This window comes from Mesorhizobium sp. WSM4832, assembly GCF_055811115.1.
In genome coordinates this window covers 65,793-115,321 of record NZ_JBVVQH010000018.1, presented here as the reverse complement: position 1 = coordinate 115,321, position 49,529 = coordinate 65,793, and the positions used below count along the sequence as shown (strand labels likewise).

At 64.3% G+C, this 49,529-nt stretch carries 41 protein-coding genes; 23 read left to right on the top strand and 18 right to left on the bottom strand.

Features of this window, described 5'->3' with window-relative positions; all coding sequences use genetic code 11:
- Positions 1–219: 219 nt before the first annotated feature.
- A complete protein-coding gene (locus AC0L2L_RS23890) occupies positions 220–1,098 on the top strand; it encodes an N-acyl homoserine lactonase family protein (protein WP_473581675.1) in 879 nt (292 codons plus the stop codon).
- A gap of 44 nt (positions 1,099–1,142) precedes the next feature.
- On the opposite strand, the gene AC0L2L_RS23885 is transcribed toward AC0L2L_RS23890, so the two are convergent.
- Entirely contained in the window at positions 1,143–1,925 is a 783-nt protein-coding gene (locus tag AC0L2L_RS23885) for an SDR family NAD(P)-dependent oxidoreductase (RefSeq protein WP_473581673.1), read from the bottom strand.
- A gap of 413 nt (positions 1,926–2,338) precedes the next feature.
- Between AC0L2L_RS23885 and AC0L2L_RS23880 the strand changes: the two genes are divergently transcribed.
- Genes AC0L2L_RS23880 through AC0L2L_RS23870 form a run of 3 tightly spaced genes read left to right on the top strand, consistent with a single transcriptional unit; the run spans position 2,339 to position 5,878 of the window.
- A complete protein-coding gene (locus AC0L2L_RS23880; RefSeq protein WP_473581671.1) occupies positions 2,339–3,277 on the top strand; it encodes a sugar ABC transporter substrate-binding protein in 939 nt (312 codons plus the stop codon).
- Positions 3,278–3,317: 40 nt separating this feature from the next.
- A complete protein-coding gene (locus tag AC0L2L_RS23875; protein ID WP_473581670.1) occupies positions 3,318–4,868 on the top strand; it encodes a sugar ABC transporter ATP-binding protein in 1,551 nt (516 codons plus the stop codon).
- Positions 4,865–5,878 (top strand): ABC transporter permease, encoded by a 1,014-nt coding sequence (locus tag AC0L2L_RS23870; protein ID WP_473581668.1) that lies wholly within the window; start codon positions 4,865–4,867, stop codon positions 5,876–5,878. The genes AC0L2L_RS23875 and AC0L2L_RS23870 overlap by 4 nt, the downstream gene beginning before the upstream one ends.
- A 169-nt stretch (positions 5,879–6,047) precedes the next feature.
- On the opposite strand, the gene AC0L2L_RS23865 is transcribed toward AC0L2L_RS23870, so the two are convergent.
- From AC0L2L_RS23865 to AC0L2L_RS23855, 3 genes are read right to left on the bottom strand one after another with little or no spacing between them, the layout of a single operon-like run.
- Positions 6,048–6,770, bottom strand: a complete 723-nt coding sequence (locus tag AC0L2L_RS23865; RefSeq protein WP_473581666.1) for an ABC transporter ATP-binding protein — start codon at positions 6,768–6,770, stop codon at positions 6,048–6,050.
- Positions 6,767–8,614, bottom strand: coding sequence for a branched-chain amino acid ABC transporter ATP-binding protein/permease (locus tag AC0L2L_RS23860; protein WP_473581664.1), 1,848 nt, complete (start codon positions 8,612–8,614; stop codon positions 6,767–6,769). Before AC0L2L_RS23860 ends, AC0L2L_RS23865 begins: the two co-directional genes overlap by 4 nt.
- Positions 8,615–8,622: 8 nt before the next feature.
- Entirely contained in the window at positions 8,623–9,522 is a 900-nt protein-coding gene (locus AC0L2L_RS23855; RefSeq protein ID WP_473581663.1) for a branched-chain amino acid ABC transporter permease, read from the bottom strand.
- Between the two features lie 602 nt (positions 9,523–10,124).
- Here AC0L2L_RS23855 and AC0L2L_RS23850 point away from each other — a divergent pair.
- Complete coding sequence (locus tag AC0L2L_RS23850; RefSeq protein WP_473581662.1) at positions 10,125–11,264, top strand: ABC transporter substrate-binding protein; 1,140 nt, start codon at positions 10,125–10,127, stop codon at positions 11,262–11,264.
- A gap of 65 nt (positions 11,265–11,329) precedes the next feature.
- Here the strand turns inward: AC0L2L_RS23850 and AC0L2L_RS23845 are convergent, their stop codons facing one another.
- Positions 11,330–12,202, bottom strand: a complete 873-nt coding sequence (locus tag AC0L2L_RS23845; RefSeq protein ID WP_473581661.1) for an MBL fold metallo-hydrolase — start codon at positions 12,200–12,202, stop codon at positions 11,330–11,332.
- Between the two features lie 350 nt (positions 12,203–12,552).
- Here AC0L2L_RS23845 and AC0L2L_RS23840 point away from each other — a divergent pair, with 350 nt between their 5' ends.
- From AC0L2L_RS23840 to AC0L2L_RS23820, 5 genes are read left to right on the top strand one after another with little or no spacing between them, the layout of a single operon-like run.
- Positions 12,553–13,530, top strand: a complete 978-nt coding sequence (locus AC0L2L_RS23840; RefSeq protein ID WP_473581659.1) for an ABC transporter permease — start codon at positions 12,553–12,555, stop codon at positions 13,528–13,530.
- Between the two features lie 31 nt (positions 13,531–13,561).
- Positions 13,562–14,566 carry a sugar ABC transporter substrate-binding protein gene (locus AC0L2L_RS23835; protein ID WP_473581657.1) on the top strand — a complete coding sequence of 335 codons (1,005 nt, stop codon included), beginning with the start codon at positions 13,562–13,564 and terminating at the stop codon, positions 14,564–14,566.
- Between the two features lie 23 nt (positions 14,567–14,589).
- Positions 14,590–16,707, top strand: coding sequence for an ABC transporter permease (locus tag AC0L2L_RS23830; RefSeq protein ID WP_473581655.1), 2,118 nt, complete (start codon positions 14,590–14,592; stop codon positions 16,705–16,707).
- On the top strand, positions 16,704–17,798 hold the full coding sequence (locus AC0L2L_RS23825) for a hypothetical protein (RefSeq protein ID WP_473581654.1): 1,095 nt from the start codon (positions 16,704–16,706) through the stop codon (positions 17,796–17,798). The genes AC0L2L_RS23830 and AC0L2L_RS23825 overlap by 4 nt, the downstream gene beginning before the upstream one ends.
- The gene (locus AC0L2L_RS23820) at positions 17,795–19,288 is read left to right on the top strand and encodes a sugar ABC transporter ATP-binding protein (protein WP_473581653.1); all 1,494 of its coding nucleotides are present in this window, start codon (positions 17,795–17,797) and stop codon (positions 19,286–19,288) included. Before AC0L2L_RS23825 ends, AC0L2L_RS23820 begins: the two co-directional genes overlap by 4 nt.
- Positions 19,289–19,327: 39 nt before the next feature.
- On the opposite strand, the gene AC0L2L_RS23815 is transcribed toward AC0L2L_RS23820, so the two are convergent.
- Genes AC0L2L_RS23815 through AC0L2L_RS23805 form a run of 3 tightly spaced genes read right to left on the bottom strand, consistent with a single transcriptional unit; the run spans position 19,328 to position 22,380 of the window.
- Positions 19,328–20,065 carry an SDR family oxidoreductase gene (locus AC0L2L_RS23815; protein ID WP_473581651.1) on the bottom strand — a complete coding sequence of 246 codons (738 nt, stop codon included), beginning with the start codon at positions 20,063–20,065 and terminating at the stop codon, positions 19,328–19,330.
- A gap of 28 nt (positions 20,066–20,093) precedes the next feature.
- The gene (locus tag AC0L2L_RS23810) at positions 20,094–21,461 is read right to left on the bottom strand and encodes an MmgE/PrpD family protein (RefSeq protein WP_473581649.1); all 1,368 of its coding nucleotides are present in this window, start codon (positions 21,459–21,461) and stop codon (positions 20,094–20,096) included.
- A 25-nt stretch (positions 21,462–21,486) separates the two neighbouring features.
- A complete protein-coding gene (locus tag AC0L2L_RS23805; protein WP_473581647.1) occupies positions 21,487–22,380 on the bottom strand; it encodes an NAD(P)-dependent oxidoreductase in 894 nt (297 codons plus the stop codon).
- A 216-nt stretch (positions 22,381–22,596) separates the two neighbouring features.
- Between AC0L2L_RS23805 and AC0L2L_RS23800 the strand changes: the two genes are divergently transcribed.
- Positions 22,597–23,559, top strand: coding sequence for a LysR family transcriptional regulator (locus AC0L2L_RS23800; RefSeq protein WP_473581645.1), 963 nt, complete (start codon positions 22,597–22,599; stop codon positions 23,557–23,559).
- A gap of 43 nt (positions 23,560–23,602) precedes the next feature.
- Here the strand turns inward: AC0L2L_RS23800 and AC0L2L_RS23795 are convergent, their stop codons facing one another.
- Together AC0L2L_RS23795 and AC0L2L_RS23790 are read right to left on the bottom strand one after the other, a co-directional pair.
- Entirely contained in the window at positions 23,603–24,040 is a 438-nt protein-coding gene (locus AC0L2L_RS23795; protein ID WP_473581643.1) for an acyl-CoA thioesterase, read from the bottom strand.
- 79 nt (positions 24,041–24,119) lie between these two features.
- Positions 24,120–24,980, bottom strand: coding sequence for a LysR family transcriptional regulator (locus AC0L2L_RS23790; protein WP_473581641.1), 861 nt, complete (start codon positions 24,978–24,980; stop codon positions 24,120–24,122).
- Between the two features lie 96 nt (positions 24,981–25,076).
- On the opposite strand from AC0L2L_RS23790, the gene AC0L2L_RS23785 reads away from it, so the two are divergent.
- From AC0L2L_RS23785 to AC0L2L_RS23750, 8 genes are all read left to right on the top strand, one after another.
- Complete coding sequence (locus tag AC0L2L_RS23785) at positions 25,077–26,414, top strand: aspartate aminotransferase family protein (protein ID WP_473581639.1); 1,338 nt, start codon at positions 25,077–25,079, stop codon at positions 26,412–26,414.
- Positions 26,415–26,427: 13 nt separating this feature from the next.
- Positions 26,428–26,889: a cobalamin B12-binding domain-containing protein gene (locus AC0L2L_RS23780; RefSeq protein ID WP_473581637.1), complete on the top strand. Its 462-nt coding sequence runs from the start codon at positions 26,428–26,430 to the stop codon at positions 26,887–26,889.
- A gap of 59 nt (positions 26,890–26,948) precedes the next feature.
- On the top strand, positions 26,949–27,887 hold the full coding sequence (gene meaB, locus AC0L2L_RS23775; protein WP_473581636.1) for a methylmalonyl Co-A mutase-associated GTPase MeaB: 939 nt from the start codon (positions 26,949–26,951) through the stop codon (positions 27,885–27,887).
- The gene (locus AC0L2L_RS23770) at positions 27,884–29,575 is read left to right on the top strand and encodes a methylmalonyl-CoA mutase family protein (protein ID WP_473581635.1); all 1,692 of its coding nucleotides are present in this window, start codon (positions 27,884–27,886) and stop codon (positions 29,573–29,575) included. The genes meaB and AC0L2L_RS23770 overlap by 4 nt, the downstream gene beginning before the upstream one ends.
- 10 nt (positions 29,576–29,585) lie before the next feature.
- On the top strand, positions 29,586–30,380 hold the full coding sequence (locus AC0L2L_RS23765) for an enoyl-CoA hydratase/isomerase family protein (protein WP_473581632.1): 795 nt from the start codon (positions 29,586–29,588) through the stop codon (positions 30,378–30,380).
- A 3-nt stretch (positions 30,381–30,383) separates the two neighbouring features.
- Entirely contained in the window at positions 30,384–32,012 is a 1,629-nt protein-coding gene (locus AC0L2L_RS23760) for an AMP-binding protein (protein ID WP_473581630.1), read from the top strand.
- Positions 32,013–32,042: 30 nt separating this feature from the next.
- Complete coding sequence (locus AC0L2L_RS23755) at positions 32,043–33,065, top strand: AraC family transcriptional regulator (RefSeq protein ID WP_473581628.1); 1,023 nt, start codon at positions 32,043–32,045, stop codon at positions 33,063–33,065.
- Between the two features lie 313 nt (positions 33,066–33,378).
- Complete coding sequence (locus tag AC0L2L_RS23750; protein WP_473581626.1) at positions 33,379–34,497, top strand: branched-chain amino acid ABC transporter substrate-binding protein; 1,119 nt, start codon at positions 33,379–33,381, stop codon at positions 34,495–34,497.
- 113 nt (positions 34,498–34,610) lie between these two features.
- On the opposite strand, the gene AC0L2L_RS23745 is transcribed toward AC0L2L_RS23750, so the two are convergent.
- From AC0L2L_RS23745 to AC0L2L_RS23715, 7 genes are all read right to left on the bottom strand, one after another.
- Complete coding sequence (locus tag AC0L2L_RS23745; RefSeq protein WP_473581625.1) at positions 34,611–35,585, bottom strand: branched-chain amino acid ABC transporter permease; 975 nt, start codon at positions 35,583–35,585, stop codon at positions 34,611–34,613.
- A complete protein-coding gene (locus AC0L2L_RS23740) occupies positions 35,582–36,460 on the bottom strand; it encodes a branched-chain amino acid ABC transporter permease (RefSeq protein WP_473581623.1) in 879 nt (292 codons plus the stop codon). The genes AC0L2L_RS23745 and AC0L2L_RS23740 overlap by 4 nt, the downstream gene beginning before the upstream one ends.
- Before the next feature lie 3 nt (positions 36,461–36,463).
- Positions 36,464–37,174: an ABC transporter ATP-binding protein gene (locus AC0L2L_RS23735; RefSeq protein ID WP_473581621.1), complete on the bottom strand. Its 711-nt coding sequence runs from the start codon at positions 37,172–37,174 to the stop codon at positions 36,464–36,466.
- The gene (locus AC0L2L_RS23730) at positions 37,167–37,967 is read right to left on the bottom strand and encodes an ABC transporter ATP-binding protein (RefSeq protein ID WP_473581619.1); all 801 of its coding nucleotides are present in this window, start codon (positions 37,965–37,967) and stop codon (positions 37,167–37,169) included. Before AC0L2L_RS23730 ends, AC0L2L_RS23735 begins: the two co-directional genes overlap by 8 nt.
- Before the next feature lie 4 nt (positions 37,968–37,971).
- Positions 37,972–39,321, bottom strand: coding sequence for an ABC transporter substrate-binding protein (locus tag AC0L2L_RS23725; protein WP_473581618.1), 1,350 nt, complete (start codon positions 39,319–39,321; stop codon positions 37,972–37,974).
- A gap of 24 nt (positions 39,322–39,345) precedes the next feature.
- Positions 39,346–40,446 (bottom strand): class II histone deacetylase, encoded by a 1,101-nt coding sequence (locus AC0L2L_RS23720; protein ID WP_473581616.1) that lies wholly within the window; start codon positions 40,444–40,446, stop codon positions 39,346–39,348.
- A gap of 153 nt (positions 40,447–40,599) precedes the next feature.
- Positions 40,600–43,041, bottom strand: a complete 2,442-nt coding sequence (locus AC0L2L_RS23715) for a winged helix-turn-helix domain-containing protein (protein ID WP_473581614.1) — start codon at positions 43,039–43,041, stop codon at positions 40,600–40,602.
- A gap of 414 nt (positions 43,042–43,455) precedes the next feature.
- Between AC0L2L_RS23715 and AC0L2L_RS23710 the strand changes: the two genes are divergently transcribed.
- From AC0L2L_RS23710 to AC0L2L_RS23695, 4 genes are all read left to right on the top strand, one after another.
- On the top strand, positions 43,456–46,005 hold the full coding sequence (locus AC0L2L_RS23710; RefSeq protein ID WP_473581612.1) for a caspase family protein: 2,550 nt from the start codon (positions 43,456–43,458) through the stop codon (positions 46,003–46,005).
- A gap of 17 nt (positions 46,006–46,022) precedes the next feature.
- Positions 46,023–46,289: a hypothetical protein gene (locus tag AC0L2L_RS23705; RefSeq protein ID WP_473581610.1), complete on the top strand. Its 267-nt coding sequence runs from the start codon at positions 46,023–46,025 to the stop codon at positions 46,287–46,289.
- Between the two features lie 117 nt (positions 46,290–46,406).
- The gene (locus AC0L2L_RS23700) at positions 46,407–47,507 is read left to right on the top strand and encodes an OmpA family protein (protein ID WP_473581608.1); all 1,101 of its coding nucleotides are present in this window, start codon (positions 46,407–46,409) and stop codon (positions 47,505–47,507) included.
- A gap of 7 nt (positions 47,508–47,514) precedes the next feature.
- Positions 47,515–48,753 (top strand): caspase family protein, encoded by a 1,239-nt coding sequence (locus AC0L2L_RS23695; protein WP_473581606.1) that lies wholly within the window; start codon positions 47,515–47,517, stop codon positions 48,751–48,753.
- 18 nt (positions 48,754–48,771) lie between these two features.
- On the opposite strand, the gene AC0L2L_RS23690 is transcribed toward AC0L2L_RS23695, so the two are convergent.
- On the bottom strand, positions 48,772–49,263 hold the full coding sequence (locus AC0L2L_RS23690) for a DUF6931 family protein (RefSeq protein WP_473581604.1): 492 nt from the start codon (positions 49,261–49,263) through the stop codon (positions 48,772–48,774).
- Positions 49,264–49,529 lie beyond the last annotated feature (266 nt).

Sequence of the window (49,529 nt, the reverse complement as noted above, 5' to 3'; positions counted from 1 at the left end):
CGGGGTGGGCGGTGGGCGGGCCGCGCGTGGCCCCCTCGGTCTCGTCGGCGCTGGGCCTGGGGGGGGGGGGGGGGGGGGGGTTGTGTGGGGGGGGGGGGGGGGGGGGGGTTTTTTGTTTTTTTTTTTTTTTTTTTCCCCCCCCCCCCCCCCCCCCGCCGCGGGGGGGGGTTTTTCCCCCCCCCCCCCCCCCCCCCCTCTAGTCTATCAAGGGAGGATTGAATGGCACACTACTCGATCTGGGTGCTCGAATACGCGGCAGTGGAGAAATTCCCCTTCAGCGTCATGATGTACGGGCCGCAGCACCAGGGCACGCGCAAGCTTCCCTATGCCTATGCGCTTCTGAAAGGTGGCGGCGAAACCATCCTGATCGACACCGGCTATGACCATGTCGCCTATGGCGAGCAGCTTGCCAATGCCTACGGCGTCTCAAACTACCACGGCCCGCGGGCGGTCCTTGCCGAATGCGGCGTGAAGCCGGAAGAGGTGACCAGCGTCTTCATCACCCATGCCCATTTCGACCATATGGGCGCCATGCATTTGTTCCCCAACGCCAAGTTCTACGTCCAGAAGAGTGAGCTGGACAAATGGGTCTGGGCCCTCACGCTCGGGCCGGAATACCGGTTCCTGGTCGGCGGCGGCGATCCGGCCGATATCGTGCGCGCGGTCGAAGCGGCCAAGGAAGGCCGCATGATCTGCATCGACGGCGACCAGGAAGACGTGCTGCCGGGGATCGACGTTTATCTTGCCGCCGACACCCACACCTATGGCAGCATGTATGTGACCGTCCGCAACGACGGCACCAGCGGCGGCGAGGATCGCTGGATCTTCGCCGGCGACCTTATCTACACCTACGACAATCTGACCGGGCTCGACCCCTCAGCACCGCAGATCGTACCCATCGGCCTCGCCGTAGGCAGCCAGCACAATCTGATTTTCTCCAGCGCCGAGATGCTGAAATCGGTCGGCGGCGAGGCGCGCCGAGTGATTCCGGTGCATGAAGACCGGCTGCGCACCACATTCCCGTCGAGGCTGACGGACAGGGGGCTTCAAGTGGTGGAAATCGCCCTCGCCAAGGGCGAAAAGAGCTGCGTCGCCTGAATGGGGAGGAGCAAGGCTGGGGGCTTTGCCCCAGCCTTGAAGCGTCAGAGCTTGTCGGCGCCTGCGACGAAGCCGCCGCCGTCGATCACCACGGCCTGCCCGGTGATGAAGGACGCGGCGTCCGACGACAGGAAAAGCACGAGCTGCGCGATTTCGGACGGGTCGCTGATCCGGCCCATCGGGATCATCGGCAGCACCGTGTCCTTGGCGCTTTGCTCGCTGCCGAACATGCCGCGCAGCAGCGGCGTCATCACCGAGCCGGGCGCGATGGCGTTGACGCGGATGTTCTTGCGCGCGACTTCAAGCGCCACCGAGTTGGTGAGGCCGATCACGCCCCATTTGCTGGCGCAATAGACAGCGGTGGTAGCAAAGCCCATGACGCCGAACAGCGACGAGGTGTTGACGATCGCGCCGCCGCCCTTGGCGGTCATATGCGGGATCTGGTGCCTCAGGCCGTTGAAGATGCCGCGCAGATTGACGTCCATCAGCAGGTCGTAATCTTCGTCCTCGAGCTCATGCACGGGCGCGGTCTTGCCCGGCACCCCGGCATTGTTGAAGGCGATGTCGATGCGCCCGAAGCGGTCGAAAGCGTGCTTGTGCAGGGCCGCCATCGCCTTGCTGTCGCGAACGTCGGTCTCTTCGAACTCGATCTCGACGCCAAGCGATTTGACCTCTCCCCTCAGGCTTTCTCCGGATTCCGCGCCGATGCCGGAAACATAGAGATTGGCTCCGGCCTTGGCGAAGGCCAGCGCCGTTGCCCGCCCGATGCCGGTTGTCCCTCCTATCAGGATGACGTTCTTTCCGGAAAAGTCATAGGCCACTTTCATGTCTGCTCCCATCTCGCTCGAGCTGTTACGCGCTCGCAGCGCTCTCCGTTTCGGCAGCCTCAGCCATAGCTCTAGCTTGATACCGATAACAAGAAAAATCAGCTTAGCAATGCGATCTTGTCCGTTTCAAATCACATGTGGCGGCGCAAAGGCGAATTTCACGCAGCGACGATGCTGGCTATTGCCGGCTTGCTAAAACTGCCATATGGTACCGGTACCAAGATTAAGCAGCGGACGTCTCCGTCTCATGTTGGCTCACGGGAGCCGCTAGCGGGGTCTGGCATGCAAGCGGCCGATAGGGGTGCCCAACGGATACGGCAAGCCGGTGTCCTGGCGCCCCTGGTCGGAGTCCGAGGAGAGGGAACGGTCGGCTCACCATGGGCCGACACCAACGGGAGAGGAGGATTTCCCAGATGAAAAGGCTTTTGCTTGCCTTACTGACCGCCGGAACGATGATCGTTTCAACTGCCGTGCAGGCGCAGGACCACAAGACGCTTGGCATTGTCGCACTGCTGGCCAACGATGCGCTCAACATCGCGGTCATCGGCGGGGCGACGGACGCTGCCAAGGCCGCCGGCTGGGATGTCAAGGTGACCGACACCCAGGCCAGCGCCGATCAGGCCAATGCGGCGATGAATTCCTTCGCGGCCCAGCATGTCGGTGCCATCTTCGTGCTGGCCTTCGCCAGCAGCTCGATCGGTTCCGGCCTGGCGGCCGCGCGCGACGCGCATATCCCTGTCGGCACCTGGGGTGGCGAGATCGTCCCCGGCATCGTGGCGACGACCAGCGGCCGGCAGGTCGGCGACGATTCGGTGAAATTCCTCCTGGAGAAGGCCGGCGACAAGGCCGGCGTGCTGGCAATGACTTTCCATCCGGGCAAGCTTTGCATCGACCGCGGCGTGGCCTTCGATGAAGGCGTCAAGGGCAAGTCGGGTATCAAGGTGGACTACAGCGAAGTGGTTGCTCCCGGGCAGGTCCAGTTCGGCAATGCCACGGCCGCGGCCTGGCTCACCGCGCATCCGGCCGGTGGTGACACGCCGCTCGCGATCTGGTCGTGCTGGGACGAACCGATGCAGGGCGCCGTGGCGGCTCTGCGCCAGGCCGGCCGCACCGACGTGACCACCGTGTCGATCAACGGCAGCGCCCAGGCTCTGCAACTGGTCAAGGAAGGCGACATGACGGCCACCGTCTGGCAGCCTGCCTATCAGGAAGGCAAGGAAGTGTTCCAGGCCATTCTCGACTCCATGAAGGCCGGCGATTCGTGGCAGCCGAAGACCATCGAGATCCCCGGCGTGGTGGTGACCAAGGACAATGTCGACAAGTTCATGGCCGAACATCCCAATGGCATGTGAGACAAACCGGTCGGGCCGCTCCGCCAAACGGAGCGGCTAGGTGTCGGCGACCGTTTCGACCGCCGATGCATGGATGCATATCCGCGGCCTGACCAAATCATTCGCAGGTGAACTTGCGCTCGACCGCGCCGACCTCGACATCGAGCGCGGCCGGGTGCACGGACTTGTCGGCGCCAACGGCGCCGGCAAGTCGACCCTGATCCGTTGTCTCGCCGGCGTCACCAGTCCGGACCAGGGTAGCGTGACGATCGCGGGCAACGAGCTTCAGATGGGCTCGCCGCAGGCTTCCGAGCGCGCCGGGCTTGCCTTCATCCATCAGGAATTGAATTTGATTCCGCATTTCAGCGCCCTGCAGAACATGCTGCTCGGCGCGCCGAAGGCGACGCGGTTCGGCATGATCGACTGGAAGCGTTCAGGCGTTGCAGCCCGCGCCGCGGCCGAGCGCGTCGGTATCCGGTTTCCGCTCGATACGAAAGTCTCCGAGCTGTCGGTCGCCCAGCGCTGGCTGGTCATGATCAGCAAGGCGCTCACCCGCGATGCCAGCATGATCGCGATGGACGAACCGACAGCCTCGCTCTCCGAGCCGGAAAGCGAGCAGCTCTTCGCCATCGTCCGCGATCTCGCGGCCCAGGGGGTTGCGATCCTCTATGTGTCGCATCGGCTGGAGGAGGTGCTGCAGCTTTGCGACAGGATCACCGTCCTGCGCGACGGTCGCATCGTCAGCCAGGCCGAGCGTGGCGCGCTGGACAAGAAGGGACTTGTCCGCGCCATCATCGGCCATGCCATCCGCACGCCGGACGAGCGCGACCGGCTCGCTGCCGACCGCAGCCGGCAGCCGGTCTTTTCCGCCCGCGCCATTGCCTGGAAGCAGGCGGTGAAGGAGGTGAGCCTCGATCTATACAAGGGCGAGGTTCTGGCGCTGGGCGGGCTGGTTGGCGCCGGCCGCACCGAATTCGCTCATCTTGTCGCCGGTCTCGCTCGTCCCGAGGCCGGCCATTTCGAATTGGAGGGCGATCGGCTCGTTGTCGCCAACGTGTCCGAGGCGGTGAAGGCGGGCGTCGCGCTGGTGCCGGAGGAGCGCCGCTCGCAAGGCGTCATGCTGCAGCAATCCGTTGCCTTCAACATCAACATCTCGACATTGAAGCAATTGCGCAGCGTCCCCGGTCTTCCATTCCTTTCCGACGCAAAGAGCCGGCGGCAGGCGCAAAGCCTCGTTGCCCATCTCGGCATCAAGACGCCGGGCGTCACTGCCAAGATCGCCGGCCTTTCCGGCGGCAACCAGCAGAAGGCGTTGATCGCGCGCTGGCTGAACGCGGGCACGAAGCTGCTGATCCTCGACGAGCCGTCGCGGGGCGTCGACGTCGGCGCGCGCGAGGAGATCCACGACGCCATCCGCGCTCTTGCCCGCTCCGGCGTAGGCATCCTGGTGATCTCCTCGGACGTCGAGGAAATCGCTCTGCTGGCGGACCGCGTCCTGGTGATGCGCGAGGGCCGCATCACCGGCGAGCTTACCGGCGCCGACATCACCGAGGCTCGCATCATCGAGCTCAGCTACCAAGACGCACGTGACGATCAAGGAGAAGCCGCATGACGGCCGAGACTGTGCCAGCGGCAAAGGAAGCGCCGCAGCCCCGCAAATCCTCATGGAAGCGGACCGCGCTGATCGGCCTGTCTCGCTACGGGACGATCATCGGGCTGCTGCTGATGGTGCTGTTCTTCTCGATCAATGCACCAGGCATTTTCCTGTCGCGCGCGAACTTCCTCAATATCCTGAGCCAGGCATCGCTGACCGCGATCATCGCCAGCGGCTTGACCTACACGCTTGTGGTCGGCGAGTTCGATCTCAGCATCGGCTATGTCGCGAGCTTCGTCGGCCTCATCGTGACCGGGCTGATGGCCTATGAAGGCTTTCCGATCTGGCTGAGCATCGGGTGCGCCCTGGCTCTCGGCGCAGGTATCGGCATCATCAATGGCCTGCTCGTGACCAAGGTCAGGATCAACGCCGTGATCTCGACGCTTGGCATCGGGACGATGCTGACGGGCCTCGGCTTCACCTACAGCGCCTTTCCGATCGCCACTGGCATCCCGCGTGCCTTCACCGATATCTCGCTCGGCCGGATCGTCTTCGGCCTGCCCAACCCGGTGATCATCATGGTCGTGGTGCTGCTGGCGCTCTGGATCGTGCTCAACAAGACCGACATCGGACAGAAGATGCAGGCGGTGGGCAGCAACATGGAGGCGGCCCGGCTGTCGGGCATCCGCGTCGACCGCATCAAGATTTTTGCCTTCGCCACGGCCGGCTTCTGCGCCGCGCTCACCGGCACGCTGCTGTCGTCGCTGCTCGGCAGCGGCACGCTGGCCGCCGCCGACGGCTATTTGCTCGACGCCTTCGCCGCGGTGTTTCTGGGTTCCGCCACCTTGCGCGAGGGCGAATTCCACATCACCGGAACGCTGGTCGGCGTGCTGATCCTGGCGGTCGGCTTCAACGGGCTCAGCATCTTCGGTGCGCCCACTCATTTCCAGCCCATCTTCAAGGGCGGGATACTGGTCCTCGCCGTCGGCATGTCGGCGCTCGCCCGGCGCTACGCCGCTTCCGCCTGACGAGCGATGAGCCTCTCGAGGAATCGAACGGGCTAGATCGGCCAGCGGTTCAAACGTCGAGCCGCTAAAGCGCGTCGCGTCGAAACGGATTCAGGCGACGCGCTTTTAAGCCCTTGTTTTGATGCATGTCGTTCTCCCAAAACCGCTGCGCACTTTTGGGCGACATGCATTAGCCGAGATATTTGTTGAGGATCGACATGCCGCCGGAGCGTATCGTCTCCGGCTTCAACTCGTCGACGATCTCGCCATGCGTCATGACGTAGAGCCGGTCGCAGACCCGGGTTGCGACGTCGGTGCGCTGTTCGACCAGAAGCAGCGACGCGCCGCGTTTGCGCAGTTCCAGCATCGCCTTCACCACGAGATCGACAGCAACCGGAGAAAGCGCCACCGAGGGTTCGTCGAGCAACATGATCTCGGGGTCGCTCATCAGCATGCGGCCGATCGCAACCATCTGCTGCTCGCCGCCGCTCAGGAAAGACGACAGCCGTTGGCGGTAAGCCTTGAGGACCGGGAAGAGATCATAGACCGAAGCGAGCAAGGTCTGGGTGCGAGCCCGGTCATGGCGCAGATGCAAGGCCCCCAGAAGCAGATTGTCCTCCACCGACTGATCGAGGAACAGGCGACGTCCCTCGGGCGCGATCGCGGCCAGCCCGCGCGCGATGCGATGGGTGGGAAGCGCCGAGACGTCGGTGGCGCCGATCCGGATCAGACCGCGCCGCTGTTTGACAAGGCCCATGATCGCGCGCAGCACCGTGGTCTTGCCGGCGCCGTTCGGGCCGAGCAAGGCGACGGCTTCGCCCTTGCCGACGCGGAGCGCCACGTCGCGCACCACATCGAAGCGGCCGTAGCCGGCGCTCAACGAGTTGATTTCGAGAGTGGGCTGTTCGCTCATTCGCCGAGATACACCTGTCTTACCACCGGGTCGGCGCGCACTTCGTCGGCGGAACCGGTGAGGATCACTTCGCCGGCGTTGAGCACGGTCACGCGATCGCAAAGCGGAAACAGGAAGCGCGTCTGGTGCTCGATGATGATCATCGTCACGCCCTGGGTCTTCAGATTGGCCAGGATCGCGGCCAGGTGCCGGACCTCCTTCGCGGAAAGTCCGGTCGCCGGCTCGTCGAGCACGATGATGTCCGGCCCGGCCACGCAGACCGACGCGAGCTGGGTCAGCTGTTCGATGCCGTGCGGCACGTCTGCGACCTGCCTGGCCGTCCAATCGCCGGCGCCGACAAGGCTGAGCGCCTCGGCGGCGCGGCGTTGCATGGCCGCCAGGTCGCGCCGGCCGGATGCGAGCATCGGCCAGAGCGGCGCACGGCCGACAATGCGCGGCACGCGATCGAAGAGCCCGACCATGACGTTCTGCGTAGGCGTCAGTTCCTTAACCAGCTGCGCGGCCTGGAAGGTGCGCCGCAGCCCGAGCCGCGAGCGGCTGCTCGCCGGCATGCCGTCAACGCGCGTGCCCTTGAGCAGGACCTCGCCGGCATGCGGCGTCAGGCGGCCCGATATCACATTGGCCAGCGTGCTCTTTCCCGAGCCGTTCGGGCCGGTCAAGCCGTGTATGTGGCCGCGACGGACGACCAGGTCGACATTGCGCAGGACCTTCGGGCCGAGCCCGTAACCGAATTCGATACCCCGGCACTCCACGATGATCTCGGAATCTTTCGGTGAATCGGCCGTGACAGCGGTGTCGGGAGCGACGGGCAGGGCTTCGGGGACAGCGATATCCGTCGCCGGAACGATGCCGCCGGCGCGCCGTGCGAGCGCCCGGCGCGCGATGCCGACCACGCCGTCAGGCAATAGCGTGATAGCCAGGATCGAGAGCGCGCCATAGACGATCTCCTGCAGCCAGGGATTGATGTTGACGACATTCGGGAACATCGAGACGAACATCGCGCCGACGACCGGACCGATGCTGGTGTTGATGCCGCCGATCAGCACCATCACCAGCACGTTCAACGACACCGACCAGTCGAACTGGCTGGGAGAAACGACGCCGAGGAACGAAAAGAGCCAGCCGGCTCCCCCTGCCATCGCGGCCGAGACGCCGAAGACGCCGACCTTGATCGCGGCCGTACGCGCGCCGGCGGCTTCGGCGAAAGGCTCGGCGTCGCGGATCGAAAGCAGGATCGGATAGAGCGGCGAATGGCGGATGTTCCAGACCAGGCCGAGGCAGGCGAGCAGCGCCAGCATGATGCTCCACACCAAGGGCGTGCCGAGCCATTCCAGGCTTGCCGGGAAATCCGGAAAGGCCGGGCCGAGCAAGCCTTGCAGGCCACCCGTGACGGTGACCATGTCCGTCGCCAGGACCGTCAGCACCAGCGTGAAGATGAAGGTGGTGATGGCGAAGTAGAGACCGCTGACCCGCAGCGACATCGCGCCCACGGCCATCCCGATCAGCCCGGTCGCCGCCAGGACCAGCACCAGCAGGCCGAAGACGTTCCAGCCATAATCGTTGGCGAGGATCGTCGTGGCATAGGCGCCGATCCCGAAGAAGCCTCCCTGGCCCAGGGAATAGAGTCCCAGCATCCCGGCCACAAGGTCGAGGCTGATGGCGAGGATCCCGAAGACGGCCGCTACCAGCACCAGGCTCTGGAGGCCGAGGTCGGTATGGGCGACATAGGCGGTAGCCGCCATATAGGCGATCAGGACGGCGACCAGCCCGGCGGCGCGCCAGCGGCCGACGCGAAGTCTTGGAGCGGCGGCGGCGCCTGGCTGCGGATCGAATAGGGAAACCATGCTCGACCTCAGCCGCGGGTCACGGCGGCCCGGCGCGGGCGAAACAGTGGATTGCTGGTGCTGAACAGCCCCTTGGGAGAGACGATCAGGATCAGGACCAGCACGATAAAGGGAAACCAGTCCGAAGCCTGCGAATTGATCAGCGCGTTGGCGCCTTCGGCACAGACGCCGAGCAGCAGGCCGCCGAACATCGCCGCTATCGGCCGCTCGGTACCGCCTCCGATCATCATGGCGATGAAGCCGTAGGTCCCGAACGTATCGCCGAGATAGGGGTTGGCGAATGTCGAAGGTCCGATGAGCAAGCCTGCGATCCCGGCGTAGACGGCCGAGACCGCGAAGGCGACGATGGCGACGACCGTGGTGTTGGCGCCGATGGCCGACGCCATCTCGGGGTCGGCCGCCGTCGCCATGCCGAGCTTGCCGAACAGCGTATAGCGCCGCACGACCTCGAAGCCGGCGGCAAGCACCGCGGCGGTGACGATGGCGAGAAGCTGCTGGGCGGTAAGCACGGCGCCACCGATCGGCAGGCTGATGCCGTTGAGGATCGGCGGGAAAGCCTGCGAGGTCGGGCCCCAGATGTAAGCGGCCGCATTCTCGACGATCACGGCAAAGCCCAGGGTCGAGACCAGCCAGCCGAAGCTGAAGCGGTTCGACAGCAGGATCGGCCGCACCGCGATCACGTAGGACAGGATGCCGATGATGCACGAGCACACCAGGCCGGCGGACGCGGCCAACCAAACCGGATAGCCGGAAGAGGCGAGCTCGGCGGTGACCATGACGGTCACCATCATCAGCTGGCCCTGAGCGAAGTTGATGATGCGGGTGACGTAGAACGAGATTGCGAGCGCCATGCCGATCAGACCGTAGATCGATCCTATCGCTACTCCGCTCAACACGAATTGCAGCACTGGTGGTTTTCCCCTCTCCCTCCGGCCGGCGTCGCCTCCTCAGCCGGGTTGATCGCCTCGCGGGAGACGCTTCCGTCGGATAGCCGCCCTGGTTCAGATGAACCATCGGGCCGGGATTCCATGTCGCAATGTCCAGCTCTGGCATTCTGCGCCAGCGCCAAAACACCTAGTCGAAAATGACCGTCCGGAAATAGCTGATGCGAGTGACATAACAGCTATGAGCGCAGCGATGGACAGCGTTGCGGAACGACGAAACGCCAGGGCCGTGAGAGTGTCCAGGATGCGTTTTCACGAGCGATCGAAACAAATAACAACAGCACCGAAAAAGTAAATAAAGCAAATGCTTATGCCGGCTTTCGGGTGCCCTTCCGCGCCGCTGAAAGCCACCTGCGGCAAGCTTCCGCGGCGACGTTTGGAAGGCCGCTGAACCGGCTCCGGACCACCGGTGCTCGCGTTGACAAGGCCGGGCAACGGGATAGCAAAATCCACCACCGAGATGGCGCGGGAAGCGCAGGGCAAATTGAGCGATCGGATTGTCGGATTATGCCCACCGATCGCAGGGAGGGAAATCGAACATGAGAAAGCTCGCGACGAGTTCTGCGATGTTGCTGGCCACAACGGCGTTCTGGGGGATCACCGTTCAGGCCGGCGCCGCGGATGAATATCTTATCGGCCTGATCGCCGGAACGACCGGCGCCTACGGTTCGACCGGTGTCGCCACGGTGAACGGGTCGCAGATGGCGGTCGATGAAGTCAATGCCGCCGGCGGCGTCGACGGCCACACCTTCAAGCTCGACGCGCATAACGACAATGCGTCGGCCACGCTTTCGGGCCAGCTCTATGAGAAACTGATGTCGCAGGGAGCGATCGCCATTGCCGGTTCGCCCGATACGGGTCCGGTCACGGCGCAGCTTGCGCAGCGCCATAAGTTTCCGACGATCGGCGTCGTCGACGATGGCGGCCTGACCGTCAACCCGGACGGTCCGACCAGCCCGCCGAATCCGTGGGTCTTCGACTTCGGCCTCAACACCTTTGCCTGGGGCGAGAAGATCGGCCAGCATGCGCTCAAGCACTGCCCCGATGGGCTGGCGGTGCTGCATGATCCATCCACCTACGGACAGGGCGGTCTGTTCGGCATCCAGCTTGCCTATGACAAGGCCGGCAAGAAGATCGCCATGGATCACACCATCACCGAGAACTGGTCTACGGGTGCGACCGCCGGGCTGATGCCGGAGGTCAACGCCATCAAGGCCGCGGGCATCAAATGCGTCGACGTCTGGCTGACGCCGCAGGACCAGGCCGCCTTCGTGCAGGATCTGCATTCGATCGGTTATGACGCCATCGTCTACGGCAATGACGAAACCAACGCCGACGACACTTACTCGAAGCTGGCTGGCGACCTTGCCGACGGCACGATCACCGCGATGCTGACGACGGAACTGCACCCGGGTCCGGAACTCCTGGCATTCAAGGATGCCTACAAGAAGAAGTTCAACGTCGATGCCACGCCGTTCTCGGCGGGCGCCTATGACAGCATCAAGATGCTGGCGCAGGTCATCAAGGACGTGAAGTCGACGAAGCCGGAAGACCTGCAGAAGGGTTTCAACGCGGTCCAGGGCTTCAAGGGCATGACCGGCAACATCGGCTTCACCGAGCAGAGCCACATCACCATCACGGCCGAGCAGGTGACGCTGGTCAAATACGATTCCAAGAGCAAGACCTGGGTCGAAGTGACCGACTGACGTCTTCGCGGGACGAAAGATCGGGCCGTCCCATCGGACCGGCCCGATCTTTTCTGATATCCGTTTTAAAGCTGAACCATCCAGGATTCGGGCACCAGGCGGAAGCCGGCGCCGGCTTTCACCAGATGCGCGAAACCGGGCAGGTGCAGGTGCCCGCCGGTGACGAGCAGCCGCTCGCTGGCGACATGCTCGAAGATCTTGCGCCGGTTTTCGTGCGCCATCGCTTCGTCGACATCGAACTCGCTGGTTACCTGGGGCCGTGGAATCTGGATCTCGGGCACGTGCACCGTGTCGCCCCACATCACCAGGGTTTCGCCGGCCGAGTCGAGCTGATAGCCGCTGTGGCCGGGCGTGTGCCCGGGCAGCGGCAGTTGTTTGATGCCCGGCACCACTTCCTCGCCATGGATCGGGCGGAAGCGGCCCCGATACGTCGTCAAAAGGGCGTCCGCCGAACCGGCATAGGGCGCGGCCGCCGCCGACTTTCCTCGCTTTTCGGGGTCGGACCAGAAGTCGAAATCGTCCCCGTGGACGACGATCTCGGCGCGCGGGAAGAGCGGCTTGCCGGCCGTGTCGATGAGGCCGCTCGAGTGGTCGGGATGGATATGCGTGAGCAGGACGGTGTCGAAGTCCGTCGGCTTGAACCCGGCGGCCTCGAGATTCTGCGGCAGCAGCCCCATGGAATAGACCGTGGTCGACCCGCCTCCGGCGTCGACCAGGACGGTCTTGTTGCCCGTCTCGATCACGAAGGCATTGACGGTGAGGCGCGGCTCCGTATGGCGGAACTGGTCGCGCATCAGACCCTCCATCTCGCTGCGCTCGGTTCCGCGCAGAATGGCCACGCTGATGTCGAGGAAGCCGTCATTGATGACGGTGACCATGGCATCGCCCACTCTGCGTCTATAGACCCCCGGCGTCTGTTTGCGCGGCTCGTCCGTCATCATTTCCTCCCGGTACGGCAGGCGTCTCGGCGCCTCCACTTGTCGGTCCACAGTTTTGCGTGATTGGCAAGGCGGAGTGAAGCGACGAGGCTGTGCAGAATCCGGATAACAGCTATGGCGCTTGTCGCATGACAGGCCTTGCCGGCGCTGCCGAACGCACACGGTCTTCAGCCTCCGCACAGCTCCGCCCGACGCCGCGCCATATGCCGATCGAGCATGAAACATAACTGATATTCCCTGGGCGGATATGTCTTGAGCCAGCCAAAAAGGGGATGGTCGCCGGGAGGAAAAGCAGGTCGCGAAGGGGGTTCGCGATCGGGCCGACAAGGCCTGGTTCGGGAGGTGGCGCAATGGCCAACGCGCGATTGTCGCAGGAGGGCGTGGTGTTCGCGCTCGCCGTTGCGCTGTTCGTGGTTTTTGCGGCGACGCTGAACAATTTCCTGACCGCAGGAAACCTGATCGCGCTGGTGCGCAGTGTCTCCATCCTCGGCATATTGGGCCTCGGCATGGGGCTGGTCGTCATCGGCCGCGGCATCGACCTTGCCATGGTGGCGACCATGGTGGTGTCGCTGTCCTGGGTGCTTTCGATGGCGCAGGCCGGCACGCCGTTCGATACGGCGCTGGTCTATGGCGCCTTGCTTGCGCTGGCCATTGGCCTGGCCAGCGGTATCCTGATCGCCTACGCGGACATACCCGCCATATTCACGACGCTCGCGATGGGCCTTGTGATGTATGGCTCGGGGCGAGCCTTCCTGTTCCAGATCGACGTCCAGAATTCGCCTGCCGGCGTCGACTGGTTCGACTTCCTCGGGCAAGGGACCTTCCTCGGCCTTCCGATGCCCATCGTTGCCTTTGCGGTGCTGGCCGCGTTGGTCGCGCTCGTGCTGATGCGCACGCGCTTCGGCCGGTTCGTCTATGCGGCCGGCGACAATGCTCTGGCCGCGCGCATCACCGGCCTGCCGCTGCGCCCGTTGATCGTGGCGCAATATGTGATCAGCGCCTTGATCGCCTTCCTGGCCGGAGTGGTGATGGCCGCCGCCGTCTCGGGAATGAGCACCCGGGTCTACAATTCGACGATGATCTACGATGTGCTGCTGGTGGTCGTGCTCGGCGGCATCAGCCTCAGCGGCGGCCGCGGCAGCGTGCGCAACGTGCTGGTCGGAACGCTGCTGGTCGGCGTGCTCCTCAACGGCATGACCATCCTCGACATCACCTACACGACGCAAAACCTCATCAAGAGCCTGATCCTGCTGCTCGCCATCACGGTCGATAGCTTCATCAATCCGAGGGACGAGCAGACTTCGCAACAGAGCCAGGGCGACATCTGAATAAAGCTTTGCAATCCAACGGGAGGAAACCATGAAATTCAGAACTATCCTGGCGGCCGGGCTTATGGCGCTCGGCCTGGCGGGGGCCGCTCACGCCGATGACGGCCTCGACAATCCGTCGCGCAATCCGTTCTACGATGGCCTCAAGGGCAAGCGCGTCGTCTTCATTCCGCTGGCCATGGGCTTCGACCTGACGGAAGGCTGGGCGGCGATCATGCGCAAGCAGGCGGCCGACCTCGGCTACACGCTTGAGATCCGCGACCCGAACTGGAGCACCGATGCCGGCACGCGGGCGCTGACGGCGCTGATCGCCGAAAAGCCCGATCTGATCATCGCGCACAATCCGGACGTCCAGTCCTACGCGCGCTTGCTGAAGCGTGCGATGGATGCCGGCATCAAGGTCGTCCAGCTCAATCTGGAATCGGTCGTGCCGACGGACTCCTATGTCGGTGCCGACTGGTCGCGCGTCGGCTATATCGAGGCGGACGCATTGGTGAAGCAGTGCGGCACGGGATCGGGCAAGTCCGGCAAGATCGCGATCATCCGCGGCCAGCCCACGGCGGCATCGGACCTCTATGAACTCTACGCCTACAAGCAGACATTCGCCAAAGACCCGGCAATCAAGATCGTGTCCGAGCAGGCCGCCCAGTATGACCCCGCCAAGGCGCGCGCCATCATGGAAACGGTGCTGCAGCAGCATCCGGACCTCTGCGGCGTGGTGGGCAACTGGGACAACCAGGATGTCGGCGCCGGCGCTGCCATCCAGGCAGCTGGCAAGGCCAACGACGTCTACGTCGTGACGTCGGGCGGCGGCAACCAGATCGGCTGCGACAACATCCAGAAGGGGCTTCTGGACCTGATCATCAGCTATGACGTGCCGCTGCAGGGCAACGCGATCAACCAGCAGATCGCCCAGACGCTGCTGTCGCCCGCCAAGGCCGGCGAGACCAAGGCTGCCTACTACACGCCGCTGACGCTGCTGACGAAAGACAACATCGGCCCGCGCACCTGCTGGTCGCTCGACCAGTTGAAGTGAGCCGGGGCAAGTCAATCAGCATCATGTCCAGCGACACCCTAGCGTCTCTGCGCTCGCGCTATCTCCCCGACCATCTGGTCGGGGAGATCATGTCCAAGCGATGGATCGACAACGCCATCCCATTTGCCGCCCTGCTTCTGACGGTGCTGGTGATGGGATCGATCATTCCCGACTTCCTGTCGCTCTCCAGCCTGTCGGATCTGGCACGCCAGTTCGCGGAATTCGGGCTTGTCGTCCTGGCGCTCACCGTCGTCATGATCTCGGGCGGCATCGATCTCTCGGTGGCCTCGGTCTTTTCGCTTGCCGTCCTGTTCTCCCTCATCGGCGTGAATGTCTACGAGCTGCCGGTGCCAGCGGTTCTCGCCGGCATTCTTGTCATCGGAATGATCTGCGGCGCCATCAACGGCGTGCTGATCGGCTATCTGCGGCTGCGCGCCTTCCTGACGACGCTGGTGAGCCTGATCATCTTCCGCTCGCTCTACGAGATCGTCTTCGTCCGCATGTCCACCTCGATCATGTCGGGGTTCTCGATGTCGGATATCTGGGTATTCATCGGCGAAGGCACGATCCTGGGCATTCCGGTGTCCCTGGTGATCACGCTGATCATCGCGCTCGCCTGGCACCTGGTGCTGTCGCGCATGCGGCCCGGCTGGCGGCTGACGGCCGTCGGCGGGGCGCGGCGATCGGCCTTCAATGCCGGGATCGACGTGCGCTTCATGGTGTTCCTCACCTATGTCGCATCGAGCACCATGTGCGCGCTCGCCGGCTTCCTGTTCGCGGCCCGCCTCGGCAGCACGGGATCCGACACCGGCGTCGGCCTGGAAGTGCAGGCGCTGACCGCCGCGGTGCTCGGCGGCACCGCAATCGGCGGTGGCCGCGGGTCCGTAGCCAAGGCCATCATCGGCAGCCTTCTGGTACTCATGCTGACCAACGGCCTGATCAATCTCGGCATCAGCGGGCCGATAACCTCGACGATTCTCGGCGGGATCCTGCTGCTGGCGGTGTTCGTCGACATGCGCTGGCAAAAGCACCGTCACCGCATCCTGGCCAAGGTCTATGTATCGCCCGCCTATCTGTCGCTGCCGCCTTCGCCGCAAGTCGATGCGCCCGGCTCGCCCTATGTGCTCAACGATCGCCTGCGCTCCGTCGAGATCATCGGCCTCGGCGAGATCGAAGGACCGGAGGATGTGATCCTCGATCGCGACGACAATCTCTATTGCGGCACGCGCCATGGCGACATCGTGCGTTTCTTCGGCCCCGATCATAAGCGCTCCGAGGTGTTCGCGCATATCGGCGGCCACCCGCTCGGCATGGCCTTCGACAAGACCGGCAATCTGCTCGTCTGCATCGGCGGCATGGGGCTTTTCCAGGTGGCGCCCGACAAGACGGTCACCAAGCTGACCGACGAGACGAACCGCAGCTGGTTCTCGGTGGTGGACGACTCGCGCCTTCGTCTGGCCGACGACGTGGACGTCGCGGCGGACGGTCGCATCTATTTCAGCGAAGCGACCATCCGTTACGAGCAGGAGGACTGGGCGACCGACGCGCTCGAGAGCCGCGCCAGCGGGCGCATCATCTGCTACGATCCCCGCACCGGCAAAACGCACACGGAAATCCCGAAACTGGTGTTCGCCAACGGCGTCGCGATGTGCTCCGACGGGCAATCATTCATGTTCGCCGAGAGCTGGACCTGCTCGATCAGCCGCTACTATTTCGATGGTCCGAAGAAGGGCAAGGTCGAGAAGGTTATCTCCAACCTGCCGGGCTACCCGGACAACATCAACCGGTCCTCCGACGGCAATTACTGGCTGGCGCTGCTTGGCATGCGCGGGCCCGCGCTCGATCTTGCGCTGCGCATGCCCGGCTTCCGCAAGCGCATGGCTCGTCGTGTCGCGCCGGACCAGTGGCTCTATCCCAACATCAACACGGGCTGCGTGGTGAAGTTCAACGACAAGGGAGAGATCCTGGACAACCTCTGGGATCTCGGCGGCCACAATCACCCCATGATCACCTCGATGCGCGAGCATCGCGGATGGCTCTATCTCGGCGGCGTCTCCAACAATCGCATCGGGCGCTACCGCTTGCCCGATGCCGACCCGAACTGGTGCGCGCAAGACGCCTATTGGGGCGCCCGTTCATGATCGCCGCGATCTGGAAGGCCTGGGCCAATTTTCGCGGCTTCGATCTCACCGGCAGCACCGTGCCGCCGATGGATGGGCCCTTGCGGCCGAACGCGAAGCTGGATGCGATGCCGGTGTTGATGGAGCTAAACAACGTCGACAACCTCACGGCGGCGCATGACGGGATACTCTGCTCCTCCGGCAACGATCTGCTGACCCTTTCGGCAACCAGCGATGCCTCGCAACTGCAGCTGAGTGCGCGTCGCCCGATGGATGGACCGGTGACCAGCATCGCCGCCTTGGGCGAAAACCTGGCGATCGCGGCCGAAGGCCGAGGAATTCTCCTAGAAGGCCTAGGGGCCGCCTCGCGGCCGCTGAAGATCGAAGGTCTCAATCCTTCCTGCGTGACGGCCATGGTCTTCGCCGATCCAACGACATTGTTCGTTGCCGTCGGATCGGATCGCCATGCAGCGAGCGAGTGGAAGCGCGACTTGATGACGAAGTCGGCGAGCGGCTCGGTCTGGCGGATCGAGACCGGCAGCGGCCGCGCCGAACGGCTTGTGGGCGGGCTGGAGTTCGCGGCCGGCCTGGCGCTTTGCGGACAGGATATCTTCGTCGCCGAAGCGTGGCGGCATCGCGTCCTTGCGCTGACGGGCGGCTCCCAACCCCGGGTCGCGCTCGCAGCCCTGCCTGCCTATCCGGGCCGCATGACGCCGTCGGCTTCGGGTGGCTTCTGGCTGGCGATGTTCGCGCCGCGCAACCCGCTGGTCGAATTCGTGCTCAAGGAGGACGAATACCGGCGTCGCATGGTCGACGCGATCGAGCCGGCCTATTGGATCGCGCCGGCCTTGGTGACCGGAAAGAGTTTCCTCGAACCGATCCAGGGCGGCGCCCGCAAGAAGCTCAACATGCTGAAGCCATGGTCGCCGACATGGTCGACCGGCCTTGTGGTGCGATGCGACGATCGCATGGCCATGCTGCGCAGCTACCAGAGCCGCGCCGACGGCGATGTCCATGGGGTGACGTCGCTTTGCGAGACGGCCGGCAGGCTGATCGCCGGCGCCAAGGGTTCGGGCAAGATCGTGGCAATCGACGACGAGACGGCGGCATGAATTCACTGGTTCAGTTGCATGGGGTTTCCAAGGACTTTCGCGGGGTGCTCGCGATTTCGGATGTCAACCTCGAGGTCCGCCCCGGCGAAATCCATGCCATCCTCGGTGAAAACGGCGCCGGCAAATCGACGCTGATGAAAGTGCTTGCCGGGGTCTATCAGCCGTCCTCGGGTGAAATGGTCCTGGACGGCAAGCCGACAGTTTTCAACTCGCCCTCCGACGCGCTCGCGCACGGCGTCGCCATGGTCTTCCAGGAGACCAATCTGGTTCCCTCCATGTCCGTCGCGCAGAACATCTATCTTGGCGACGAGAAGCTCTTCAACCGCCTGCGCGGCCTCAACATCCAGGCTCAGCGCTATCTCTTGTCGCTCAATTTCTATGTCGATCCCACGTCGCAGGTTTCCACCTTGGGCGCCGGCAAGAAGCAGATGGTCGAGATCGCGCGCGCCGTGCACCACCACGCCCGGCTGATCATCTTCGACGAGCCGACCGCTACGCTGACTCCGGAGGAGAAATTCCACTTCTTCAATCTGGCGCGCCGGCTGAAGGAACAGGGTATCGCGATCATCTTCATCAGCCATGCGCTGGAGGAAGCGCTTTATTTGTCGGACCGCATCACGGTGATGCGCGACGCCAGGGTCGTCGTCACCGACGACACGCGCAATTTCAACCGCGACCGCATCGTGCAGGCGATGGTCGGGCGAAGCCTGTCCGGCGAACTTTATGCCGAAGACAAGCGCAAGGCGCGGCCGATGGGCAAGAAGATCCTGAGCGTCGAGAATCTCTCGATGGGCAACACGGTCCGCAACACCTCGTTCTCCGTATTCGCGGGTCAGGTCACCGGCATGTTCGGCCTGGTCGGGGCAGGGCGGACGGAGACGATGAAGATTGTCGCCGGCGTGCTGAAACGCGACTATTTCCACGGCGGCACCGTCCGCTTCGAGGACCGGCCGGTCCGCTACCGCACGCCACGGCCCGCGGTGCGCGACGGCATCGTCTACGTCACCGAGGACCGCAAGATCGAAGGCTTCTTCGAGACCATGACCATCGCCAGCAACGTCCAGCTAGGGGCGCTGGCGACCGGCACCAATCCGTTGACGGCGGTCACGCCGCGCCATGCGCGCGAGCTTGCCACGGCCTGGACCAAGCGGCTCGGCGTCAAGGCGATCGATGCCGACGCGCGCGTGATCGAACTGTCGGGCGGCAACCAGCAGAAGGTGGTGTTGTCCAAAGCGCTGATCCAGAAGCCGAAGCTAGTCATCCTGGACGAGCCGACGCGCGGCGTGGATGTCGGCACCATCGTCGAAATCCACAACTTCATCAACGAGCTTGCCGACAGCGGCATGGCGGTGGTGGTGATCTCGTCCTACCTGCCCGAGATCCTCGCTTTGTCGGACCGTATCCTTGTCGCGCGGCAGGGGCGCGTCGTCGAGGAGATGGATATCGCGGAGGCGACCGAAAACCGCATCATGTACGCGGCCGTCCACTGAACCGGCGGGCCGCCGGCCGCGCGGCTCGTCAGTCCGGACCTACCATCTGTTCGTCGGCAGCACGAACATCTGCGCGATCTGGACATGCGGCGGCTGGTTCAGCGCGAACATCACGCAACGCGCCACGTCCGCGGGATCGAGCGCCATGCCGAAGCGTTCGAAATACTGGCGCGCCGCGTCCTCGTCGCCGCGGTGGCGGGCGGTAACGATGTTCGTGCGCGTCAGGCCAGGCATGATCTCGATGACCCGCAGCGGGGTCTCGGCGAGTTCGCCGCGGATGATGTCGCTCAGCATGTGCACGCCGGCCTTGCTGGCGGAGTAGGGCGCCTGCTCGGGCACGATCCGGAGCGCACTGATCGAGCTCATGTTGACGATGTCGCCGCGGCCGCGCGCGACCATGCCTGGCAGGATTGCGCGCGTCACGCGCATCAGGCCGATCAGGTTGGTCGCGATGATCGCCGACCAGTCATCCGCCGATCCCTGGTCGAAACGGATGCGGCCGCCGATATCGTGGCCGGCATTGTTCACCAGTATGTCGATGTCGCGGAATTCCACCGGCACTTGTTTCAGACAGGTGTCGACGGCCGATCCGTCGGCAATGTCCAGACAAAGCGGAAAGACCTCGCCGCCCAGTTGGGTTGCGAATGCCTGAAGCGCCTCGGCCTGCCGGTCGGCGAGCACGATGCGAGCGCCCTCGGCCTGGAGGCTCGTCGCAATCGCCCGGCCGATGCCGCTCGCGGCGCCGGTAACGAAAGCCGTCTTTCGCCGAACTGTCATTCAGACCCCCTCCCACGGGCCTTCTCGCTCAGGCTGCCGATCGCTGCTTCGCCTTTTCTTTCGTTGCGCACAGCGGCATCAGCCGACCGGCATCCTTCTTGGAGTCCAGCCTGTCGATGAAGTCCTCGATCGACATCGCCGTCTCGCTCCCCACGATCGGCGCGGCGGCCGACCTGAAGCGTTCGCGAATTTCGGCTTCGGTGGCCGGTATGACGTCTTGAAGGCCCATCGACAACTGTCGCCCGTCGCCGAGCACGACATCGATGCTGGCTCCCTGCCTGGCCGGAAACTGCGCTGTCAGTTCCTCGCTCGACGAAAGGTCGCAGGCATCGATCAGCCGCAGCGTGTCCTTGTCCCGTAGGTTCCTGTAATTGTCTTCCGACAGGCGGCCGCTGGCGAACACTGCCGCAACGCCGTAGGGAATGCTCATTTTGGCCTGCAGCGAACGCTCGAAGGGTCCGGTGTTGTCGCATCCGGGATATGCGGCTGCGGCGGCGGGGACACGGATGTGGATCCGTTCGACCGGTGCGGCATCGGGGCCGATCATCTCGACGAGTTTCAGTGCCGTCTGGCAGGCCGTCTGAGCGAAATTGCAGGCGGGTGCTGCCTTGTGATAGACGGCCAGGATATCGGCCTCGCCATCGGGGAAGAGTTCCACCGGCCCTGGCATCGGCCGGCGTGCGAACGCGGCGAAGTAACCCGATCGTCCTTCGAGCGCGTCCGGGCTGCCATAGGCGCCGGCGGCCGCGAGATGGACAGCCATCCATGCATTGCGCGCGGCGAAACCGGGATGGAAGAACATGTCCGATCCGCCGCTCTGCGGCCACTGGTTCAGGCCGGAGGACGTGTTGGCGGCAAAGGCGATCGCAGCCGCGGTCTGTTCCTTGTCGAGGCCAAGCAGTCGCGCGGCGCCGCATCCCGCGCCGATGGGAGCCACCAGCCCCGTCGGCCTGAACAGCGTCGAAAGCTCCCGATCGATCAGCATTCTGCCGAGCCGCCCGCCGACCTCATAGGCGACGATTGCCGCCCGCAACAGATCTGTCCCTGAAACCGTTTTCGTCTCGGCCAGGGCCAAAAGAAGCGGCCAGACGACGACGCCGTGATGGCATACGGATCCGGCATGCATGTCCTCGCGGACCAGTCCGTGCCCCTTGACCGCATTCACGAAGGCCGCGTCCGCCGGGGTGGCCTGCCTGGTTTCGCCGACAATGTGGCCCCCACGAGCCGGCGTCACCGCCGCCAGCGCCTGCTGGCTCGGATCGAGCGCGGACGCCTCGAAGGCACAGCCGAGGAAATCGAGGAGGCAAAGCTTTGCCTTGGCGATGGCGGTTGGGCCGAAGACTTGCGACGGCAGGTCGGCCAGAGTGTCAGCCAATTGCTTCGTGAAGGTCGCCATCCGAGTCCTCCGCTGTTCCCGCCCTTCAGCCGCGGATTTCTATTCCCGCCCATTCTTCGACGATGCGCACCATCGAGGTAAAGTCCGATTCCGGTCCGAAGCGGGCATTCGTGGCGGCGAGCATCTGCCTTACCAGCGAGCCCGCGACCATCGGTACGCCCAGATTTTCCGCTTCGTCGACGCACATGCGGACGTCCTTGTACGACAGGGCGGTGGTGAAGCCGAAATCGAACGTTCCCGGCAGCACCGCGCGAGGGAACTTGTCCTGGGTGGCGCTGTTGCGGCCGCTCGATGCATTGATGATGTCGCACATGATGCGCGGGTCCAGCCCGGACTTCACACCCATCGCAAGCGCTTCGGCGGAGAGCAGGATGACAGCGGCCGCGATCATGTTGTTGCCAAGCTTGGCGACCTGGGCGGTGCCGGCATTTTCGCCGCAGTAGAACCGCCGGCCGAAATTGGCAAGCACCGGTTCGATCTCGTCGAATACCGACTTTTTGCACGAGACCATCACCGCGAGCGAGCCGTTGCTGGCTCCGGCGATGCCGCCTGAAACCGGCGCGTCGACCCAGGCGATGCCGCGGCCGGCCAACTCCGCCGCGATGGTCTTGGCCATGCTGGGACCGGTCGTCGACAGGTCGATCACGACCTTGGCTTTTGCGCCGGAGGCCAGGCCATCGGCGCCAAGCACGACTTCCTTGACGATAGGCGGCGTCGGCAGGCTGCAGAACACCACTTCAGCCTCGTCCGCAACGGCGGCGGCCGTGGCGGCCACGCTTATGGAATTGCCCGGCAGGTCGGCGGCCGCATCCGGCCTGCGATCATGGACAATCACATGGTGGCCTGCTTCCGCAAGCCGTCTTACCATGGGCGCGCCCATGCGGCCGAGCCCAACGAACCCAAGCGTTCGAGTCTGCAAAGTTTCTACTCCGGGAAGGCCATCGTCGTTCTGATGGCCATGGGCTAGCAAATAAGCCAATTCCGGAGCGCAGCATAAGCTTCGCTCGGTGCATAACAGCTTTGCAGGGCGCCGGTTGGACCTCACTTGTCAACCATCGCCTTGTGGCCCAAACTCACCCGTTTGCCGCGTGCTTCGACAATGCGGTCCCCGCATTCGAGCCAGAGGCCGCACTTAATGTTCGATTTGAAGCAATTGCAGCTGTTTACCGCCGTGGCCGAGTTCGGCAGTTTTTCGCGCGCGGCGGTGGCGCTCTCCATCAGCCAGCCGGTGCTGAGCCGGCAGATCAAGTCGCTCGAGGACAAGGTCGGCATTGCGCTGCTTTACCGCAATGGCCGCGGCATCGTCCTGACGGAAGCCGGCAAGATCCTCCAGAGCTACGCCGTGGCGCTGCTCGAACAGGCGGTGCGCGCCGAGACCGAACTGGCGGCGCTGCGATCTAACCCGCGCGGCACGATCGTGCTGGGAATGCCGCCGTCGGTCGGCGTCGTGCTGACGGCGCCCCTGGTGCAGAATTTCCGCGCCCAGTTCCCTCAGGTGAGCCTGAGAGTGATCGAAGGCTTCAGCGGCCATCTGCTTGAATGGCTGGTGATGGGCAAGATCGACGTTGCGGTTTTGTACAACGCGCCGAGGATGAACAATCTTCTGGCCGAGCCCATTCTGCGCGATGAACTGTTCCTGCTCGGCGCCAAGAACGACCCGCACAATCTCGGGACCGGACCCGTCGATGCCGACGTGATGTCCCGTTTGCCGATGATCCTGCCGGCAAGGCCGCATGGGCTGCGGGTGGTCCTGGATCACATCTTAGGATCCGCCGGCATCGAGCCCAACATCGAGGTCGAGGTCGACGCCATGCCCTCCACCTTGCGGCTCGTCGAAGCTGGCATAGGCTACACCATTCTGTCCTATTCGAGCTGCCACAACCTCGTCGCGGAAGGCAGGATCAACTACTGGCGCATTCGCAACCCGCCGATCGAGCGGGAATTGCTTCTGGCGACATCCAGCCAGCGGCCGACCACTACGGTCATACGCGCGCTGACGACCCTCATACGCGATGAGGTGCGTGTCCTGCGCAAGCTCGGAGTGTGGGAGCCGCGCCTGCCTTCTCCAGGCTCCGATCATGTGGCTGACGCGGGGTAGAGCCACCAGGTCCTCGCTGTTCGAGGAGGACACTTAACCAGCTTCAGGCGGCGCCGCCGTGGCCTGGCGTCGCAGTCATCCAGGATTCCAGGCGCTCGAGCATCGGCTCCGTCAGCGGGGTGGATTTTCGTTCCGCAAGATTGAAGAAGACCGTTTTGGCGGCCAGCCTGGCCGCGATTTGGCCGCCATGGAGCCTGCGCATCTCGTAGTCCGTCTGGATGGATGTGCGGCCGACATTGCGGACCGCGCCATAGATTTCCACGATGACCCCGGACGCCACCTCGCCGACAAAGTCGATCTCATGCCGGACGTCCGCCCATCCCCTGTCGGCCCATTCAGGCATCGTCGGTGCCCAGCCGGTCGCCTGGCCGAGCAGGATATTGATGGCGTCATCGAAAAACGCGACGTAGAACCGCGTCGTCATGTGGCCCATCATGTCGCAATTCCAAGGCTGAACCACAGCTCTCGTCAGTAAGATCATTTTTGCTTCCCGATATTTCATCCCATTGCGTCCGCTATCTAGCGGGGATTGGTTACCTCTGGGAGAGCCAATCGATGGATTACAACGACGGCAGGACACTCCGGATATGACTGGCAAACGCCTCGACGGCTGGCGATCTCGTCGTCTCGGCAAAGGCGATCAAAACGCCGAGGCGGGATAATTTCGGAAGCGGCGCGTTGAGGATGAAGAGATCCGACGGGACCGCTTTCTGCGTCATCACGCTTATCGCCAGACCGGAGCGCGCCACGGCTATCAGGCCAGCAAGGCTATTGCTGGCATAGGCTATCTTGTAGCGCAGCCCGGCGCGGGACATGGCATCGCAGGCCGCCTTGTGGTCCATGGCATTCGATGCAGGCAGGGCCAGCGGAACGGTCTCGCCGAATTCGTGGAGCTCCAATGTCTGCTTGCTGCCGACCCAGACCATCGGCTCCGTGCGCACGACCTCGTTGGAGGCGTTCGCGTCCGGAATGGAGACGAGCGCCAGATCGACCTGGCGCGAATGCAGCAGATTGTGCAGTTCGACTGTCGGCGCCGATACGACCTTGATCTCGATATCCGGATAGAGGCTCCCGAAGCTTCTCAAGAGCGTGGGAAAGAAGGCGCTGAGGTAATCCTCCGGGCTGCCGAAGATGATCGAACCCTGCAGGCCCTTGCCGGAGAAAGCCGAAACCGCTTCATCGTGGATTTTGAGGATGCGCTCGGCGTAAGCAAGGAAGCGCTCGCCGCTGCCCGTGAGGCGGACGCCGCTACCGCTCCGATGGAACAGGCTCTGGCCGCCGAGCGCATCCTCGAGCCGCTGTATCTGCATCGTCACCGCCGATTGCGTGCGCCCGACCTGCACCGCCGTCGCACTGAGCGTTCCCGAATGCGCCGCGCGAACGAAGGTTGCCAGCAATCTGAGATCGAGGGGTGCGAGCATATCAATTCCATTGATATCGGAGTCTGATATCTATCAATTTTACTGCTGTAGCGCCAGACGCTAATCTTGAAGCCTGTGTTTTGGCGAGGCTGCGGGATGTCAAGAAATCTGGATAATGCCTTCTGGTCGGCGGCGCGAAAGCACCTCATCCGATATGGCGGCGCCTTCGAGCCCGCCATCATCGAGCGAGCCGAAGGGTCGTTCGTCTACGACGCCGATTCCCGGCCCATACTCGACTTCACCTCCGGTCAGATGAGCGCGTTGCTCGGACACGGCCATCCCAGGATCGTCGCGACGGTCCGCCGCCAGGTCGAAACGGTCGCGCATCTCTTCAGCGGCATGCTGTCCCGCCCCGTTGTCGAGCTTGCCGAGCGCCTCGCCGCGCTGGCGCCCGGCCTCGACAGGACGCTCCTGCTTTCGACCGGTGCCGAAGCGAACGAGGCCGCCATCCGCATGGCGAAGCTGGTGACCGGCAGGCACGAGATCGTCGCCTTCTCCAAAAGCTGGCACGGCATGACCGGGGTTGCCGCTTCCGCCACCTATAGCGCGGGCCGCAAGGGTTACGGGCCTGCGGCGGTCGGCTCGATCGCCATACCCGCGCCGAACAGCTTTCGCCCGCGCTTCAAGAAAGCCGACGGCTCGCTCGACTGGGCCGCCGAGCTCGATGACGCCTTCGCCCTGGTCGACAGCCAGTCCACCGGCAGTCTGGCGGCCTTCATCGCCGAGCCGATCCTGTCGAGCGGCGGCATGCTGGAACTGCCGCAGGGCTACCTCGCGGCGCTGAAGCAGAAGTGCCGCGAACGCGGCATGCTGCTCATCCTCGACGAGGCGCAGACCGGCGTCGGCCGTACCGGCGACATGTTCGCCTTCCAGCGCGACGGCGTCACGCCGGACATCCTCACCTTGTCGAAGACCATCGGCGCCGGCCTTCCGCTGGCGGCTGTCATGACGACGGCCGAGATCGAGGAAACGGCGCATGAACGGGGCTTCCTGTTCTACACCACCCATGTGTCCGATCCGCTGCCGGCCGCCGTCGGCCTGACCGTGCTCGATGTCGTGGAAGAGGAGCGCCTTGTCGAGCGCGCGCGCCTTCTCGGGGGCAGGTTTTTCGACGGCCTGTCCGGCCTCAAGCAGCGTTACGAATGCGTCGGCGATGTGCGCGGCCGCGGCCTGATGCTGGGGGTCGAGATCGTCAAGGACGGCCAGGGCCGCGAGCCCGATCACGAGCTCGGCGCGAAAATTGCCGCCGAGGCGTTCAGGCGCGGGCTGAGCATGAACATCGTCAAGCTCCCCGGCATGGGCGGCGTGTTCCGCATCGCGCCGCCGCTGACGATTTCCGAGGACGAGCTCGATCTCGGATTGCGGATGATCTCGGAAGCCATCGAGGCGGTGCTGTCCAGCGGCGCCGCCCGCGCCGGCATGGCCGCCGAGTGACAGGCAGGGACCGATGAACGAAGCGAGCATCAAACAGGTCTCGGGGGACGCGGCGGGCCGGGACGCGACGATCGGCACCATCCGCGTGCTTGTCGCCAAGCTCGGGTTGGACGGGCACGATCGGGGCGCCAAGGTGGTTGCGCGGATCCTGCGCGATGCCGGCATGGAAGTCGTCTACACCGGCCTCTACAAGTCGCCGGACGAAGTCGTGGCGGCGGCTGTCCAGGAGGACGTTGACGTCATCGGCGTCAGCCTGCTTTCCGGTTCGCATGTCCCGCTGTTCCGGGAACTGGGACGCTGCCTGAGCGAAGAGAAGGCCGAGCACATCTTCGTCGTCGCCGGCGGGGTCATTCCCGAGCAGGACTATGCCGCCCTGTGGGACAGCGGTGTCGACGCGATCGTGCCGCAAGAGGCGCGGGCCGAACTGATCGTGACGACGATCAGGAACCTGATTGCCGCTCGTGGCCGGGTATGACCGCCTTTACACCTCCGAGACCGGTGAGGCGCGCGGCATACAGGCCCTCGATCGAGCTCGTGCCCGAGATCCTCGCGGGCAACGTTGCGGCCATCGCCCGCATGATAACGCGCGCCGAGGCCGGCTATCCGGAAGCCGCGCCTGCGCTGGCGGAGATCTACAGGCACACCGGCAAGGCGCATGTCGTCGGCATCACCGGTGTTCCGGGAGCGGGCAAGTCCACGCTGGTTTCTTGCCTCATCCGGGCGTTCGCGGCGGAGGAGCGCAAGGTTGGCGTCGTCGCCGTCGATCCGAGCAGCCCGTTCTCCGGCGGCGCAATCCTCGGCGACCGGGTGCGCATGAGCGAGGCGGCCTCATCCTCCCAGGCCTTCGTCCGCAGCATGGCGACGCGCGGCCATCTGGGCGGCCTTGCCCGGTCGACGCTGCAGGCGGTCGATGTCCTCGACGCCGCCGGCTACTCGCCCATCATCATCGAGACCGTCGGCGTCGGCCAGGACGAGGTGGAAGTGGTGACGGCGGCGCACAGCATCGTCGTTCTCTCGGCGCCCGGGCTCGGCGACGACATTCAGGCGATCAAGGCCGGCATATTGGAGATCGCGGATATCCATGCCGTCAGCAAATCCGACAAGCCGGAGGCGGCGGCGACCGTTTCGGCCCTGCGCGGGATGATGGCCCTCGGTTCGGAACGGACGGGCTCTAAATGGACGCCGCCGGTGCTTCCGGTCAGCGCGGTTTCGGGCGAGCGGATCGGCGAGCTGACGGATGCCATCTCCAGGCACTGGTCGCATCTGCGCGAAAGCGGCGAGCTGGCCGAGCGGCAGCGGGGCATTTGCCGGACGCGGATCCTCGGCGCGGCCAAACATCTTTTCCAGCGCAAATTCGATGAGCGGGCCGACGAGATCGGAGAGCACATCCAGGCCGTCGTGAACAGGGACATGGATCCCTCCGGCGCGGCTTACCTTCTGCTCGGCTGGGCGAACGAGGTGCGAGCGACATGAACCTGTTTTCCGAAACCGCGATCGAGGACATCCGCGAAAAACAGGCCGCGTGGGAGGAAAGGGAACTCGCGGCCGCGCTCGGCAGCAGGCCGGAGGAAAAGCCGGCCTACGAGACCGAATGCGGCATTCCGCTTAAGCGCGTCTACACGGCCGCCGACATCGCCGACATTCCTGCCGACGAGCTGGGTTTCCCCGGCGCCTATCCTTTTACCCGCGGCGCCTATCCGACGATGTATCGCGGCCGGCCCTGGACCATCAGGCAGGTCGCCGGCTTCGGCAATCCCGAGGCCACGAACCAGCGCTACAAATACATGATCCAGACCGGCCAGACCGGGCTCTCGACCGATTTCGACCTGCCGACGCTGCTTGGCCTGGACTCGGACGATCCGAGGGCGTTCGGCGAAGTCGGGCGGGTTGGCGTCGCCATCGACACGGTCGACGACGTCGACCGGCTGTTCGACGGAATAGACCTGGAAAAGATCTCGGTCTCGCTCACCATCAATCCGTCTGCCTGGGTGGTCTACGCCATGTACGTCGCCGTCGCGGAGCGGCGCGGCTACGACCTTCGCAAGCTGGCCGGCACGCTGCAGGCTGACCCGCTCAAGGAGTATGTCGCGCAGAAGGAATGGATCTATCCGGTGCGCCCGGCCGTCCGGCTGCTGCGCGACCTCATCATGTACAGCGCCAAGGCGACGCCGAAGATCAATCCGATCAGCCTCAGCGGCTATCACCTTTCGGATGTCGGCGGAAACGCGCTCCAGGAGATCGCCTTCATCATGGCCTTCACAATCGCCTATTGCGAGGAGGTCACCGGCGCCGGCATGGACATCGACGACTTCGCGCCCAGGCTGTCGTTCTTCTTCATCAGCCATCAGGATTTCTTCGAGCAGATCTGCAAGTTCAGGGCGGCCAGGCGGGTCTACGCCACGATCATGGCGCAGCGCTTCAAGGCCAGGAAGCCGGAGTCCATGCGGCTGCGGGTGCATGTGCAGACCGCGGCGATGAGCCTGACCAAGGTCGAGCACCACAACAACCTCATGCGCACGGCCATCCAGGCGCTCGGCGCCGTGCTGGGCGGCTGCCAGAGCATGCACACCAACGGCCTCGACGAGGCCTTCGCCATCCCGACCGAAGAGGCTATGAAGCTGGCCATCCGCACCCAGCAGATCATCCGCGACGAGATCAACGTGACTTCGGTGATCGACCCGCTCGGCGGCTCCTACTTCATCGAGCGCCTCACCCGCGACATGGAGACCGAGATCTGGAAACTTCTGGACGAAGTGGATGAGCGCGGCGGCGCGGTGAAGCTGGTCGAGGAAGGCTGGTTCCAGCAGAAACTGGCGGACTCGGCCTACGCGACATTCCGCAAGATCGATGCCGGCGAAAAGATCTCTGTCGGCGTCAACCGCTATGTCGACGAGACCAGCCGCCCGGCCGAGGTGCACATCCATCCCTATGACGAGCAGTGCACGCAGTTGCAGATCGACCGCCTCAACGCGGTGCGGGCAGGGCGTGACGGCGCCCGCGTCCGGCAACTGCTGAACGAACTCGCCGAGCAGGCAAGATCCGACGAGACCAATCTTTTGCCGAAGACCATCGAAGCCGTGAAGGCGAAGGCGACGCTTGGCGAGATCTGCGCCACGCTGCGCGAGGTCTGGGGCTCCTATGCCGAACCGATGATCGTTTGAGGAGGACGCCATGACAAAGAACACCATGGCAAAGGACGCCAAGATGGGGGATGCCAAGGCAGGCGCGGTCATTTCCAGGCACGACGGCGCGATCGCCTGGGTCAAGCTCAACCGTCCCGAACGGCTCAACGCCATGAACAGGCAACTTGTCGACGGTCTGTCCGAGGCGTTAGCTCGGGCCGAAGCGGACCCGTCGATCCGCGCCGTCATCCTGCATGGTGAAGGACGCGCCTTTTGCTCCGGCGACGACCTCAAGGACCTCGATGCGCAGACCACTTCCGAAGCGGCGACGCAGGCCTGGGTGGACGCCATCCAGAACATCACCCTGCAGATCATGCAGTCGCGCAAGATCGTGATCGCCGCGGTGCATGGCTGGTGCGTGGGCGGCGCGCTTGAATGGGCGGTGAATTGCGACTTCACGCTATTCGCCGACAACGCGCGCTGGTTCTTCCCCGAAGTCACCTATGGGCTGTTCGTCACCGGCGGCGTCACCGCGCTGCTGACCAAGCAGGCCGGCCCGCAGGTCGCCAAGGAACTGATGATCCTGGGCGAGAAGCATGACGCCGGGAAAGCGCTCGAGGTCGGCATCGCGTGGAAGCTTTTTCCCGAGACGCAACTGCTGGACGAGGCAAGGAAGCTCGCCTTGGCAATAGCGGAGCGTCCGGAGAATGCCGTGGCCGACATCAAGCACGCCATCAACAACGGCTTCCACTCCTCTCTCGCGGACGCAATGGCGCTCGAGACCCGGGCCACCGTGAGCGGTTTCTTGTCTCCCGATGCGCAGGCGCGGGCAAAGAATTTCTGATTCATGACCATGCTTGAAGTCGCCCCTTCCTTCTACATCCCCGGCCAGCACGACGACGATCTGGAGAGCCGGGTGCTGCCGAAAATCCTGCTCAAGCAGGCCGAGCGCCTGGGCAACAGCCCGTTCATCGACATTTGCGGACGTTCTGCCAGCTTCGAGGAAATGCAGATCGTCTCGGGAAGGCTGGCGCGGGGCCTGCGCGGCCTGGGCATCGGCAAGTCCGACCGCGTGGCGATGCTCTTGCCCAACTGTTTCGAGCTGGTCGCGATGTGGTTCGCCGTATCGAGCCTGGGCGCGATCGAGGTGCCCGCCAATCCCGGCCTGAAGGGCGATCTGCTTTGCCACAACTTGAACAATTGCGGCGCCGAAGTCCTGGTCGCGGACGCCAATGCGCTTGACGAGCTCGCCAGGATCCAGGACCGTTTGCCGGACCTGCTTACCCTCATCCTCGTCGGCGTCGATCCAGGCGAAGCTCGGGCAGCCGGCATCCGGATCGGCCGGATCGTCGGTTTCGAGGAATGCATGGCGCCGCAGCCGGATTTCGATCTCGCCGACATTCATTATTCCGACCCGATGGCGATCCTTTACACCTCGGGCACCACCGGCCCGGCCAAGGGCGCATTGATGTCCCACCATCACTGCTATTCCTGGGCGGCGGCGATGGCCCTCAATCTCGGCTATACGGCCGGCGACAGCTATTTCTCGGCATTGCCGCTGTTCCACACCGACGCGCAGATGTTCGGCGTCTACCTGCCGCTGATCTACGGCACCCGCACGACGCTGGTCGACGGCTTCAGCGCTTCGCGGTTCTGGGATCAGGTCCGCGCCAGCGGCGCCACGGCGACGAACCTGCTCGGCGCCATGGCGGTCATCCTGTCGCGCCAGCCGTCGTCCGACGGCGACGGCGCCAACCCGGTGCGCATATGCCAGTGCATTCCCATGGTCCCGGACAAGGAAGCATTCGAGCGGCGCTTCGGCATGCGGCTCGTCACGGGCTACGGGCAGACGGAGACAGGTTTCGTCACCCTCGACACAGTGGGGGATACGAAATCGGGCTCATGCGGGCGGCCGCATCCGGACTGGGAAGTCGCGATCGTCGACGACAGGGACCGGCCCCTGCCGCACGGTTCCATCGGCGAGATCGTGTCGCGCCCGCGCAAGAACTGGAGCATGTTCTCCGGCTATTACCGGGCAGACGCCAAGACGGTGCAGACGCTCAGAAACCTCTGGTATCATTCCGGCGATGCCGGCTGCCTTGATGAGGATGGCTGGCTCTACTTCAAGCACCGTTTGAACGAGGCGATCCGGCGGCGGGGCGAGAACATCTCCGCCTACGAGGTGGAGACCATCGCCGAGAAGCACCCCGACATTGTCGAAAGCGCCGCGTTCGGGATTCCGTCCGAGTTCACCGAGGAGGACATCATGGTCGTGGCCCAGCGACGCGCGGGTTCGATGCTGGAGGCGGCCGAGCTGCTTGCACATTTCAGGGCGTCGGCGCCGCGCCACATGGTGCCGCGCTACATCGAAATCACCGACATGCCGCTTCCGCGGACGCCGACGCAGAAAATCGCCAGGACCGCCTTGCGGCAGCAAGGTGTGGGCGCCGCCACCTTCGATCGGGGCGAGCGCTAGCGAGCTCAAGAGGAGGACGGAACCCACGCGATGCAGCGCCGGATGATCGCTCCCTGTTTCATGGACGATACGCTTGAGTGCCTTCGCCGCCACAACGTCGAGGTGGAGCCCCTGTTGGCTCGTGTCGGGCTGCCGCCGGTGATTTCAGAACCGATCTCGACCGAACAATATGGCGCGCTCTGGCACGCCGTCGCGCAGACGATGGACGACGAGTTCTTCGGTGAAGGCGCCCGGCCGATGCGGGCCGGCAGCTTCGCGCTGCTCTGCCAGGCGCTGCTTTCCACCGAGACGCTCGAGCATGCCTTGCGCAGGGGTTTGCGCTTCCTGCGCGTCGTGCTCGACGATCCGCATGGCGAATTGATCGTCAGGAACGGCCTCGCAGAAGTCACGTTGAGTAACTCGGGCCCGCTGCGGTCGGCTTTCGCCTATCGCACCTTCTGGATCATCGTCCATGGCGTGAACTGCTGGCTGGTGGGCCGGCGCCTTCCCATCCGCTGGGTGGATTTCAAATGCAGCATCCCGCCGACGGGGAGCGACTACCGGCTGTTCTTCGGCGCGCCGGTGCGGTTCGATCAGCCCGATAGCCGCTTGGTCTTCGATGCCGAATTCCTGAAGCTGCCAGTTATCCGTGACGCCTGTGCCTTGCGGGAATTCCTGCGCAAGGCCCCGGCCAACATTCTCGTGCGCTACCGCCATGACGAGGGGCTATCGGCGGCGATACGCGGACGCCTCCACGCCACGGTGCCCGCGGCATGGCCGAGCTTCGAGAGGCTTGCCGCCGGCATGCGCATGCAGGTGCCGACCTTGCGCCGCAGGCTCCAGTCGGAGGGCCAGAGCTATCGCTCGATCAAGGACGAGATGCGCAGGGCCCTGGCGATGGAGGCCTTGCTCAACGGCAGTCGCAGTGTCGCCGACCTCGCCGCCGACATCGGCTTTTCCGAACCGAGCGCATTTCATCGCGCATTCCACAAATGGACCGGCAAGAGCCCGGCTTTGTTCCGCCGCGAGGCATCGTCCGACGTCGATGCGCGGGACAAAGCGTCCGCGCATTAACACGCAGGCGGTGCATTCCCGAAACATTGCAAAATCGATCACCAAATCTGGGTCCTACGGTCATCGTATGCCACTTCGCTTGCAGCCAATATGCCCCGACAGCACAGCCGCACGGGGGCAGGTTGGATGCGGATCGAAGGCGAGACGTTTCTTGTGACGGGGGCCGGTCTCGGCCTCATGCCCTGACCCGCCGGCATCGGCCATGACCTGATTCAACGGCAGGCCGGTCCGCTCAAGCGTCTGCTCGATGCGTCGGACGTGGGCATCGCATCGAAGCTTCAACCAGTGCCCGCCACGAAAATGGGAGCTCCATATGAAGAAATATCTCTTGTCGGCGGTCGCGGGGGCCGCGCTTGCCGCCTTCGCGGGCAATGCCTGGGCGGACATCGTCGTCGGCGTCGCCGGGCCGATAACCGGCCCGAACGCGGCGTTTGGCGCGCAGTTCCAAAAAGGCGCCGAACAGGCTGCGGCGGACATCAACGCGGCCGGCGGTGTGCTCGGCCAGAAGATCAAGATCGAGATAGGCGACGATGTCTCCGATCCGAAGCAAGGCATTTCGGTCGCCAACAAATTCGTCGCTGACGGCGTGAAGTATGTGGTCGGTCACTTCAACTCGGGCGTGTCGATCCCGGCCTCGGAAGTCTATGCCGAAAACGGCGTGCTCGAGATCTCGCCGGCATCGACCAATCCGCAATATACCGAGCGCGGCCTTTGGAACACGTTCCGCACCTGTGGCCGCGATGACCAGCAGGGCAAGGTGGCGGGAGACTATATCGCCGCGAACTTCAAGGACGCCAAGATCGCCATCGTCCACGACAAGACACCCTACGGCCAGGGCCTCGTCGATGTCGCGAAGAAGGACCTGAACGCCGACGGCCTGACCGAGGTGATGTATGAAGGCATCAATGTCGGCGACAAGGACTTCTCCGCGCTCATCGCCAAGATGAAAGCGGCCGGCGTCACGCTGATCTATTTCGGCGGTCTCCACACAGAGGCGGGTCTGATCATGCGCCAGTCGGCAGATCAGGGTCTGAAGGCGACGCTGTTCTCGGGTGACGGAATGGTCTCGAACGAGCTGGCCTCGATCGCGGGCGATTCAGTTATCGGCACCTTGAACACCTTCTCGCCGGACCCACGGAAAAATCCCGCCGCCAAGGACATCGTCGAAAAGTTCCGGGCCTCGGGTTTCGAGCCGGAGGCCTACACGCTCTACTCCTACGCTGCGGTCCAGATCGTCGCCGCGGCGATCGACAAGACCGGCTCGGCCGATGATGCGCAGAAGGTCGCCGCGACCATCAAGGCAAGCGGCCCGTGGAAGACGGCTATCGGCGACATCGGCTATGACCAGAAGGGCGACATCACGCGTCCCGACTATGTCATCTACGAATGGAAGAAGGGCGCCGACGGCAAGCCGACCTACGCGGAGAAATAAATTCCGCCCGGGCGGTGATCGTGTCCGAGGATGCCCGGCTGAAAATCCGGGCATCCTCGCCGGGGCCATCTGTGTGCCCTCGCAGATGCCAATGGTGGTGATGCGGGCTGTCGTCAATTGCGGCTGGTTCTGCTTCGTTGCAGCCAGCCATTCAGCCCGTTCGGCCAGGCAATGACGAAGACCGCAAGCAGCAGCCCAAGGCCGACATTGCGGTAGTCGGACAATTCCCGCATCCCTTCGTCGGCCAGCATCAGCACGGCGGCGCCGAGCAGGGGACCCCATATCGAGCCGAGGCCGCCGATGACGATCATGGCGATCAGGAACAGCAGCGTCGAGAAGGAAAAGACCGTTGGGCCGACGACGCGGAAATGGACGGCATAGAAGCCGCCGGCGATCCCGGTGAAGAAGGCGGAGACGGCGAAGATCCAAAGCTGGTATTTGAAACGGCTGATGCCGCGGGACATGGCGTAGCCGTGATTGTCGCGCAGCGCCCGGAAGGCAAGGCCGAGCGGTCCTCGGATGACAACGATCGAGATTGTCACCGCGACCGCCAGGAGGGCGAGGCCGACATAATAGTGGGCTATGTACCATTTCGACGGGAACAGCGCGCGCAGGCCGACATCGCCGAACTGGCCGATGCCGCGTACGCCGCCGAACAGCGGCATGCAGCCGCCGGTGGTGGTGAAGCAATCGGTGTCGTTGACGATGAGCACATACATGACCTGCGCGATCGCCAGCGTCAGCAGGGCTACGTAAGGGCCGCGCAGGCGCAGGCAGGCGAGGCCGATCAGCATGCCTACCGCAACGGCGGCCACGCCGCCTATCGGGATGGCGGCAAGCATAGGCACCTTCCAGTAAAAACCCAGCATCGCGGTGGCGTAAGCACCGGTGGCGAACAGCGCCATCTGCGCCAGCGAGAAGATGCCGCCTATGCCGAGCACGAGATTCCACTGAACCACGACGATCGCCCAGATGAAGAACAGCGTCGACTGGGTGATGACGTAGCGCCCGGGCATGACGATCGGCAGCGCGGCGGCGATAGTCAGGCAGACAAGGCCGATCAGTATGTCGCGACGGATCGATGTCATAGGCGGACCACCTGCTGTTTGCCGAACAGGCCGTAGGGCCGCCAGATGAGCACTAGGATGACGAGAAGCAGCAAAGTGGCGAAGCTCCAGCGCACGCCCAGCACATATTGGGTGGCGGCTTCGAGCAGGCCGAGCGCGATCGCCGCGATCACGGCGCCGTAGACGTTGCCGAGCCCCGCGACCACGCAGACGACAAAGGCTTTCAACATCGGGTCGCCGCCCATCACCGGCGTCAGCGTGGCGATCGAGCTGATCATGACGCCGGAAACGGCGGCGAGCGCGCCGGAGAGCGCCAGCACCTGCGCATAGACCCGGCCGACCCTGACGCCCATGAGTTGCGCCGCCTCGCGATTCATCGAAGTGGCGCGGATGGCGCGGCCGGTGCTGGTGCGTTGCAGGAGGATGGCGACCGCCGCCATCAGCACAATGGCGACGCCGAGGATGAAGACATTCTGCAACGGTATGTGCACATTGCCGATGACGACCTGGCCGTCGACCGCGAGCGGTTGCGGGATCGGATAAGGTCCAAAGCCCTTCAGCATCAGGTTCTCGATGACGCTGCCGATGCCTATCGTGGCGATAAAGATGTTGGTCTCGAAATTCTCCGCCCGCAGCAACGGCAGCGCCGCGCTGAAATAGATCAGCAGCCCGACCAGCGCACAGACGAGCGCCGCGGCAAGAAGCGCCAGCGCCGGATGCAGGCCGGCATGGACGATGGCCGCGTAGCAGATATAGCCGCCAAGCGTTAGCATGGCGCCATGCGCCATGTTGAGCATGTTGAGCGAGCCGTAGACCAGCGACAGGCCGATGGTGGCGACCGCGTACATGGCGCCCAGCGTCAGGCCGGAAGCGACGATCTGGATCAGGACGTCCATCGCTCACACTCCGAGATAGGTTTCGACGATTTCAGGGCGCGCCATCAATTCGGCGCCCAGGCCAGACCAGGCGATGCGGCCGTTGTCGAGCAGGTGGATCATGTCAGCATGCTCGGCGATCCGCTCGGCGTTCTCCTCGACGAGAAGGATGGTGCGGCCCTCCCGCCTCAGGTTGAAGATGACCTCGTAGATCTGCTCGATGACGATCGGGGCTAAGCCCAGCGAGGGCTCGTCAAGCATCAGCACCTCGCCGCACGCCATCAGGCCGCGGCCGATGCCGCACATACGGCGCTCGCCGCCTGAAAGTGTGCCGGCGGTCTGGTTGCGGCGCTCCTTCAGCTTCGGCAGCAGCGTGAAGACGAAGTCGAGCCGTTCGGCAAACCCGCCGCTGTTGGCATAGGCGCCCATCAGAAGGTTCTCGTGGACGGTCATCGCCGGAAACAGCAGATCGCCCTGCGGAACCTGGATGACGCCGCGTCCGACGATCTGGTCGGGACGCAGCCTGTCGATGCGCAGGCCGTCGAGGCGGATCTCGCCCGACGTCACCGGGACAAGTCCGGAAATCGCCTTGAGCAGGGTGCTCTTGCCATGGCCGTTGGGGCCGACAATTGCGGTGAGTTCACCCTTCCGTGCCCACAATTTGATAGCGTCGAGCACGATGCGGCCGGCATAGCCGGCGCTGGCGTTGACGATCTCGAGCGCCGCCTCAGCCATGAGCGCCCTCCATGAAGGAGCGTAGCCGCTCGGAGGCGCCCTGACCGAGATAGACGTCGACGACGGTGCGATCGTCGAGAAGCTTTGTCGGCAAGCCCTCGAAGATCTTTTCGCCGTGATGCATGATCATGATGCGGTCGGAGAGGCGCACCAGGAAGCGCATCACGTGCTCGATCAGGACAATGGTGACGCCCGCCGCCGTGATGGCGCGCACGGCATCCATGACGCGGTCGACCTCGCGCGCCGTGAGCCCGCCGACGGGTTCGTCCATAAGCAGCAGTTTCGGCTTCGTCGCCAGGGCGCTCGCCATCATCAGCAGCTTGCGGTCAAGCACCGGCAGCTTGCCGGTGATCCTGTCGGCGCGGTCGGCGATGCCGAGCATTTCAAGCGCGGCATCGGCGGCCTCATGCGCCGCGCGGCCGGCGCGCAGCGTCGGCAGGGCCCGGTTGCTTCGGCCGAAATAGGCGCCGACCAGCACGTTCTCGCGCGCGGTCATGCTGTCGAAGCCGGCGTTGAGCTGGAAGGTGCGGGCAACGCCGGCATGGCAGATCTGCTCGGGTGCATGCCCGGTGATGTCCTGGCCGTCGAGCGCGATGGAGCCAGTGGTGGCCGGGTTCAGTCCCGATATCACCTCGAACAGCGTCGTCTTGCCGGCCCCGTTCGGTCCGCCGATGCCGAGGATTTCTCCAGCCCCGACATCGAAGGACAAATCGCGGACCGCAACGAGCGCACCGAAGGACTTGCCGACATGCCTGCACGACAGCAATGGCGTCGCGGCGGCGTCTCCCGTCATCCGGCTATGCCTTGATCCATGGCGGCATCATGAACTTGGCCGTGCTGTACGGCGCCGGCGCGATCAGGCCGGGACCCTTGGCGTAGTCCTGAATCTGCAGGAACTGATGTGGCATGCCGAGCGACGAGTCGGTGACCTGGGTCGGATAGGTATAGGCGGCGTTCTCAAGCGGCATGAAACGGGTCGTGCCGGCGACGCCGCGCCATATCATTGCGCTCATCCGGGCCGCAACCTTCCGGTTCTGCTCATTGTTGCCGGGTTCGCCCGTGCCGCCGGCAAGTGCCGCGGCGGTCGCCCAGACATAGGCGCCGTCATAGGGCTGCACGCCGGAATTGTGGCCGGCGTTCGGGCCGAACTTCGCCTTGTAGCGTTTTTCGAAAGCGGTGCCGATCTCGTCCTGTAGCGCGCCGACGACGGTCGCGTAGATGATGCCGTTGGCCGCCTGCTTGGCGATGTCGCGGAAGGCCGGGATCGACGGGCCGTATTGCATGTAGACCAGGCTCGGCGTCGGATTCGAGGCGAACTGCAGCGCGAACTGCCCGAGATCGGCGGGCAGGAAGTGGGTGATGCAGATCACCGCCGGTGGATCCTGGCGGATCTTGGCCAGCGTCGGTCCCCATTCGGAAGCGGGCACGCTGACGGTCTCGAACAGGCTGATGTCCCAGCCATAGCTCTTGGCCTGCTCCTTGACGGCGTTGGCGATGTTGGAGGCATAGACGCCGGCCGAGAGGATCACCGCCATCTTGTTGTTCTTGCGCTTCCATTCGCCGTTTTCCTCAAGCCCCTGGAGGAACTTCAGGAAGCCTGGGCCGTACCAGTATTCGGCGAGGTCGCCCTGGAAGGAGCCCCAGTAGCGGTCCGGGTTGGACTTCACTAGGTTGTTGTGGCCGATCGTGGTGTCGTAGTGGACGTAGACGATGCCGTTGTCGGCAGCGACCTCCTGGATCGCGGCGCCCGAGCCGATGTTGTAGCCGTTGAGGATGGCATGCACGCCGTGCCGGTCGACGAGGCGCTGGGCCGCCTGCACATTGGTGGCGTCGCCCATCTGCGCGGTGTCTTCGAAGGATGGCTCCAGCGGCCGGCCGAGGATGCCGCCCAGCGCGTTGATCTCCTCGCAGGCGAGCGTAAGGCCGTTCTTGAACTCGATGCCGTCGGGCGCGGCGAAGTCGGTGGTCGGGCCGCACTGGCCGACCGGGATCGGATCGCCTTCGGCGCGCGCCTCGTTGTTCATCGAAAACAGCATGGCCGGCATGCCGGTCAGCGTCGCGGCGGTGGCGAGGCCTCCCTTGATCAGGAAGTTGCGGCGCGAGCCGGCAATCACATTCGGCGTGGTTAGTTTCGAACTGCGCTTCATCTCGATTCCCCTTGTAAGCTTTTATCAGTTTATGTTTTTGACCAGTTCGGCCGCCTGGTCGATGATCGCCGTCTGATGCGGCTGCGCCGACATTCCACCCCATCGTCCCATCAACTGGTCCCACGGATCCTCGACACCCGTGCGGTGCCCGCAAAGCTCCTCCATCACGGCCAGGCCGCAATAGGGCACGTACATTTCGGAGTAGCCGCCCTCATGCGTCATCACCAGGCGGCCGCCGCACAGCGCCCGCGCCGCGTCGAGCAGCATGCGCGCCAGCCTGCGGTAACCGCTGGAATTCATCAGCATGCGTCCCATCGGATCGACGCCGGAAGCGTCGAAGCCCGAGGGCACCACGATCAGCTCCGGCTTGAAGCGCATCAGCGCCGGGATCACCACGCGCTCGAAAGCTGCGGCGTAGGCGCCGGGGCCTGACCCCGGGGGCAGCGGGACGTTGATGTTGAAGCCCTTGCCCTTGCCGTCGCCATTTTCGGCGATTGCGCCGGAATTGGCCGGGAACAGATTGTCCTGGTGCAGCGAGATCGAAAGCACGCTCGGGTCGTCGTAGAAGATCGACTGCGTGCCGTTGCCGTGATGGACGTCCCAGTCGACGGTCGCGATGCGGGTGAGGCCATGCAATTTCTGCGCATGCCGGATGGCGATCGCGGCATTCGAGAACAGGCAGAAGCCCATGCCGACATCGGCGGTGGCGTGATGGCCCGGCGGGCGGATCAGCGCATAGGCGTTGTCCACTTGTCCCGTGATGACGGCTTCCATGGCCTTGATGGCGCCGCCGGCTGCCAGGAGGGCGATTTCATAGCTGCCGGCACCGAGCGGCGTCAGCGAGCTGGCGTCGCCATAGCCACGGTCGCTGATCTCCCTGATCTTGGCGATATGCTGCGGCGTATGGACCCGCGACAGTTCCTCGACGGTGGCGCGTCGCGGCTTGATGGTGACCAGATGGTCGAGGATGCCGCTCACTTCCAGCAGATTGCGCAGGCGACGCTTGGTCTCGGGATTTTCGGCATGGGTGCCGGGCTGAACCGTCAGGCTCGGCGGGAAGACCTGGTTCCAGTTCCAGGTGTTGTGCCAAAGATAAAGTTCGTGGAAAACGAAACCAGTCGCCATGCGGCTCCCACCCTGCGTATTTCGGCCGGATGATGGCCCGCTATATTAGCGCTGTCCCGACACCTTCGGGTAATGGGTGGTTCTTTTGAGCCCACCCATTCGGGTGGCTGTTTGTTGCGGCGCAATTGCGGACGGAAGGCTGCGCCGAAGGCGCTACACAGTTTCCTGGAATTGCTCAGCCCGCCAATTGCCGCTCGGTGGCGGCGTCGAGCCCGATTTCCTCAGCTTGAGGACCGCTTCTGTCCGGCTTGAGACGCCGAGCTTGCCGAAGATGTTCTTCAGATGCCATTTCACCGTATCGGGCGCCATGGACAGCGTCTCCGCCAGTTGGCGGTTGGTGTAGGCACGCAGAAGCAGGGTGGCGACATCGGTTTCCTTGCTGCTCAGCATTTGCTTCCTCCCCGCGGTCGCCATCGGGCGCGCGCGTTCGGGCGCGGTCTTGCCCAGCTCGCGCAGAAGCGTGTCGACAAAGGTGGCGGTGCCGGAATTGCGTGACCACGCCGGAATTCGCGACCGGGCGAATTCGAGCACCTCGCGCATCGGAAGGCCCTCGTCGATCAGGGAGCGCATGGCGTTCTGCGGTAGCGCCAGGGTGACGACATCGACTGCCGCCGCCAGGGCCAGCAGCGTTTCGCCCGCGCTGTGCGCGGCGATCGCGACAAGCGCGCGGACCTGCATGAAGCCGCGCAGGCGGCCGTCACGGCGCATGCGTTCGGCGATACGGTCGAGCACGGCTATGGCCTTCGCCGGGTGGCCCTCGGCGATCAGCACGCGCGCAGCGCCGATATGGGCATATTCGTCGAGCGGATGGATCGGGGCGGGCCGGCTTTCGGCCGAAGGCTCGATGCCGCGCGAGCGCAGCGCCAGTCGGGCGGCGCGGACGTCGCCGCGCGACAAAAGCAGCCGCACCCGCTCGTTCAGCGCGGCGGCTGTCAGCCGGCGATAGCGCTTCTCGATGCCCAGCCGTTCGGCGCGTTCGAGGAAGACGATGGCCTCGTCGTGCCGGCCATGCGCGGCGGAGAGCCGCGCCAGGTGCAGCTTGCAGGCCATCTCGTGCACGACCAGCCCACATTCCTCTATGATCTGCCGATGCTGGTGCAGGATGCGCTCGGCGCCTTGCAGGTCGTTCCATTCATAGGCGAGCTCGACATGGAAGATCGCCGTCATCGCCTCCGCGTAGGAGCCGGACCCCAGGCGCTCGCGGGCGAGCCGGCAGGCGCGGTCGAGCAATTGGTGGGCCTCGGTGAGGTTACCGGCGGAAATCTCGACCAGCCCCAGCAGCAGGTCGCAATAGACGATGCCGAAGACGGAATTGGCCGCGGCATGATGGTCGCGCGCTGCGAGGCTGCGCAGGCGTGCGGCATCCAGCTCGCCAAGCGAATAGTGGCTGAAGGCGCAGATGTTGGCGAGCGTGCCGCGCGCGAAAGGCTCGTCTTCGGGAAAATCCGCCAGCCAGCGCGAGGCGACACGGGTCGCGGTACGGGAGCGGTCGGTGGCGCTGATGACGCCGGCAGTCAGCGTCCGCAGCTCGGCCTTGAGCGAGCGTGTAGTCGCGCGATCGATCTCGCCGCGCTCGGAAAGCTCCCCGATAAGGGTCTTGGCCTGCTTGAGGATGCGAACGGCCTGGCGCGGCCGGCTCATGTGGAACTGCGCCCACACACGCGCCAGGAGCAGGCGGGGCCGGGCGGCGATGAGGTCTGCGGGAAGCTGGTTCAGCCACTCCGTCAGCTTGGGGATGTGGCCCTGCATGGTGAGCGGCATGGCGCATTCCTCGACCAGGCGCGCGGCATGGTCGGCATCGCCGCTGGCGAGCGCGTGGTCGACCGCGTCGGAGATATGGCCTCGGGCCGCCAGCCATGCGGCGGCTGAGCGATGCAGGTCCTTGCGTGCTTCCGGCGCCCAGGCATCCAGCCGGTTGCGCAGGAATTCGGCGAACAGGTGGTGATAGCGGAACCATTGGCCGGAGGAATCGAGGGCAATCAGGAAGAGGTTCGAGTGCTCGATGGTCGCCAGCGCCGCGGCGCAATCCCGTCCCGGACAAACCGCTTCGACGAGACCCAGGCAGAAGCGGTCGAGGATCGAGGTCCTGAGCAGGAAATCCTGGATCTCAGGCGCCTGCCGGGCAAGCACGTCGTGGGTGAGGAACATCGCCACGTCGCGCTGGCTGCCGGAAAATTCGGCGATGAAGGCTTCCCTCGATCCTTCATGCGCCAACGCCAATGCGGCAAGCTGCAGGCCGGCCGGCCAGCCTTCGGTCTTGTGGTGAAGCGCCACCACGGCCGAGACGGCGAGGTCGAGGCCGCAGACATTGGCAAGGTAGTCCTCGGTCTCCTCGAGCGAAAAGCGCAGGTCGCTGTCGCCGAGGCTGACGACATGTCCTTTCATCTTCATATGGGCGAGCTCGAGCGGCAGCTCGCCACGGGTTGCGAGCACGATGCGCAAGGCCGGCGGGGCATAGGCGACCAGCATGTTGACGCAGGCTGCAATCTCGCTGGAGACGATCAGATGCGCGTCGTCGAGAACGAGGTAGATCGGCGCGGCGCGTCGCGACAGTTGGTTGATGATGGCGGTGAGGATGGAATCGACCGGCGTCACCGGGCTGGAGTCGATCAGCGATTCCGCGTTGCCGGCTATGTCGGGATCGACGCGATGGCAAATAAGGCGGCTGGAGCTTTGTCTCTATCAGCATCGGTTCTCAACTGCTGCGGCGCCTTAATAAACGCGGAGTGCGGCGCGGAGGCAATGGCCGGGTGAGATCGGCCGATACCGGTCACGGTCGGCGTGGTTCGCCGATGGCAATCCAGCGTCGACAGGCGGCGACGCACGCACTCGGGTCATTGCGGCATCCAGGGCTCTGAGCTATTTTAGCAATTGATTGGATAAGCGATCCGCCTTGCCGGCGCGATTCCTTGCATTGCCACCTTGGCGGATTGTGAAGTCTTTAACAGACCACGGTGCCGCAAGCTGCGTTCCTGTGGCCGACAGGTGATAGCAGTTAGGGATTTTGCCATGCTGCGATGCTGCGCGCTGATTGCAGCCTTGATCCTCGTGGGCCTCACGACAGTGCAGGCGCATGCCGATCGAAGGGTTGCGCTTGTCATCGGCAATTCCGAATACCGCGAAATCCCGGCGCTGAAGAATCCGGACAAGGATGCCGAGGATGTGTCGAACACGTTTCGGCTGGCCGGCTTCGATGTGTTCGTCGCCAAGGACCTCACCAAACTCCAGTTCGAGAAGGAGTTCCGCAATTATCTCGCGGCGGCGGACGGCGCCGATCTTGCGGTCGTCTATTACTCCGGCCACGGCTTCCAGATCGGCGGCGAGAATTTCCTGATCCCGGTCGATGCGTCGCTCAAGGATGCGGCTGATATCGAGGTCCAGGCGGTCAAGCTCGACGACGTCCTGCAGCAGTTGCGCGCCAAATCGAAGATCCAGGTGATCATCCTCGACGCCTGCCGCAACAACCCGTTCCCGCGCAAGGACTACTGGCTGCGCGACCAGTTGATTGCGGCCGGCGGCACCGGCCTTGCACAGGTGAAAAGTTCGCTGAACACGCTGATCGCCTTCGCTACCGAGCCCGGCGCGGTCGCCTATGACGGGTCTGGCGATCTTAGTCCGTTTTCATCCGCCTTCTCCCGTCGCGCGCTGGCGCCGAACCAGGAGATACGCTCGGTCATGGCGGCCGTCCGCCGCGACGTGGTCGAAGCCACCAAAGGCGCCCAGGTTCCGTGGGAGAATTCCTCGCTGATCGATGAGGTGGTGCTGATGCGCCGCGCCAACCGGCCGGCTTTGCCGCCGGTGCTGGAAAAGACCGTGCCGTCGGGTGTCGGACCGGTCGCGCTCGACCTGCCGGTGCCGGTCGATGTCGACGGCGGCGCGGTCACCATCAGCATCGAAAGGCAGCCGGCGCTGGGGCGTCTGATCCTCGACGGCAAGCCGGTCACAACCGGCGAGCCGATAGAGGGCAAGGACCTGCCGCGGCTTCAGATGGATGTGCCCAAGGGCGCTGACGCTGAGGATCAGGTCGATATGCTGGCCTATGCCACGCATGACGAGTGGGGCGGCGGATCGCAGGGCATCCTGGTGTTCAGGGTCAAGAATGGCGACGGTGCCGCGGGCAAGCAGCTCGTGGCCTCGCTTGAGTCCGAGCAGAAGCAGCAGGTGCTGGAGCGCGGCATCCACATCTCCGGCGCCGCCGAGGCGATCGAGAACCGCGACGTCAACATTCCGGTCGGCGTCGGCCCGGTTCCGCTGAAGCTGGATTTTCCGACGAAGGATCCGGGTGTCAGCCTGAAGCTTGCGAGCTATCCTGCAACCGGGACGCTGTCCTTGCCGGATCGGACCTTGTCGCCGGAATCGAGCCTGATGGCCGGCGAAGTCGACCAACTGCGCTACGAACCTCAGATAGGCGCCGTCAAACCATTGATAGTCGGCTTCGAAATCCGAGCTGACAACACGCCGTCAAAGCCGGCGACGATGAAGCTGTCGCCGAGCGTCGAGCCCTGCGACAGGGAAGCTGGCGAGCCCCTCGACCTGCAGGGCGTTGTTCCCGGTCTGCTGCCGAACGAAATCAGCAGCAACGCCGTGGATGTCTGCCGGGCGGCGGTGAAGGCCTATCCCGATGTCGCCCGCTTCCGCTACGAGCTCGGACGGGCGCTGCTTGCCGCCGGCAAGGTCGACGAGGCCAAGAAGGCGATCCAGGAGGCTGCCGACCGGGGACATGTCCGCGCCGTGTTCGAGCTCGGCTATATCGCTTCGTCCGGCATAGGAACGGCCGTGGACCCAAGCAAGGCCAACAGTTTCTATGCGAAGGCGTCGGACAAAGGGGATCCCTATGGAATGACCGCCTGGGGACGGGCCCTGTTCAATGGTCTCGGCGTCCAGCGCGATGCCGGCAAGGGCCTGGACCTGCTGCTCAAGGCGGCGGCCATGGGGCATACCTATGCCATGAACGATCTCGCCGCGATCTTCACCGAAGGCCGCAATGGCGTGCCCGCCGACCCGGTCCGCGCCGTTGCCTTCCTCAAGGCGGGCGTCGAGCGCCAGGATATGTATTCGATGAATATTCTCGGACGCAACTATCTCAGCGGACGTGGCGTCGAGAAGGATACGAAGCAGGCGCAGACGCTTTTCCAGAAGGCGATGGACCTTGGCCAGCCTTATGCGCCCGGCAGCCTTGGCCGCATGTATCGGGACGGGGTTGGCGTGACGCAGAACCTCGACGAAGCGCAACGGCTTTTCGAGCTTGCGAGCGCCCGCGGAGACTATTCCGGCGCGTATGACCGGGCGGCTCTCGAGATGCAGAAAGGCGACAAATCCGACCAGGCCGTCGCCGTCCGCTATCTGGCGTTCGCGGCAGGGCTCGATCTTCGCAACGAGCTACCGAGCGCGCGTACAACCCTGGCGCAGTTCGGCGCGAAGCCGAAGTCGGCTGCCTTGAAGCAACTGCGCTCGGAACTCAAATCGAAAATCCCCGCGGGCGGCTCGGTCGACGATCAACTGATCCGGACGGCCAGAGCCGTCTGGGAGCAAGCCAATCCGCGTCGGGACCTGTTCTGATCAATAAGGAGGCAATAGTGGGCACGGCATTGAAGCAGGCGGTCATCGCAATATTGCTATCCTTTGCGGTTGCTGGGTGTACGACTGTGATCCCCAGGTTCGAGCCGGCGCCGACAACCAAATATCCCACCAAGCACGTTCGCGTGACGACGACACCGAAGGTGGTGAAGCAGAAGAAAGTGACTGCCAAGAAGCTGATCAAACCGGTCAAGAACGAAACCGTGCCCGTCATTGCGCCAATAGGTGGTGGCGGCAACGGTGGCGGTGGCGGTGGCGGGTGGTGATGCGATTTTGATAACGGTTTCGCAGCTCACTAGAACCGCTCGCCAATCCGGTTCAACTGCTCTATGCTCCCGCCACATGCCGGTATCGAGATCGGGTTGTCCTGGCGGGGGCGTTCCATGTTCGAAGTCGTCGCATTCTGGCGAAAAGTGCGAGCCAAGGCCGCGGCCTTTGGCTTGATAATTGCAGCGTTGCTGGGCTTGCTGGTCTTCGGACCGCAGACCGCGAGCGCCGCGCCGAACTGGACGCTCGATCCGTCCGCTTCGGTGCTCACCTACCAGTCGGTCAAGAAGAACACGATCGTCGAGACCAACAAGATCAGGAACATCATCGGCACGCTGAGTTCGGCCGGTGACGCCAAGATCAGTTTCGACCTCAATTCCGTCGATACGGGCGTCGACCTGCGCAATGTTCGCATGCGCTTCCTGTTTTTCGAGACATTCACCTATCCGACGGCCGAGCTGACAGCGAAGGTGGACCCGGCGGCGTTCGCCGATCTGCCGGCAAAGCGCCGGGTGAAGACGACATTGCCGTTCCGCCTCAACCTGCATGGCGTCGACAAGGATCTCGAGGCGAGCGTCGTCGTCACCATGATCAGCGATACCCAGGTTTCCGTCGCTTCGGAGGCGCCCGTCGCCGTCCATGTCGAGGATTTCGGCCTGCTGCCCAACATCGATAAATTGCAGCAGGCTGCCAATGTCGCCAACATCGTGCCGACCGCATCTGTTTCCTTTGATTTCGTCTTCACCGCCGACGGCGGCAAGCCGGCCGCCGTGCAGACCGTTGCGGCCAGCACCGCCGAGGTCGGTCCCGTCGCTACCGATGCCGCGAAAGCCAATTTCAGCGACGAGGAATGCCTCAACAGGTTTGCCGTGCTCTCGCGCACCGGCGCCATCTACTTCCGTCTGGCGAGCGCAAGGCTCGACGCGAAGAGCCGTCCGCTGCTGGCTGAGGTCGAAGGCGTCGTCGGCAAATGCCCGGCCCTCAAGGTCGAGGTGTCGGGCTATACCGATTCCGACGGATCGCCGGAGACGAACAAATTGCTGTCGGAGCGGCGCGCCCAGGCGGTCGCCGACGCGCTTGTTGCCGATGGCGTTCCGCGCGGCCAGATAAGCTCCGCCGGCTATGGCGAGGACAAGCCGGTCGCCGCCAACGACACGCCCAAGAACAAGGCGCTCAACCGGCGCATCGAGTTCTCCGCCAGCAAGCCCGCCAATTGAGGTCGCGGTGAGTTCCGGTCCGATCGCCCTTTGCGGTGGCATGTTTCGCGCCGCCGGCCTTGTGGCGCTTGCCTTGCTCTTGACGTTGACAGCCGCAAGTGCCGAGCGGCGCGTCGCGCTGGTGCTAGGCAACTCGCAGTATCAGCATGCGGCGCCGCTCGCCAACCCTGCGCGGGATGCGCAGGCCATGGCCGAGCGGCTGCAGAACCTCGGCTTCGAGGTGGTCTCCGGCTTCGACCTCACCAAGCAGCAGACGCAAGCTACGGTCGCCCAGTTCGCCAAGCAGGTGCGCGGCGCCGACATCGCGCTTTTCTTCTATGCCGGCCATGGCCTGCAGGTCTCGGGCAAGAATTATCTGCTTCCGGTCGATGCCGCGCTCGAGGACGAGACCTCGCTCGATTTCGAGGCCGTCTCGGTCGATTTCATCCTGCGCCAGATGTCGCGCGAGACCAGCATAAGGCTCGTTTTCCTGGACGCATGCCGCGACAACCCGCTTGCCGACGTGCTTGCGAAGACCGCCGGCATAAAGGGCGCAAGCAGCGGTCTTGCCGAAATCCCGATCGAGAATGGCGGCGCCGGCACGCTGGTCGCTTTCGCCGCCAGTCCGGACCAACTCGCCTATGACGGGTCGGGCGACCACTCGCCTTTCACCATGGCGCTGCTCCAGCATATCGGTGAATCAAACGTCTCCATCACCGAAGCGATGAACAGGGTGACCAGCGACGTCTTCAAGGCGACCGCCAGCAAGCAGCGTCCGTGGATCAATGTCTCGCTGACCACCGAGGTCGTCCTCCATAGGGTCGATCTCAACGCGCCGCTGATCGTCGGCGAGGCGAGCGCGCCGCAGGCCGAAGCGGGTTCCGAGACCCGCAATACCGGCGCGGCATCCGGCCAGACCGACGACCAGCTTGCGCTCAATCTGCTGCGCGAGAAGATCCCGAAGCTGGCGACGGACGGGCCGATCTTTTTCGATCGACCGGTCAAGTTCGGCGACCCGGCGATCGACGGCAAGAGCATCGCCCAATTGATCAAGGGAGAGCCGCTTTTCAGTCCGGTCGAAGGCCTCGACAAGTCGGTCTGGCAAGGCAAGCACTGCGAAGGCTGTCATGAGTGGAACGAGACCCGCCTATGTGACCAGGCGAAGAATTTCGCCGCCAACGACGTCTCCGTCCTGCGCCTGCAGCATCCGCTCGGCACCCGCTTCAAGGTCGCGCTCGCCAGATGGGCGCAAGGCGGCTGCAAATGATTGTGTGGCAGTAAGCCGCTAATACGCGTCGACCGATTGTCGTTGCGCTTCCATCTCTACCATCTGGATGCCCATTTCGACGAAGGCCGAAAGCACGCCAAAGCGGTCCGCCGTCGAGACGCGGGCTAGCCCCGCCAGGATCCCGGCGTTGACGGCATGAGCGGCAGGAAATCCGGTCGATATCATGTCGAAGGCCGGGTCACGCCAGGCCGCCGACAGCGCGATCCACGCGGCCGGCGTCGTCGGCGACAGGTCGACGGCACCGCCCAGGGCCGCCCGACGGTGGGAATTGCCGGGCTCGCCCACCCAGTCACTGACAAGCGCCAGCAATTCGAGATCCCTGTCGGTAAGGAGCTCGGCGAGATTGCTCAGGCATTCATGTCCCCACCAGACCGCGGCGCGTTCGGGCAGGAGATAGGAGCAGAACGTGACCGCTTCCTCCGGCACGCGCCCGGCGAGCAGCGCACGGCAAAATTCGAGCGGGGCTTGAGCGGCGGCCGGTGATTTCATATCCCGCGCGATCGCGGGACAGGCGAGGAAGAGATCCCTTGCTGTTCTGTATCCGAGTTCATTGGCCATGGCTGCCGCACCCCGAGAACCAGCGAATTGGAGCAATTCCAGGAAAAGTGTGAAACGGTTTTCCGTCCGGAATTGCGTAAAACAAACAGGTGGAGCGGGGTGGGGGGGTGGGGGGAAACCCCCCCCCCCGCGGGCCGCAAACCAACCGCCCCCCCCCGCGGGAAACCAAACCAAATTTAAGGGGGGCGGCCGCGGGG

Excerpts from the sequence above, each read along its gene's own strand:
- AC0L2L_RS23840 (WP_473581659.1), top strand. The coding sequence starts at position 12,553 with ATGGCCAACGCGCGATTGTCGCAGGAGGGCGTGGTGTTCGCGCTCGCC.
- AC0L2L_RS23815 (WP_473581651.1), bottom strand. The coding sequence starts at position 20,065 with ATGACAGTTCGGCGAAAGACGGCTTTCGTTACCGGCGCCGCGAGCGGC.
- AC0L2L_RS23700 (WP_473581608.1), top strand. The coding sequence starts at position 46,407 with ATGTTCGAAGTCGTCGCATTCTGGCGAAAAGTGCGAGCCAAGGCCGCG.
- AC0L2L_RS23735 (WP_473581621.1), bottom strand. The coding sequence starts at position 37,174 with ATGGCTGAGGCGGCGCTCGAGATCGTCAACGCCAGCGCCGGCTATGCC.
- AC0L2L_RS23885 (WP_473581673.1), bottom strand. The coding sequence starts at position 1,925 with ATGAAAGTGGCCTATGACTTTTCCGGAAAGAACGTCATCCTGATAGGA.
- AC0L2L_RS23760 (WP_473581630.1), top strand. The coding sequence starts at position 30,384 with ATGACCATGCTTGAAGTCGCCCCTTCCTTCTACATCCCCGGCCAGCAC.
- AC0L2L_RS23750 (WP_473581626.1), top strand. The coding sequence starts at position 33,379 with ATGAAGAAATATCTCTTGTCGGCGGTCGCGGGGGCCGCGCTTGCCGCC.
- AC0L2L_RS23785 (WP_473581639.1), top strand. The coding sequence starts at position 25,077 with ATGTCAAGAAATCTGGATAATGCCTTCTGGTCGGCGGCGCGAAAGCAC.
- AC0L2L_RS23880 (WP_473581671.1), top strand. The coding sequence starts at position 2,339 with ATGAAAAGGCTTTTGCTTGCCTTACTGACCGCCGGAACGATGATCGTT.
- AC0L2L_RS23770 (WP_473581635.1), top strand. The coding sequence starts at position 27,884 with ATGAACCTGTTTTCCGAAACCGCGATCGAGGACATCCGCGAAAAACAG.
- AC0L2L_RS23865 (WP_473581666.1), bottom strand. The coding sequence starts at position 6,770 with ATGAGCGAACAGCCCACTCTCGAAATCAACTCGTTGAGCGCCGGCTAC.
- AC0L2L_RS23725 (WP_473581618.1), bottom strand. The coding sequence starts at position 39,321 with ATGAAGCGCAGTTCGAAACTAACCACGCCGAATGTGATTGCCGGCTCG.
- AC0L2L_RS23820 (WP_473581653.1), top strand. The coding sequence starts at position 17,795 with ATGAATTCACTGGTTCAGTTGCATGGGGTTTCCAAGGACTTTCGCGGG.
- AC0L2L_RS23745 (WP_473581625.1), bottom strand. The coding sequence starts at position 35,585 with ATGACATCGATCCGTCGCGACATACTGATCGGCCTTGTCTGCCTGACT.
- AC0L2L_RS23800 (WP_473581645.1), top strand. The coding sequence starts at position 22,597 with ATGTTCGATTTGAAGCAATTGCAGCTGTTTACCGCCGTGGCCGAGTTC.
- AC0L2L_RS23790 (WP_473581641.1), bottom strand. The coding sequence starts at position 24,980 with ATGCTCGCACCCCTCGATCTCAGATTGCTGGCAACCTTCGTTCGCGCG.
- AC0L2L_RS23710 (WP_473581612.1), top strand. The coding sequence starts at position 43,456 with ATGCTGCGATGCTGCGCGCTGATTGCAGCCTTGATCCTCGTGGGCCTC.
- AC0L2L_RS23720 (WP_473581616.1), bottom strand. The coding sequence starts at position 40,446 with ATGGCGACTGGTTTCGTTTTCCACGAACTTTATCTTTGGCACAACACC.
- AC0L2L_RS23740 (WP_473581623.1), bottom strand. The coding sequence starts at position 36,460 with ATGGACGTCCTGATCCAGATCGTCGCTTCCGGCCTGACGCTGGGCGCC.
- AC0L2L_RS23835 (WP_473581657.1), top strand. The coding sequence starts at position 13,562 with ATGAAATTCAGAACTATCCTGGCGGCCGGGCTTATGGCGCTCGGCCTG.
- AC0L2L_RS23755 (WP_473581628.1), top strand. The coding sequence starts at position 32,043 with ATGCAGCGCCGGATGATCGCTCCCTGTTTCATGGACGATACGCTTGAG.
- AC0L2L_RS23795 (WP_473581643.1), bottom strand. The coding sequence starts at position 24,040 with ATGATCTTACTGACGAGAGCTGTGGTTCAGCCTTGGAATTGCGACATG.
- AC0L2L_RS23825 (WP_473581654.1), top strand. The coding sequence starts at position 16,704 with ATGATCGCCGCGATCTGGAAGGCCTGGGCCAATTTTCGCGGCTTCGAT.
- AC0L2L_RS23850 (WP_473581662.1), top strand. The coding sequence starts at position 10,125 with ATGTTGCTGGCCACAACGGCGTTCTGGGGGATCACCGTTCAGGCCGGC.
- AC0L2L_RS23780 (WP_473581637.1), top strand. The coding sequence starts at position 26,428 with ATGAACGAAGCGAGCATCAAACAGGTCTCGGGGGACGCGGCGGGCCGG.
- AC0L2L_RS23890 (WP_473581675.1), top strand. The coding sequence starts at position 220 with ATGGCACACTACTCGATCTGGGTGCTCGAATACGCGGCAGTGGAGAAA.
- AC0L2L_RS23870 (WP_473581668.1), top strand. The coding sequence starts at position 4,865 with ATGACGGCCGAGACTGTGCCAGCGGCAAAGGAAGCGCCGCAGCCCCGC.
- AC0L2L_RS23860 (WP_473581664.1), bottom strand. The coding sequence starts at position 8,614 with ATGGTTTCCCTATTCGATCCGCAGCCAGGCGCCGCCGCCGCTCCAAGA.
- AC0L2L_RS23690 (WP_473581604.1), bottom strand. The coding sequence starts at position 49,263 with ATGAAATCACCGGCCGCCGCTCAAGCCCCGCTCGAATTTTGCCGTGCG.
- AC0L2L_RS23730 (WP_473581619.1), bottom strand. The coding sequence starts at position 37,967 with ATGACGGGAGACGCCGCCGCGACGCCATTGCTGTCGTGCAGGCATGTC.
- AC0L2L_RS23830 (WP_473581655.1), top strand. The coding sequence starts at position 14,590 with ATGTCCAGCGACACCCTAGCGTCTCTGCGCTCGCGCTATCTCCCCGAC.
- AC0L2L_RS23845 (WP_473581661.1), bottom strand. The coding sequence starts at position 12,202 with ATGACGGACGAGCCGCGCAAACAGACGCCGGGGGTCTATAGACGCAGA.
- AC0L2L_RS23765 (WP_473581632.1), top strand. The coding sequence starts at position 29,586 with ATGACAAAGAACACCATGGCAAAGGACGCCAAGATGGGGGATGCCAAG.
- AC0L2L_RS23810 (WP_473581649.1), bottom strand. The coding sequence starts at position 21,461 with ATGGCGACCTTCACGAAGCAATTGGCTGACACTCTGGCCGACCTGCCG.